Below are 56,409 nucleotides of genomic sequence, written 5' to 3' on the forward strand. Positions count from 1 at the left end.
AGTATCCACATCATCAGCCCTGACCCTTGACGACCACACCAATCGCCTAACTGAACGGCGTTGCGTCTAGATCACGGGAACGGGGGGAGGATCGAGCAGGGTGCGGTCCCCGTCGGAGCCGTGGTTCAGTGCTGCGGCGACGTCCTCGTGCGGGGTTCCTGGCCGAATGGCGCTGACCTCGTCGAGGTGTCGGTAGTGCTGGTCGCTGAGTTCGACTTGAAGAGACTTCAGGTATTCCTCCAGGTGGGTCTGGGTGCGTGGGCCGACGATCGGAATCATGGCCGTGGGGGCGAGTGCGGCCCGGCGACGCAGCCAGGCCAGGGAGACCTGGACAGCGCTGACGCCGAGTTCGTCGGCGATCATCAGTACGGCGTCGACGATGGCGGTGCGCTGCGCGGTGCTCTCGACCGTGTCGCCACGGGCGGTCAGCCGACCTTGTTCGCCTCGCCGATACTTGCCAGTGAGCAACCCGCCGGCCAGCGGAGAGTAGAGGACCACGCCCAGACCGTGGGCATGCGCCATCGGCAGTAGTTCCCGCTCGGCGGATCGTTCGGCCAGGCTGTACTCCGTCTGTATGCCGACCAGGGGGGCCAGGCCGCGCAGGTCGGCGTGGACTGCGGCGCCGGCGACCCGCCAGGCCGGGAAGTTGGACAGGGCGCCGTGCAGGATCTTGCCCGAGCGGATCAGGTCGTCGAACCCGGCCAGAATCTCCTCGATCGGCGTGGTGCCGTCGGGAAAGTGCGGCATGAAGACGTCGACGTAGTCGGTGTTCAGGCGACGCAGACTCGCTTCGAGGGATCGGATCATGACCTTGCGGCTGTTGCCGGTCGTGCCGGGGCGGGGCTGCGCTTGCCGGGTCCCGCTGTATTTGGTGATGATCACAAAGTCGTCCCGTTGCTGGCCGAGCAGGCCGCCGAGCACGGTTTCGGCCTGCCCGTCCTGGTACAGGTTGGAGGTGTCGAAGGTGGTGCCGCCAGCGGCGACGAAGGCATCGAAGATCTGTCGGGAGGCAACGGGGCCGGCGCCGGTGTCCGAGGTGCTGAAGTTGGCCGTCCCGAGCACGTATTGCGACACACGCAACCCGGTCAGCCGGCCGAAGGTCTGGTAGCGCATCTGGTGGCTCCTGAAGGTGGTGGGGCGAGGTAGGCTGGCCACGATAGCAAAAAAAGCGAGGGGTCACTCTTTATGCCCAGAGTCAGTCAAGCTCATCTCGACGCTCGCCGCCAGCAGATCGTCGATGCCGCCCAGGCCCGGTTCGCCAGTCACGGCTTCGCCCACACCTCGATGGCCGACATCGTCACCGAGTCCGGGCTCTCCAACGGAGCCATCTACCGGTACTTCGCGAGCAAGGACGAGATCGTCATCGCGGTCTGCGAGCAGGGGACGGACGCTCTGCCGAGGGCGCTCACCGCCGAGGCTGTGGGGGGTTTCCTCGAACATGTGCGTGCTCGGGCCCGTGACACCCATCATGCCCGACTGATCGCCCAGATCTACGCCGAAGCAGCGATATCACCGCCGCTGGCGGCCGTTGTGCAACGACAGCTCTCCGCCATGCGGGCCGCGATCGCCGAGCTGGTGCCCGACTCCCGGCGCTCGCAGGCCGGGCAGATCGCGGAAGCGTTCGTGGCCCTCAGCGCCAGTTACAGCCTGCAGTTGGCGATCCGCGGCGACCTGGACCCCGCGCCCTTCACCACGGCGCTGATGGCGATCATCGACGGCTAGGCCAGCGTGACGCCACCGCTTCCGCCACGTCGGTCCATGACGCTCGGTCGACGTCGGATGCTGCCGGCAGCATCGTGGGCGCGTGCAGCAAAAAAGAGTGGACCGTCATTTTGAGTGCTAACGTAGATCACCGATCCCGACGACTGGAGGACCCGTGCCGGTAGCTCACCTCGCCGCACTCAATCTGGAATGTTCTGACCCGGCCGAGCTGGCCCGCTTCTGGGCCGCCATGCTCGATGGTGAGGTCGCGGTGCAGACACCGGACTTCTGTGCGGTCAAGGCTGGTCCGCTGTTCCTCGGCGCCGTTCGCGTCGACGACTACCGACCACCGACCTGGCCCTCGGGCGAACGATCCCAACAGATGCATCTCGACCTGGCCGTCGACAACCCTGAGCGCCTCGACGACGCCGAGGCGCGTGCGATCGAGCTCGGCGCCGTCAAAGAAGATCAACAATCCGCGCCGGAACGCTTTCGCGTCCTGCGAGACCCGGCCGGCCATCCCTTCTGCCTACGCCGCTGAAGCCGTACGACTCGGCAGCGGCTCAAACGAGGAGCAGCTGTCCGAGTTCCTGGGTGCATCGGGTCAGCGCGACGTAGAGGCCGTTCCAGCCGCGCGGTTCAGCGGCGATGCCCTGAGGATCGACGAGTAGCGTCGCGTCCCACTCCAATCCCTTGGACTGGGTTGCGGTGAGCACTGGCACATCACTCAACACGGCCAGGAGTTCCGCGACGCGGTCCGCGGGGGCGATGACGCCGACTGTGCCGCCGTGCCACCGTTGCTGCAACCGCCGCACTGCTTCGACGGCGGCACCGGCCAGCTCAGCTGGTGCGATCGTGAGCTCCCAGGGCGCGATGCCGGAGGAGCGCACTGCCCGTGGCGGGGCGCTGTGGCTGCCAGCCTTCTTCAAGACCGGTCCGGTGAGGTCCATGACCTCGCGCGGGGTCCGGTAGCAGATGGTGAGTTCCGCGGCGGTCCAGCGGTCTCCGAAAACGGCCTGCACCGCTTGTGCCCAACTGGCGTGCCGGTGCGCCGCCTCGGCCTGGTCGATGTCACCAACGGCGGTGATGGAGCGGCTGGGGCAACGCCGCAGAATCATTTGCCACTGCATTTCGGACAGCTCCTGCGCCTCGTCGACGACGACGTGGCCGTACACCCAGCCGCGCTGTCGGCGGGCACGGTCGGCGACGAACTCGCCCTGTGGTTGCGGGGCGTCGACCTCGCCGAGCAACTCGGCGAGGGCGTCGAGCAGAGGGATGTCGCTTGATGCCCATGTGGCGGGCTCGGCCGAGACGGCGGTGATCTCCTCGGGGGACAACTGTGGGGCGAACTGGGCCAGCAGGGCGGGGTCGGTCAGGAAATCACCCAGCAGGGTTTCGGCATCGAGGGTGGGCCACCACGCCTCGATGAACCGGGCGATCGTGGCGTTCTCGGCGATGCGACCACGCAGGTGCTCGATCTCCTCATCGGAGAGCAATCCGTCGATCTCGCTGCCGGTGGACGTCCGGCTGGAGCGGTGCTCATGCGCCATGCTCTGATCGACGCGGGCGAGAATGTCCTCGAAGCCCTCCTCCATCTCGTCCATCAGCGCCTCGCGCTGCTCGGCGACGACATCGGCAAGGAGATGGTGCAACTGCTCGGCGAACGCCGCGCGAGCCCGGTGATACGGGCGTCCCTGTGTCGCCGAGACGAGTGCCTGCGCCACCGTTGCGGCTGGGATGACGTAGAACTCGCCATCCCAGCGCAGCTTCAGCTCGCGCGGCCGGGGGAGTAGCGACGCGACATAGCTTTCGAGCGTCTGCTGCCAGAGCGCCCGGCCCTTGATTTCGGCGAGAAGTCGGCTCTCGTCGCGGCCCACCTGGACGCCGGTCAGCAGGGTGTCGCAGGTCGCCGCGACGACGGCGGTCTCACCGAGCGCGGGCAGCACCTGGGCGATGTACCGGAGGAACCGCGGCGAGGGGCCCACGACCAGGACCGCCTGCTCGGCCATCTTTCGGTAGGTGAACAGCAGATACGCGACGCGGTGCAGAGCAACCACGGTCTTGCCCGTGCCGGGACCGCCCTGAACGATCAGCGGGCCGGTCGCCTCAGCGCGGATGATGTCGTCCTGTTCGCGTTGCAGCGTGGAGATCGCCGTCGACATACGACCCGTGCGCCGCTGGTCGAGGGCGGCCAGGAGAGCGCCCTCGCCGACGAGTTCCGCCGTCATGCTCCCGTCCAGTGGCTCGTCATCCACGCCGACGACTGTCGATCCCCTGGTGCGTATGTGCCGACGCCGTGCCTGACCCTGCGGGTCGGCAGCTGTCGCGGTGTAGAACGGCCGAGCTGCGGGAGCGCGCCAGTCCACCAGCAGTGGCTCACTGCCTTCGCCCTCGTCGCGGAGACCGACCCGGCCTACGTGCCGAACGGTGCCATCAAGGCTGTCGAGGCGGCCGAAGACCAGCCCTTCCCCTGCTCGTTGAAGCTCGTCGTACTGCTGGCGGAGCATGCGCTGCCGGGCCTGTTCCATTGCGTCCAGGGGTGCTGCCGAAAGTTCGACCTGCAGGTGCTCGGCAAGCCTGTCCCGCCGGGCCGTGGCCAAGTCCAGAAACGCCTGCTCCTCGGCGACCGCCGATCGGCGCGCGACGCCTTCCGCGGCAGCGGTCGGCCGTTGGCCGCCCGGTGTTACGTCCTTGACGCCAGCGGTGCTGTTGGTCAGGGCAGACTCGCGGCGCATCAGCAGATCCTTGTATCGGGGTAACCCTCGGCTCGGATGAGCCGGCGTGCATTCGGCGGCAAGCATAGAGTCGGTTTTCCTCACCGACCAGGAGATCCGCCGGCTGAGCTCGGCATCTGATGTTGGCCGAGGTCGTGGGCGCGGGGGCGATCACCGCGGCGTTGAGGATCGCCCCCGCGCAGGTCAGCTCAACGTGACGGTCGCGTCGTCGACGTCGAAGGCGGTGGCGCCGTTGCCGGCCGTCTCGCTGCTGACGAAGCTGACCGTCGCGGTGCGTTCGGTAGTCGCGGTCCCGCTCGACATGGTGTATTGCCGCCACTGCGCCCCGCCGTCGAACGCCAGCGAGAACCTTGTCTTCGGGGGTATGCCGGTGACCGCCAGTCCGACGTTCAGGTAGTCACCGCGGCTGGTCTCCGTGGTGGTGGTGCGCACCCAGAAACGGACCGTCAGGTCGCAGTTGGCCGGCACGGTGACGGTGGTGCGCAGCAGGTCGCCACGTGTCACGTCCAGCCCGGCGAAGGTGGCGTACGCGCGCCCGGTGTGTGCGGGCCGGGTCGCGTCGCCGAAGACGACGATGCGGGGCCCGGCGGTCCAGCCGGTGGCGCCGTGCTCGAATCCCGGGTTCGGGTGGATCTGCCCGACGCAGGGTGGGTCGGCCACTTGCTGGCCGGGGGATGCGCCGCCCGTGGTCAGGAGCAGCAGGACCGCGGCCAGGGTGGTGGTTACGGAGGTCTTCATCAGGTCTCCCCGCGTCTATATATTCGAGATGGTCGATGTTTATCGACCATGCGCGATGGACGTGGATGCGTCAAGCCCGTCCCGCGTTGGCTCTGCACCGGGCGGCGGCTGCCCGGAGCGTGCCGGCGCTACCGGCGGCGGCGGGCGTCAGCCTCGCTGTCGAGCAGGTCGTTGAGTGTCAGCGCGGAGTTGATCAGGGAGAGGTGGCTGAACGCCTGTGGGTAGTTGCCGATCTGCTCCCCGGTCGCGGCGATCTCCTCGGCATAGAGGCCGAGGTGGTTGCTGAAGGTGAACATCTTCTCGAAGGTGAGTCGGGCGTCGTCGACGCGGCCGGAACGGGCTAGCGCCTCGACATACCAGAAGGTGCACATGTTGAAGGTGCCCTCGTGGCCAGGGAGGCCGTCGGGGGAGTGGACCGGGTCGTACCGGTGGACCAGGCTGTCGGAGACCAGTTCGCGCTCGATCGCCTGCAAGGTGGACTGCCACAGTGGGTCGCTCGGGGTGATGAAACCGACTGCCGGCATGGCGAGCAGTGCCGCGTCCAGCACGGCTTCGTCGTACGCCTGCACGAAGGTGCCGCGGTCCCGGTTGTATCCGCGGGTCATGACCTGGTCGTAGATGCGGTTGCGCTGCTCGGTCCAGCAGGCCATGTCGCCTGGACGGCCGGTGCGGGTGGCCAGCCGGATGGCCCGGTCCAGCGCGACCCAGGACATCACCCGGCCGAAGGTGTAGTTGCGGGGGTGGTGGCGGCTCTCCCAGATGCCGGCGTCGGGCTGGTTCCAGTTGTGGCAGAGCCAGTCGACGAGCCGGACGGTGCTCTTCCAGACCTGGTGCGAGACGCGGATGCCCTGCTCGTCGGCGAGGTGCATGGCGTAGAGCGCCTCGCCGTGGATGTCGAGCTGGAGCTGGTCGGCGGCGCCGTTGCCGATCCGTACCGGCCGCGAGCCGCGGTAGCCCTCCAGATGCTCCAGCACCTCCTCGTGCAGGTCGGAGGAGCCGTCCACCCGGTACATGATCTTCAGGGGATCCTGATGGTCGCCGGCCTCGCGGATCCGCTCGTCCAGCCAGTTCATGTACCGGCTGACCTCCTCGGTGAAGCCGAGGCCGAGCAACGCGTGCACCGAGAACGACGTGTCGCGTACCCAGGTGTAGCGGTAGTCCCAGTTACGGGTGCCGCCGACCAGCTCGGGCAGCGCGGCGGTGGGCGCGGCGATCATCGCGCCGGTCGGCGCGTACGTCATGAGCTTCAGCGTGATGGCGGAGCGCTCGACCATCTCCCGCCAGCGGCCGGTGTAGCGGGAGCGTTCGAGCCAGCGCCGCCAGTAGTCCTGGGTCCAGTCGAACATGCCCTGGATCTCGTCCGGCGGGAAGATCCGTGGTTCGGTACCGCCGGTCTCCAGGACCACCCCGCCGGTGTCACCCTCGTTGAGCGTGCCGTACGCGACCAGGTCGCCGCCCTCAAGGTGGACGTCACCCTGCTCGGAGATCAACCGCCGCACGGGGTCGACCGGGTTGAACGTCAGCGTCGCCGACCGGCTGCGAAAGACGTAGCCGCTCTGGTGGCGCTCCAGCTGATGCTCGTCGCGGGCGTAGTTGAACCGCGGCCGGCACTCCACTCGGAAGCGCATGCTGCCTCTGACCATGGTGACGATGCGGACCAGGCGGTGTGCGTCGGTGACCCGCTCGCCGGTGACCGGCATGAAGTCCATCACCTCCGCCACACCATCGGCGCTGATGAACCGGGTGATCAGGATGGGCGTGCCGGGGAGGTAGAGCTGCTTGGTCACGTACCGCACGTCGTGCGGCGCGATCTGGAAGTAGCCGCCCTTCTCCTTGTCGAGCAGGGCGGCGAAGATACTCGGCGAGTCGAATCGCGGCGCGCAGAACCAGTCGACCGTCCCGTCACACGTCACCAGCGCGGCGGTCTGCAGATCGCCGATGAGTCCGTGATCTTCGATCGCCGGATAGCTGTCCACGTCTCTCCCCGGTTCGGCTGCGGCCTGCGCATCGAACCTAGGGGGAGAATTGTCGACTTAGGTGAGATTCACGTTCTGCCACCCGGTCGCGTGCCCCCGGGTGCCTCGACCGCCATCCTGGGGATCGCTCGCTGCGTAACCGCTCGCAGCGGAGGTGGGGGACCGGCTCCAGCCCCGGTGGGGAGGCAGTGCCCGCCGCGCGCAGCCTGCGCCCGGCCGCGGGGTCAGCGGAACGGGCGGCAGGAGGAGCGGATGACCAGTTCGGTGGGGAGCCGGATGTGGGTGTCGCGTTCGACGCCGGCGATGAGGTCGACGAGCAGGCGCAACGCCTCGGCGCCCATCCGTTGCAGGGGCTGCATGATGGTCGTCAGCGGCGGGTTGACCAGCGCGGACTCCGGTACGTTGTCGAAGCCGATCACCGACAGGTCGTCGGGCACGCACAGGCCCATGTCGCGGGCCACGGTCATCGTCGATATCGCCGAGAGGTCGTTACCCGCGAAGATCGCGCTCGGCCGGTCGGTGAGGGAGAGAAGCTCCGCGGCGGTGCCGGCGGCGCTCTCGATCCGGAAACCGCCGACGCGGACGAGTCGCTCGTCCACCGGCACGCCGGCTTCGGCCATCGCACTGCGAAAGCCAGCCTCGCGCAGCTGCGCCGACTTCAGGTCGGCGCGTCCGCTGATGTGCCCGATCCGGGTGTGGCCGAGGGAGAGCAGGTAGTTGGTCGCCAGCACGGCGCCGGCGAAGTTGTCCGAATCGACGGTCGGCAGGTCGGACGGCCCGGTGTGCGGGTCGACGGCCACGACGTGGAAGCTGTTCTCGGTCTCGACCACGGTCGGCGTGACGATCACGGCGCCGTCGATGAGGGTGCCGGAGAGGCGGGCGAGCGAGCGCCGCTCCCACCCCACAGCGGCGCCCTCGCCGTCTCCGCTGGAGTAGGCCAGTAGCTGGTATCCGCTGCCCGCGACCTCCTGGGACGCCCCCTTGAGCAGCTCTGTCGAGAACGGCTCGAACTCGGCTACCAGGATGCCGAGCACGTTGGTGCGGTGGCTGCGCAGGCTCTGCGCCCCCAGGCTCGCCTCGTAGCCGAGCTCGTGGATGACCTTCTGGACGCGCTCCGCCGTTGCCCGGGCCACGCCGTACCGACCATTGACAACCTTCGATACGGTCGCGACCGAGACGCCGGCAGTGCGTGCGACATCGGACATCTTGACGCGCTGCTGAAACACCACGTCGATGATGATAGGGCCGCCGCCCGGGGGTGCGTCGCACCGACTCGAAAACGTTATCGATACCGATTGACACCAAGTTACATCACTGTAAAACTTCGCCGCAGGCCGAGTACCGCGACTGAGTAGTCGAGGAGACATCGATGGCAACGAAGCGACGTAAAAGTGCCGCCCTGGCACTGTTGATGACAGGTGTTCTCGTTGTTGCCGGGTGCAACGGCGGCAACGAAGAAGCAGCCCCTCAGGGCGAGCTCTACAAGGACCCGGTGACCCTGACCTGGTGGCACAACGCCTCGCAGGACGGGCCCGGCAAGACCTACTGGGAGAAGGTCGCCAAGGACTTCTCCGCACTCCACCCCACGGTCAAGATCGAGATCGAGGCGATCGAGACCAATCAGCTCCAGCGCACCAGGATCCCCGCCGCGCTGCTGAGCAATGACCCGCCGGACATCTTCATGACCTGGGGCGGCGGTGAGATGACCGAGCAGGTGGAAGCCGACTACCTCAAGGACGTCACCGACCAGGCCAAGACCGAGGTCGCCAGCATCGGCAGCCCTGCGGACATCTGGCAGGTGAACGGCAAGCAGTACGGCCTGCCGTTCCGGATGGGCATCGAGGGCATCTGGTACAACAAGGACATGTTCGCCCAGGCGGGCATCGCCGCTCCGCCGACCACCTTCGAGGAGCTCAACGCCGCGGTCACCAAGCTCAAGGCGATCAACGTCATCCCGATCGCCGTCGGTGCCGGTGACAAGTGGCCGGCCGCGCACTGGTGGTACAACATGGCGCTGCGCGCCTGCTCTGTCGACACCCTCAAGAAGGCGGCCGCGGAGAAGACCTTCGACGATCCGTGCTTCCTGAAGGCCGGCCAGGACCTGAAGGCGTTCATCGACACCAAGCCGTTCCAGCCCAACTTCATCGCCACGCCGGGCCAGAACGACCCGACCAGCGCCAACGGCATGCTCGCCAACGGCAAGGCCGCGATGGAGCTCATGGGTGACTGGAACCGGGGCACGCTGGACACCGTCGCCACGGACAAGGCGAAGCTCGCGACGTTCCTGGGCTGGTTCCCGGTGCCGGCGATCACCGGTGCCCCGGGTGACCCGAAGGCGGCCCTCGGTGGTGGCGACGGGTTCTCCTGTTCCAAGAACGCCCCGGCCGAGTGTGTCGAGTTCCTCAAGTACATCGTCAGCCCCGAGGTGCAGAAGGGATATGCCGAGACCGGTACGGGCCTGCCCGTCGTCAAGGGCGCCGAGGCCGGCGTGAAGGACCCCGCGCTGAAGTCCATCTCGGACGCCACCGCCGCGGCGAGCTACGTCCAGCTCTGGCTGGACACGGCGTACGGCAGCACGGTCGGCACCGCGATGAACGACGCGGTCGTCGCCATCTTCGCCGGCAACGGGACGCCTGAGAAGGTCGTCTCAGGGATGAAGGCGGCCGCAAGCAAGTGACCTCCGCCAACCAGATCCGTATGCCCGCCGGCGGCGCTTCCGCGTCGCCGGCGGGCCCCGACGGGGCCGGGCGCGCGTCCGCCCGCCGCGCCGACAACCGCCGCAAGTGGTACGAGATCATCGGGCTCACCGCGCCAGCCGTCGCCATCTACGTGATGTTCGTGCTGGTGCCGATGGGCTTCGCGGTCTACTACAGCCTGTTCCGCTGGCGCGGCGTCGGGCCCCCAACCGAGTTCGTCGGCCTGAAGAACTACACCCTCGCCTTCCAGGATCCGATCTTCCTCGACGCGTTGCGCAACAACGCCATCATCGTGTTCGGGTCGCTGCTGATCCAGGGCCCGATAGCCCTCGGCGTCGCCCTGCTGCTCAATCGTCGCTTCCGTGGACGCGCCGTGTTCCGGCTGCTGGTGTTCGTGCCGTACGTGCTCGCCGAGGTCACCGTCGGCATCATGTGGAAACTGCTCCTGACCGGCGACGGCACGGTCGACGCGCTGCTGCGGTCCCTGGGAATGGGCGGCCTGGTGCAGGCCTGGCTGGCGGACCTGGACGTGGTCATCTGGACCCTGCTGGCCGTCCTCACCTGGAAGTACGTCGGCTTCGCCATCATCCTGCTGCTCGCCGGCCTGTCCAATGTGCCCGACGAGCTGACCGAGGCGGCGAGCATCGACGGCGCGAGCTGGTGGCAGATCCAACGGCACGTCACCATCCCGCTGCTCGGCCCGACCATCCGGATCTGGATGTTCCTGTCCATGATCGGCTCACTGCAGATCTTCGACATGATCTGGGTGACCTCGGTGCCCGCGGTGCGCTCCCTCGGCGCGTCGGCAACCATGGCGACCTACATGGTGGACAACGGGTTCTTCGCCCGGCTCTGGGGCTACGGCAACGCTGTGGCGGTAATCCTGTTCGTCATCTCCTTCGTGGCGGCGCTGCTGTTCCAGCGGTTCCTGCTCCGCCGCGACATCGAGGGCGCCATCACCGGAAGGGCGAAGTGACGATGGCCGTGAACACCGCTCTCCCTCCGTCCTCCGGGCGCCGTCAGGTTTCCTGGGGCACGCCGCTCACCTACGCGATCGCGCTCGCGATCGCGGCCGTGTCGATCGCCCCGGTCGTCTACGTGGTCGTCGGTGGTTTTCGCACCACCCCGCAGATCGTCGCGAACCCGGCCGGCCTGCCCGACCCGTTCGTCTGGGACAACTACGCCAGGGTGCTGACCCAGAGCAACTTCTGGCAGCAGGCGTTCAACAGTGCGGTCATCGCCCTCGGCACCACGCTCGCCGTCGTCGTGCTCGGGTTGGCCGCCGCGTTCGTGCTCGCCCGCTACAGATTCCGCGGGCGAGAGGGTCTCTACACCTTCTTCACACTCGGCCTGCTGTTTCCGGCCGGGGCGGCGATTCTGCCGCTCTACCTCATGCTGCGTGACCTGAATCTGATCAACTCCTACTACGCGGTGATCCTCCCGCAGGTCGCCTTCTCACTGCCACTGACGATCGTGATCCTGCGTCCCTTCCTCTCGGCGATCCCGAGAGAGTTGGAGGACGCCGCGGCCATCGACGGCGCGAGTCGGCTCGGTTTCCTCTGGCGCGTCGCGATGCCGCTGTCGCGGCCCGCACTCGTCACCGTTGGCGTCCTGGCGTTCGTGGCGAGCTGGAATTCGTTCCTGCTGCCGCTGCTCGTCCTCAGCGACGTCAACCTGCACACACTGCCGCTGGGCGTGCAGAACTTCTCCAGCCAATACACCACCGACACGGCAGGCGTACTCGCCTTCACCTCGCTGGCGATGCTGCCAGCGCTGCTCTTCTTCACGCTCGCGGAGAAGCAGATCGTCGGCGGCCTGCAAGGTGCGGTCAAGGGCTGAGCGGCAGCGGCACGAGCACAACCAAGGAAAGGCACAGCATGACTGAGGTCCACGAGCTGGTGGGCGGATCGGCGCCGGCTCAGGCAGGTCCGAACCACAGCCGACAGGGCGGGCACGACGGCGGGGAACGGATACACGACCTCCTCGGCCGGATGACGATCGAGGAGAAGATCGCACAGCTCGTCGGCTTCTGGCAGAAGGCGGACGGCGAGGCGGTCGCACCGCTGCAGGGGGAGTTCGGCGACGTCTACAAGCTCGAGGAGTTCTCCCGGCACGGGCTCGGTCACCTCACCCGCGCCTACGGCACCCGCCCCGTGGACCCGGCGGAACGCGCATCCTGGCTGTGGAAGTTCCAGCGAGACCTGGTCGCCGGGACCCGACTCGGCATCCCGGCGATCGTCCACGAGGAGTGCCTCACCGGGCTGTCCGCGTGGAAGGCAGCCACCTTCCCCACCCCGCTGGCCTGGGGTGCCGCGTTCGACCCCGAACTGGTCACCGAGATGGCCGCGGCGGTGGGCGCCTCGATGCGGTCCCTGGGCATCCACCAGGGGCTTTCCCCGGTGCTCGACGTGATCCGGGACCCCCGCTGGGGTCGGGTGGACGAGTGCATCGCCGAAGACCCCTACCTGGTCGGCACCATCGGCACCTCGTACGTGCGCGGGCTGCAGTCGCAGGGGGTGCACGCCACCCTCAAGCACTTCGCCGGCTACTCCGCATCGCGCGCCGGGCGCAACTTCGGCCCGGTGCACATGGGCCGCCGGGAACTGGCCGACGTGCTGCTCCTCCCGTTCGAGATGGCGATCCTCGACGGCGACGCACGCAGCGTCATGCACTCGTACTCCGAGATCGACGGAGTGCCCGTCGTCGCCGACCCGACGATGCTGACCGGCATCCTGCGGGACCAGTGGGGCTTCGACGGCACGGTGGTGGCCGACTACTACGGCGTCGCATTCCTCAACCTGCTGCACCAGGTGGCGAGCGATCACGCGGACGCGGCCAGGCAGACGTTGACGGCCGGTCTCGACGTCGAGTTGCCGACCGGCGACGCCTATCTGACCCTGTCGGAGTCGGTGCGGGCGGGCAAGCTCGACGAGGCGTTCATCGACCGCGCGGTACTGCGGGTGTTGCGGCAGAAGCAGGAGCTGGGCCTGCTCGACGCGACCTTCGACGACGGGCCGCCCCAGGCGATCGACCTCGACTCGCCGGAGCACCGGTCGATCGCCCGCCGGCTCGCCGAGAAATCGATCGTGCTGGTCGCCAACCAGGGCGCGCTGCCGCTGCCGGCGGGTCGGCGGGTGGCCCTCATCGGCCCGAACGCCGACCGGCAGGGCGCGCTCTTCGGGTGCTACTCGTTCCTCAACCACGTCCTCGTCCATCATCCTGATGTGGAGACCGGCATCGAGGTGCCGACCGTGCTCGACGCCCTGCGGGTCGAGTTCGGCGACGATCTCGTCACCTCGGCGCGCGGCTGTGACGTGGACACCGACGACCGATCCGGCTTCGATGAGGCTGTCGCCACGGCGTCCGCCGCGGATGTCGCCGTCCTGGTCGTCGGCGACAACGCCGGCCTCTTCGGACGCGGCACGGTCGGCGAAGGGTGCGACCGGGACGACCTGGAGCTGCCCGGCGTCCAGCGCGAACTGGTCGAGGCGGTGCTGGCAACCGGCACGCCGGTTGTCCTCGTGCTGCTCACCGGGCGGCCGTACACGGTCGGCTGGGCGCTCTCGCGCTGCGCGGCGGTGGTGCAAACGTTCTTCCCGGGCGAGGAGGGCGCCGGGGCGATCGCGGGAGTGCTCTCCGGACGGGTCAACCCGTCGGGCCGGCTGCCGATCACCCTGCCCGGTTCGGCGGGCGCACAGCCGTACTCCTACCTGCACCCCACCCTTGGCACGGGCAACGAGGTGACCAACCTGGCGGCGACGCCAGTGGCGCCGTTCGGCCACGGCCTGTCCTACACCACCTTCGCGTACACCGATCTCACCGTGTCCAGCACGGTGCCCACCGACGGGGCGATCGGGGCGAGCGTGCGGGTGACGAACACCGGCGAGGTCGCCGGCGACGACGTGGTCCAGCTCTACGGGCGCGACCTGGTGGCCTCGGTGACCAGGCCGCTGGCGCAACTGCTCGGCTATCGGCGGGTCCACCTCGGACCGGGCGAGTCCGTCACTGTCGAACTGACGGTGCCCACCACCCGCCTGGCCTTCTCCGACCGTACGTACACCCGCGTCGTGGAGCCCGGCGAGGTCGAGCTCTGGGTCGGCACCAGCGCGCAGCGGGACGCCCAGGCGGTGACCACGCTCGTCGGTGACACCGTCCCGGTCACCAACGCCTCCCCACGCTGGACCAGCACCGACATCCGCTGAGAGCCGGTCCGCCGACATTCCTCATGGACTTGTCGGCGGACCGGCCCCACCCGCGTGCGGACCTCGACCCAGGCCCTAGGCGTCGCGTCGGTGGAAGGTCAAGGCGGCGAGCGCCAGGGCACAGAGGGTCCAGCCGACCGTCGCGGCGGCGCCACGGGACGGGTCGAGGGCCGCGGTGTCCGGCAGGTAGGCAGCGCTGGTCGCGAACCAGGCGCGCAGCAGCGGTCCCGCGATGAAGTACAGCCCGAGCAACAGGATCACGGCGAGTACTGAGCGGCGGACAACAGTGGCGAATGCCGCCCCGAGCAGTGTGGTGAGCGTCAGGTACGCCGTTGCGGCCGGCGTCCACGTGGCCTCGCCGGCGGGCAACGCACTGGTGGCCGCCGTCGTGGCGGCTACCGGAAGCGTCACCACGGCCAGCGTGAGGGCCTTCACCGCCTGTAGCGGCAGCCGCCGGGGCGACGCGAGCAGTGTGGTGCGGATCTGGCCGCCCTCCTCGTACTCGGATGAGGCCGCCAGCACACCGAGCACCAGGAAGCCGGCCTGGGTGTAGACGATCGGCGCCAGGGCCGCGTTGTCGCCGAGTGGCTCGCCGCGAGACTCGGCCACTCGGTACGCACAGGTCAGCGCCAGGTGGGCGGTCCAGGTCAGCAGTACGGTCAGGCGCAGCGACGGCAGGGTCAGCAGTTTGCGTAGTTCCGCGCGGGCGGTGTTCACACGTCCCGCCGGTGGAACAGGACCCCGCCGACCGCCAGTAACGCCGCGACCCAGGCGGTCATCACCAGTCCGGCGGTCAGCGGGGAGATCTCGACGGGGAAGTCCGCGGTGCGGAGAAACATCCGTGCTCCGACGATGTCCGGCAGGTAGGCGGCAAGGTCGGTGACCTTCGTCAGCAGGTACGACACCGAGACGACCGCACTGTTGATGATCAGGAATGTCAGCGGCACTATCCCGTTGCGAGTGATCAGCGTGATCGCGTAGGCCAGTAGTGCGGTCAGCGTCCAGTAGAGGATTGCGCCGGCGACTCGGGCCGCGGCGGGCATTGATGTGTGGTCCCCGTGCAGCACCTCGGCGAGGCTGAGTGCGGCGGTCGCGGTGACCGCGGCCTGTGCCGCGACGACAAGCACCAGTGCGGTGGTCTTCGCGGTGAGCAGACGCCGTCGGTCGGGGACGGCGGTGAGGGTCGTGGTGAGCTGGCGGGCGCCGGGGCTGTCCGGTCCGGTGGACGTGTATTCGCTGCTCACCATGATCACACCGAGGATCATCGGACCGATAAGACCGAGACCCAGCTCGCGTAGGCCCAGGTCGGATGTGTCGGTGACGGTGCCGGCGGCGATCGCGCGGCGGGTGTACGGCGCGTTCAGCAGGACGATCAGGGGTGCCGCCAGGGTGCCCAGCACCAGGCCGACCCAGGCCGTGGGCAGGCCGAACAGCTTGCGCAGCTCGGCGCGAACGAGCCTCACCATGATCCACCTGAATCAGCGGCGGTCAGCGCCAGGAAGGCGTCTTCGAGCGTGCGATGACCGCCGGTGACTTCGGCGAGCCTGCCCTGGATGACGACCCGTCCCTTGTCGATCACGATGACGTCGTCGGCGATCTCGGCCAGTTCCCCCATCAGGTGACTGGAGAGCAGGACGGTGCGGCCCTGCGCCGCGCTGTCCTTGAGGAACTCGCGGATCCAACGGATCCCGGCCGGGTCGAGGCCGTTGACGGGTTCGTCCAGAACCAGCACCTCAGGGTCGCCGAGCAGGGCGGTGGCGAGCCCGAGCCGGCGGCTCATCCCGAGCGAGAATCGGCCGGCACGCTTGCGCGCGGCGCCCGTCAGGCCCACGATCTCAAGAACCTCGTCGACGCGGGAATCGGGCAGCCCGTTGCTGGCGGCCACCCACCGCAGGTGGGCGCGGGCCTTGCGGGCCCGGTGCGCACCGCTGCCGTCGAGCAGCGCGCCGACCGTTGTCAGCGGGCGGTCCAGTTTCCGGTACGGGCGCCCGCAGATCAGTGCGGTCCCGCTCTGTGGGCGGTCCAGGCCGAGCAGGATACGGAGCGTGGACGTCTTGCCGGCCCCGTTCGGCCCGAGGAATCCGGTGACCCGGCCGGGCCGGGCCTCGAAGCTGACGTCGTACAGGATCTGCGTCCTGCTCTTGGTTTTGCTGACGCGGTCGATCGTGATCATGCGTCGAGTCAACTGGCCTGTCGGCCCTCGTACATCCGACCACTCTCGGATTTCGACAGCCGGGTCGGCCCACGGACCGTCAGACCCTGGTCTGAGATCTACAGTCGGGGTGGTGAACGCCCATCCGCGCCCCTCCGGGCAGTCCAGGGCAGTGCCGGTCGTTGTCGTGGTGACCATCGTGCTGGTGATGGTCATGTGTACGGTCGGCGCGCAGGGCCCGCTCGCGGTCGTCCTGCCGCCGCTGATAGCCGGTGGCGCCGTCGCGGCCGCGGCGTGGGCGGTGCGGCGGTTACGCACCGACCGAACCGCCTACGAGTCCCGGTTGACCGCCTGGGCGGCGTCCGAGGCGGTGCTCGCCGAACGGCTGCGGATCGCCCGCGACCTGCACGACATCGTCTCGCACGGATTGGGTCTGATCACGGTCCGCGCGGCGGCCACCCGGCACCTACCCAAACCTGCCGAGGTGGAGGCGGCACTCACCGACATCGAGGACGCGAGCCGGCATGCGACGGCCGAGTTGCGCCGCATGCTCACAGTCCTCCGTGAGCCGTCGGCCGAGAGCCGCCGTGCTCCGGTGGACAACCTCGACGACTTACCCGGCATCGTCCACGGGGCGTCGCTCGCGGGGCTTCGGACACGGCTGACGGTCGAGCCGCTCGGCTCGGTGTCGCAGGGTGTACAGGTCGCCGTCTGCAGGACCGTGCGGGAGGCGCTCAGCAACGCGGCACGGTACGCAGGCCCGACAGACGTTCGGGTGCGGGTGTCTCGGGACGGATCGTACGTGGTGGCCACGGTTGCGGACGCCGGCCCGCAGGGTGACGGATGGCTGGCGACACCCGGCGCCGGGCACGGGTTGGCCGGGTTGCGGGAGCGGATCGGTAGTCTCGGCGGCACTCTGTCCGCGGAGCACGTCGACCAGGGCTTCCGCGTCATCGCACGAATTCGGGACGGGGCAGCGTGAGCGGCATCCGGGTGCTGCTGGTGGACGACCAGGCGCTGCTCCGACACAGCCTTGCCATGATTATCAACAACGAGCCGGACCTGACCGTCGTCGGTGAGGCCGGCGATGGAGCACGCGCCGTGGCGCACGCCCGGACCACCCGCCCCGACGTCATCCTGATGGACGTACGGATGCCGCACCTCGACGGCCTCAAGGCCACCCGCCGCATCTGTGCCGACCCCGCCCTGTCCGCCGCCCGCGTCCTGGTTCTGAGCATGTTCGAACTCGACGAGTACGTGTACGAGGCGCTGCACGCCGGCGCGTCCGGCTTCCTCCTGAAGGACTCCCGTCCGGAGGAGCTGATCGAGGCGATCCGCCGGACCCACCGAGGTGAATCGCTGTTCGCGCCGTCGATCCTTACCCGGCTCGTGGCGCACTACGTCGCGGCGCCGTACCCGGACCGACCCATGCCGGCGCTGCGGGGGCTGACCGGCCGCGAGGTCGAGGTGCTGACGCTGATCGGCGGCGGCTTGTCGAACGACGAGATCGCCACCGCCCTGGTGATCTCCGTGAAGACGGTGAAGACGCACATCACGCACCTGTTGGCGAAGCTGGCCGTACGGGACCGGGCACAGTTGGTGATCGCGGCTTTCAACGCGGGGCTGGTGCGGCCGCGACACTGAGACCGAGAAGCGCGGTCTGCGCCGGGCCGGGCCGACCTGACCGACAGCGTTGCTCAGTACGGATATCCGGGGATGTTGAGTCGCACGCTGTACAGCCCGGAGTCGCCCCACCGCCCCGACGTGACGAAGAGGGTCTGCCGGTCGGGGCCGCCGAACGCCACGTTGGTCGTGCCGGAGCTGCCGGACCGGATCGTGCCGAGCTGGGTGCCCGTGGGGGAGTAGACGTGGACCAGGGAGTCCCCGCCCGACGTCCAGTACACGTTGCCGGCGCAGTCGATCGTGCCGCCGTCCGGGCCGCCGATGTAGTTCACGAAGACGCTGCGGGCGCCGACGCTGCCGTCGGGCTGGACCGCGTACTTGTAGATCTTGTTTTCGGAGTAGGCGCCCACGTACAGCGTGGTCCCGTCCGGTGAGAGCGAGATGCCGTTGGGTTGGCGCAACCGGTCGTCCACCAGCGACACCTGCCCGTTGGAGACGCGGAAGACGCTGGTTCGCCCGCTCATCTGGTCGGGACGGTTGCCGCGCTGGAAGTTGGGGTCGGTGAAGTAGACGACGCCGTCGGAGCGGACCGCGACGTCGTTCGGCGAGTTGAACGCCCGGCCCTGGTAGTTCGCCGCGACGGTGCTGCGGGCCCGGTCGCTGAGCCGGTACGCGGACACGCTGCGCTGGTCGTGGGTGGCCGCGACGAGCTGCTGGCCGTCGGCGCTGAGCGCCAGGCCGTTGCTGCCGGCGTCGGCGATGAACGTGTCGAAGGTCGCCGGCGGGGTGAACCGACGGACCGTCGATGGCTGGACGTTGTACGGCCCGGTGCCCGCAGCCATGTCGGACATCAGCAGGTAGCCGCCGTCGGCGATCCAGACCGGCCCTTCGAGGAAGGAGAACCCGCCCTGGATTCGCGGGGCCCACACGGTGTCGGTCGGCAGTGGTGGGCCGTAACTGGCCCCCGTCGGGCAGACCCCGGGCGGTGCACCGGGCGGACCGGCGAGCGCGGCGTGCGCGTTGACCTGCACAGCGTCGGCGGCGGCACCGGCGGGCAAGGTGGTGGCGCTGACCGCGAGGCACAGGCCGGCCAGGGCGGCAATTGTGGGACGCCAGGTCATCGACTACTCCAATCGGCGTCGAGGGTTGCGATGGCCGGCGTGCAAGATCGGGGGCTGGCACGGCGTGAGGGCGGGCCGTCGACGTGAACATTCGGCAGCCTAGGTCATGAACCAGCGAGCCGCAGCAATCTTTCGCCGTTGATTCCGAAACTGATCCGACCGCAAACACAAAGACGCTGGTCAATGCCGAAAGGCGTCGGGAAATCCTTTCGGTACGACCACAGTGGATAGAACAGCGGTGACCCGGGTCCTCGGGCAGACGCGAGGAATAGGCTCAAGTCATGACTGGCCTGCTCAGTGGTGCCCCAACCGCCGTCAACCCCCTCCGCCAGCTCACGATCGACCAACTCCGGCAGCGGACAAGCCTCAAGTGGCGGGAGCACCCCGACGACGTGCTGCCCCTCTGGGTCGCGGAGATGGACGTGCCCCTCGCCGAGCCGATCGCGCGGGCGGTCACCGACGCCGTCGCACGCGGCGACACCGGCTACACCGCCGGCACCGCGTACCCGCAGGCGTTGGCCGAGTTTGCCGCGCGGCGGTGGGGTTGGGACGGGCTGGTCGTGGAGCGCACCGCGCTGGTGCCCGACGTGATGCACGGCGTCGTGGAGGCGCTGCGGCTCGTCACCGAGGCCGGGGACGCCGTGGTCGTCAACTGCCCGGTCTACCCGCCGTTCTACGAGTCCGTGGCGCACGCCGGCCGCCGAATCGTGGAGGCGCCGCTCGGCGAGGACCTGCGGATCGACCTCGGCGCGCTGGAGGACGCGTTCCGGCAGGCCCGCACCGGTGGACGGCCGGCGGCGTACCTGCTCTGCAGCCCGCACAACCCGACCGGCGTCGTGCACAGCGCGGCCGAGTTGACCGCCGTCGCCGACCTGGCCCAGCGGCACGGGGTGCGGGTGATAGCCGACGAGATCCACGCACCGGTCATGGCTGGGGGAGCGCGGTTCGTGCCGTACCTCTCGGTGCCCGGCGCGGAGAACGGCCTGTCGCTGATGTCCGCCTCCAAGGGATGGAACCTGGCCGGCCTGCGCGCCGGGCTCCTCGTCGCCGGCCCGGCCGCCGCCGGGGACCTCGCCCGCGTCCCGTACGGAGTCAGCGTCAGCACCAGCCACCTCGGCGTGATCGCCCACACCGCTGCCCTCCGCGACGGCGGCGAGTGGCTCGATGCCCTGTTGACCGGCCTGGACGACAACCGTCGGCTCCTTGCCGAGTTGCTCGCCGAGCACCTGCCGGCCATCCGTCACCAACCCGGTCAGGGCACCTATCTGGCCTGGCTCGACTGCCGGGCGCTGGGCCTCGGCGACGACCCGGCCACCGTGTTTCTCGACCGTGGTCGGGTGGCGCTCAACTCCGGTTTGACGTTCGGCACCGGCGGCGCCGGGCACGTCCGACTGAACCTGGCCACCGCACCGCAGCTCATCACCGAGGCGGTACGCCGGATGGCCGGCGCCGTCGGCTGAGAGCCGCACGGATGGCGGCCGGTCGCTCTACGGTGTGCCGGCTCGCCGGCCCGGTCGCGTCGGCCGGGTGGTCCGCCTTCCGACGTACTTCGACGGGGACGCAACCTGACGGTCGTCCGGTCCCGTCGAGCTTGCGGAGGAGGGAGCCTCAATGGTGGATGCCGAGGGTGAGTTCGTGGAGTACGTCTCCGCGCGACTGCCGAGCCTGCATCGGACCGCGTTCCTGATGTGCGGTGACGCCCATCTGGCCGACGACGTGGTGCAGCAGACGGTCACGGCGCTCTACGTGAACTGGCGACGGGTCAGCCGGGCCGACAACGTCGACGCGTACGTACATCGGATGCTGGTGCACAAGCTCGTCGATGAGAAGCGGTTGAGCTGGGCGAAGGTCCGGTTGCTGGGGTCGGTGCCGGAGCCGGCGCGCTCACCGGTGACGCCCCACGACGACCTGGCCGAGCGGGACAGCCTGCTCGCGGCGCTCGCCCGCCTCCCGCGCGGCCAGCGCACCGTGCTGGTCCTGCGGTTCCTGTGTGACCTGTCGCTGGCCGACACGGCCGCCGCGATGGGCTGCTCCGAAGGCAACGTGAAAGCGCAGACGGCTCGGGCGTTGGCGGCCGTTCGTCAGGTGCTCGACGTCACCGAGATGTCAGTGAGGAGTCCGAGATGACCACCGTGGACGATCAGCGGATCGCCGAGCTGCTGCGGTCGGTGCCGGTACCGGAGCCACGGGTCGACCTGAGCCGGGCGGTCCGCGACGGCCGGCGGCGCCGCCAGCGTCGACGCGTCGGAGGGATCGCCGCGCTGACGGTGCTGGCCGGGGTCGGTGTCGTGGGTGCCGTCCAGGTCGGCGGGACCGCCAGTCCGCCGGTTCCCACCACGCCGGCTCTCGCGGTGTCACCGGCGGCGACCGGGTCGGCTTCCCCGCGCCCGCCGATCACCTGCCAGGCGTCGTGGTTGTCGCAGCCGATCGGTGGTCCGGTCGCGGTGGCCAACAGAGTCGACCCCACCGGGCGGCACATCGTCGGCGACATCGGCACCGGGCAGGAGGACGGACGGGTCGTGCTGTGGACCGACGGCCGGCCGGTCGTCCTGCCGGCGGCCGCGCGGCACGCGGCCGCGGTCAACGCCAGTGGCCATGTGGTCGGCACCAACGGCGACGGCACCGGCTGGCTGTACCGGGATGGGAAGCTGCGTTTCCTGGCCACCCCGCCCGGCTACGATGCGGTGCTCGTGCACGCCGTCAACGGTCACGGCGACATCGTCGGCACCGCCCGCAGGTCCGACGACTCGCACCAGGCGGTGCGGTGGTCGACCGACAACCCACAGAAGTACCGGCTGGTCGGCCAGCGGGGGTCGTCCGCGACCGGGATAACCGAGGACGGCACGATCGTCGGCACCGTGAACGAGCGGCCCTACCGGTGGACGCCGCAGGGCGTCGGTGCGGCGCTGGCGGTGCCCGACGGCTACCCGCGCGCCTCGGTCGAATCGGCACAGGGCGAATGGGCGATCGGCATGGTTCCCGGCGGCGAGCAGGGCGGCGCCGTGCTGATGCTGCCGGTGCGGTGGAACCTCGCCACCGGGGCGGTGAGCCTGTTGCCCGTCCCGGGGGCGAGCGGCATCGCCGGCAATGGTGATGTGCTGGCCGGCGACGGTGCGCCGCTGATCGTGGCCCCGGACGGCACCTCCCGCCGGTTGCCGGGCCGACCCGAGGTCCGAGCGACCGAGGCGGGCACGTACACGGCCGAGGGGATCAGTGACGACGGTCTGACGGTGGTCGGGGCCGTCTACGAGAACCAGGCGTATCGACCGCTGGTGTGGCGGTGCACGCGCTGAGGGGTTGAGGGGCCCAGCCCAAACTGGCGCTGCTGCTGGACCTCGCGAACATCGTCGGTGGCTTCCTGCTCGCCGTGGCGGTGCTGCGGCTGCTGCCGCGGGTCGGCGACGACCTGGGCCGCCTCGCCGGTCGGGCCGCCCCGATCGCGTGGGTGGTCGGCCTCATCGCGATCGTCGTCGGCGTCCAGGGTCTGTTCACCCCGGACGGCTGACCGCGGGTCACCGGGTCACGTGGTGGACGGACGCGGGGCCCCGGTGCCCGCGGCGCTGCCGATCAGGAGTATCACCGCTGGCAGGAACGCGACACCGATGCCCAGCCCGAGCAGCAGACCCCATCCGGTGAGGACGAGCGCGGCCACCAGATCGGCGACCAGGGTCAGTCGACCGACCCGCTGCGCGAGAACGGGCAGCAGCGCCGCGACAACGGGAACGCCGAGCAGATAGCTGGCCGCGGTGCCCGAGTCGTCCACGGTGAAGGGAGCCAGCGCGGCGGCCACCAGCGCGGTGATCGCCAGGGCCGACCATCTGAGCACCGACCGGGTGTCGGCCGGCTTACGGACCAGGATCACGAGACCGACGAGCAGGACGCCGACGATTGCGCCGACGGTCGCCACACCGATCATCACGTCCTCCTCGACCGCCGCAGGTGGTGTTTCATCGAAGACGGCGTATCGTCGTCTCCGCGTCTCACCATACGGCTGATCGGGTCACCTGCACGAGCGTCGACCGACAGGCGGGTTCAACACGCTGTCGCCTGCACCGGCGTCAGCCGGCGTCCAGCACCTCCCGCAGCCGCGCGGCGAACTCCTCGGGCTTGCCCGCGTAGCCGAACTCGCCGCCGAGGAACCCGCCGTGGTGACTCGGGAACACCACAGCCTCCTGGCCGAGCAGCGCCGCGAGGCCCAGGGCGGTGCGAGCGGTGTACGTGCCGGCGGACTCCTCGCCGACCGCGACCGCGATCCGGGTGGGCGCGGCGGTGAGCAGGCTCGCGTCGGGACGGTAGTCGGTGACCGCCCACGAGCTCTGCGACAGCAGCGGATCGTCGCGGCTGCCGTCGTCGTCGGCGGCCATGCCGAACATCGCCGGGTCGGGGGTGGGCTGGGCGAAGTAGGCGTCGGTGAACTCACCCTGCCAGGACGTCATGGCGATGAACGCGGCCATCCCCGCACCCGAGCCCTTCGCCTGGTACGCCTCGTAGAAGCCGGCTCGGGCGCGCTCGGCGGCCGTGGCATCGGGGAGCACGGCGTTGATCGGCGGTTCGTGCGCCACCAGGGTGGCGACGTCGTCGGGGTGGGTGGCGACCAGTTCGAGTGCGGTCACCGCGCCGCCGCTGCTGGCGAACAGGTCGACCGGACCGACGTCGAGCGCCTGTACGAGCGCGTGCAGGTCGGCGGCCTGCTGCTGCGGCGTGTGGTCGGACCGAGCGTCCTTGCGGACGCTGCGGCCCAGGCCACGCGGGTCGTAGGTGAGGACCGTGCGGTCCGCGAAGTGCGGGGCGAGCGCGGTGAAGCCCTCCGCCGTCATCGGCTGGCCGATCATGAGCAGCGCACGATGGGCGCCAGTGGGAGGTAGCGGGCCGCGGACGTCGTAGACCAGGTCGACGCCGGGAATGACCAGGGTGTGCGTCTGGATGTCCTGCATCCGATGAGACTACGGTCGGCTGACCTGTGTCGGGTGCCTTGCGGCCGGCGAGCCACCCGGTTCTTCGGGGCGGCGCTCGTGCCCTTGGCGGGCGAGGGTCAGGTGCTACCGATCGGTGGCGTGGCGGATGGCCGCGGCCAGCTGCGACGAGTCGTGGCCGGGCTCGACTCCGTCGACGAGAATGACCTCGCCGGTGAGGTGCCTCGTCCGCAAGGGCTTGATCTCCTGATAGTCGCCCGACTGGTACCAGGAGCGGGCCTGGTACAGGTCGGGAAACTCAATGACGATCACATCGCCGGGCCAGTCGCCCTCCAGGACGTCGATGGCACCGCCGTGGATGATGAACCGGCCCGCGAAGGGCGCGAGGGTGGATTCGATTCGCTCCAAATACGTCAGCACCTCGGCGTGGACGGGTGCCTTGCGGAGGTGTGCGAGCGCGTACGCGGTCATGGTTGCCTGTCCTTTGCGTCTGGTTTTCTGGTCTGGGATCGCGGTGGCGGCGGGCGGCGCGGGCCGTCGTGTCGCGGCACCGGATCGGTCATGCCGGAAGAGATGTTGCCGCTGTCGCGGTGGGCTGTCGATTACCTCGCAGGTAATGGCCCGGGTGCCGGCGCGGAACTAGGGTCGGTGAGTGAAGATCTCCACCCGGCCGGGGCGACCAGTGGGGGAGCTGCTGCGCGACTGGCGCCGAACTCGTGGGATGAGTCAGCTCGACCTGTCGATCGAGGCGGGAGTGTCGGCCCGGCACCTGAGCTTCGTCGAGACCGGGCGATCCCGGCCGAGCCCTGATCTCATCCTACGGCTGGCCGAACACCTGGAGATGCCGCTGGCCGAGCGCAACACGATGCTGCTGGCCGGCGGCTACGCGCCCGCCTATCCCCGCCACGAGCTGACGGACCCCGAGCTGGCGCCGGTACGTGCCGCCGTACGGCAGATCCTCAACGGTCACAGCCCGTACCCCGCGCTGCTCGTGGACCAGCACTGGCACCTCGTCGACGCCAACCCCGCCGTCGCGCTGTTCACCATGGACGCGCAACCACACCTGCTCACCCCACCGATCAACGTGCTGCGCCTCAGCCTGCACCCCGACGGTCTGGCGCCGCGCATCGTCAACCTGCCCGAGTGGCGTGCCCATCTGCTGAAACGACTGCACCAGCAGGCGGCGACGACAAACGACCCGATCCTCTACGACCTGCACGAGGAGCTTTGCGGCTATCCCGGTGGCGACGTCGACACGACACCGCTGGGCGATGCCCTCTCCCGTGTTCTCGTCCCGCTGCGATACCGGCACGGTGACCAGGAGCTGTCCTTCGTCAGCACCACGACCCTCTTCGGTACGCCGCGGGATGTCACAGTCGCCGGGTTGGCCGTCGAGGCGTTCTTTCCCGCTGACCCGGCGACCACGCAAGCCCTCCGAGCCCGTGCCGTGTCGTGACTCGGCTGCTGCCCGTCACCCCGCAGGGGTGGGCGGCGGCTGACGGAGCGCGTCGTCGATGATGTCGGGCATCCGCCGGGCCACTCCGGCGAGGAGATCCGCGACCTGCACGCGCGGATCGTCGCGGGAGTCGACCATCACCAGCCCCGCCAGGGGTGACACCCCGTTCGGCAACGCCCCGGCTCGGTTGACGCCGGCCGACTGTGGGTGGCCATCGTCGGCCAGCGCCCGCTGGAGACGGGTCAGCCGGTCGGCCGTCAGGGCGCTCTGCTCGTCGTGGGTCACCAGCACCTGCCGCTGGCCGTCGCTCCAGGACAGGACCGTCTCGGCCAGCGCCGGGAGCAGCGGTTCCAGCGGGGGAGGGACCGCGCGGTCGTCGACATCGAGCCGGGCCACCACGGCTCGCACGTGGCTCGGGTCGAGCCCGTCGAGGACGGCGTCGGCCGCCGCGCCGAGCCCGTGGCGCCGCAGCGCATCCCGGGCCTGAAAGAACCGGTGCATCGTCTGGCCGACCGGAAGTCGCCGCTTCATCCGGACGAGGTCGACGAACGCTGACAGGAAGGAACCCCAGTCGCTTCCGGTCGTGCGTCCGGCCTCATGCAGGGCGAGAGCCGCCGGATGGTGCTCGCGAGCAAGGCGGGTGCCCGCCGCGTACGACGGCTCGGTCAGCAGGAAGTCCACGATACGGGTGACGAGGAAGAACTCCTTGTCGATGAGGTGGACGTGCGCGCGACCGGCAAGCGCCGCCAGGAACCACTCCAGTGCCTCCTGCGCACCGGAGCCGCGCAGGAACCGGCCGGACTTGAGCTCGTGCGGTGCGAACCGGAACCCGGACCGTAGTGCGGTGATCACAGTGACCGCCTCGTCGACGGCCAGGTCGACGCTCGCGTGCGTGATCACCGGGGCGGCCGAGTGCAGCAGATTCGTGCCCGAGAAGCCCGACTCGTCGCAGGCGATCTCCACGACAGCCCCGATCACCACCGCGCCGCCCGGCGGCAGCCCACCCTGGAGCGGTGATCTCACCGCCGAGCTCCCGCCATGCCGCCCATGGTCACCCGTGCGCCGGCGGAGGACAACCCGATTGCGTACGGGAGTCGCTGTGCTCAGTGGTCGCGACAGCCGACCTGGTCGCCGATTTCCGGCGGAATGCCGAACGGGGTGCATTCGAGGGCGCTGCCTTCGCCCAGCTTCTGCCATCTGCCGTCCGAGTGCTTGAACACCAGCACACCGTCGCCCTGCATTCCGGGGTCGATGGCGAGCACGCCGGCCGTGGCCCACTGCCTCGCGCACCTGATCCGATCCGGGTCGATCCGGTGGGTGCTGCTCAACCCCGACGCGGCCTGCAGGGTCGCTGCGCTCACCGGGCAGGCGGCCGGGGTGGTGCTGGACGACCCGCTGCCCGTCGGCGAAGCGGTGGGCGGCGATGCGGTGGGCGGCGTCGCGGGCGAGGCGGGTGCGGCGCTCGCCTGCGGCGTGGTGCTCGCCCCGGTGGGAGTGGGGGAGGCGGTGCCGCAGGCCGCCAGGCTGGTCAGCACGGCGACGGGCAGGAGGGCGCGGAGCGCGGTCAGGGTCATCGTTCCTCCGGGTGGGGCGTCGAGCGGGATTTCCCACTACACGTCCTTGGGCCCACCGGGGTTGCGCTGCCTCGTCGGGCGTACGTCGGAGCTGATGTACGACCGACTCGACTGCCCGCCTGCGTACATCTGATGTATGTCCATCCGGGTGGGTGATCGTCGGCGTGATTCCGGCGGATCGCCGTACGGTGTCGCGTCAGTGCGCCGCTGCTCGCCCGCCCGCGCATCTTGCTGACCGGCCAGAGGGGCGTGGTGTCCACCCATTGATCGACCGTTGCCTATTCTGTGGCCCCGGAGTAACCTTCCCGAAACACATCCGATGTCTGGCTCGCCAAGGCCCGGCGTCGGCCTGCGCAGGCAGGGTCCCGGTTGGCCCCACCAAGCGGATCCCCATGTCGAGTCCCACAGTTGTCCCGCTTCGGGGTGGCCGGACTGGTCACCGTTTGGAGGATCGATGTCAGACCTGACCCGACGGCAAGCCCTCAAGATCAGCGCAGCCGGCGCGGGTGGCGCTCTCCTGCCGGTGCCCTGGACCGCTGCGGCACGAGCGGACTCGGTGGCGCCGCCACAGGTGTTGGCCGCTGGGGACCTCGCACTCTGGTACGACGAGGGGGCCGGCACCGACTGGCTGCGGGCGCTGCCGATCGGCAACGGCCGGCTCGGCGCCATGGTCTTCGGCAACGTCGACACCGAGCGACTTCAGCTCAATGAGGACACCGTCTGGGCCGGTGGCCCGCACGACCCCAGCAACACCAGAGGCGCTGGAGCGCTCGCGGAGATCCGGCGGCTGGTCAACGCGAACCAGTGGACCCAGGCCCAGGATCTGATCAACCAGACCATGATGGGCAACCCGGGCGGCCAACTGGCCTACCAGACCGTCGGCAACCTCCGGCTCGCCTTCGGATCCGCCAGCGGAGCGTCACAGTACGACCGGACGCTGGACCTCACCACCGCCACCGTCACGACGACGTACGTGTTGAACGGTGTTCGTCACCAGCGGGAGGTGTTCGCCAGCGCGCCGGATCAGGTGATCGCGATGCGACTGACCGCCGACCGCAGCGGTTCGATCAGCTTCACCGCCACCTTCGACAGCCCGCAGCGCACCACGGTGTCCAGCCCGGACGGCACCACCATCGGCCTCGACGGTGTCTCCGGGAACATGGAGGGCGTCACCGGCGCGGTCCGCTTCCTCGCTCTGGCCAACGCCACCGTCAGCGGCGGCAGCGTGTCCAGCTCCGGCGGCACCCTGCGGGTGACCAACGCCAACAGCGTGACGCTGCTGATTTCCATCGGCTCCAGCTACGTCAACTACCGCAACGTCGGTGGTGATTACCAGGGCATCGCCCGGCAGCGCCTCACCGCGGCACGGGCCAGCAGCTACGACCAACTGCGCAGCCGACACGTGGCCGACTACCAGGCGCTGTTCGGCCGGGTCACTCTGGATCTGGGTCGCACGTCCGCGGCCGACCAGACGACCGATGTCCGGATCGCCCAGCACAACAGCGTCAACGACCCGCAGTTCTCCACGCTGCTGTTCCAGTACGGTCGGTACCTGCTGATCTCGTCGTCGCGGCCCGGCACCCAGCCGGCGAACCTCCAGGGCATCTGGAACGACTCGCTGGCGCCGGCGTGGGATTCCAAGTACACGATCAACGCCAACCTGCCGATGAACTACTGGCCGGCGAACACCACCAACCTGGCCGAGTGCCACGGCCCGGTCTTCGACATGGTCCGGGAGCTCGCGGTCACCGGCACCCGCACCGCGCAGGTGCAGTACGGCGCGGCGAGTGGGTGGGTCACCCACCACAACACCGACGCGTGGCGGGCCACCGCGGTGGTGGACGGTGCGTTCTGGGGCATGTGGCAGACCGGTGGCGCCTGGCTCTCGACGTTGATCTGGGACCACTACCTGTTCAACGGCGACATCGAGTTCCTACGGACGAACTACCCGGCCATGAAGGGCGCCGCCCAGTTCTTCCTCAACACGCTGGTGACCGAGCCGACCCTCGGCTACCTGGTGACAAACCCGTCGAACTCGCCGGAGCTCAGCCACCACTCGAACGCCAGCGTGTGCGCCGGCCCGACGATGGACAACCAGATCCTGCGGGACCTGTTCGACGCGTGCGCCCGGGCGAGCGAGATCCTCGACGTGGACAGCACCTTCCGGGCGCAGGTGCGCGCCACCCGGGACCGGCTCCCACCCATGAAGATCGGCTCTCGCGGCAACATCATGGAGTGGCTCTACGACTGGGTGGAGACCGAGCCCAACCACCGGCACATCTCGCACCTGTACGGGTTGGCGCCCAGCAACCAGATCACCAAGCGCGGCACGCCGCAGTTGTTCGAAGCGGCTCGCCGCACCCTGGCGTTGCGCGGCGACGACGGCACGGGCTGGTCGCTGGCCTGGAAAATCAACTTCTGGGCTCGGATGGAGGAGGGCAAGCGGGCCCACGACCTGATCCGTTACCTCGCCACCACCGCGCGGCTCGCGCCCAACATGTTCGACCTGCACCCGCCGTTCCAGATCGACGGCAACTTCGGCGCCACCGCAGGCATCGCCGAGATGCTGTTGCAGAGCCACGCGGGTGAGCTGCACGTTCTGCCCGCGTTGCCGCCGGCCTGGCCGAGCGGGCGGGTGACCGGCCTGCGCGGTCGGGGCGGGCACACGGTCGGCATCACGTGGGCGAGCGGCGTAGCCACCGAGATCCTCGTCCGGCCGGACCGGGCCGGCACCGTCCGCCTCCGCTCCCGGATCCTGACCGGCACCGTCACGGTCGTCGACACCGCCGACGGCACGGCGGCCCGGACCACCCGGATCGACTCCGACCTCATCGACGTCACCGTGCAGGCCGGACGCACCTACCGGGTCACCAGCTCCGGCGTCGCCACGCCCACCCTGGAGCAGAGCTTCAGCAACGTCGGCATCACCAGCGACAGCAACACCAACGTCGGTAACTTCGACGGCGGCGGGGCCTCGCTCTCCGCACAGGCCCTGGCTCAGGCCGGCGCCAGCCCGGGCGGCACGGTGAGCCGCAACGGGGTCAACTTCCGCTGGCCCAACGTCAGCTCCGGGTCCCCCGACAACGCCATCGCCTCGGGCCAGACCATCGGCGTGACCGGCACCGGCAGGACTCTCGGTTTCCTGCTGACCGGCACCTACGGCGCGGTCTCCGGGACCGGCACGGTGGTCTACGCCGACGGCACCCGCCAGACGTTCACGCTGAGCTCGCCCGACTGGTATGGCGGGCCGCACTCCGGTGGTACCGCGGCCATCGTGTCCGCGTACCAGAACCGGCCCAACAACGTCCGCCAGAACACCGCCGCCTGCATCTACTACGTGGGCGTCACGTTGCAGAGCAAGGCGGTGGCCTCGGTGGTGTTGCCCAACATCAGCGCCCGACCGGCGACGAACGTGCCGACCATGCACATCTTCGCCATCGCGATCGGGGGCTGACGGCAACGAATCCCGCTCGGGGGAGCACGACCGGGCCCGTCCCAGCTGGGACGGGCCCGGTCGCGGTTTCCGGTGTGGCGGTGGCGGCACCCGACTGGTGGGGTCGAGCGCCGAGTGCTCTAGCGGACGCGTTCCCCGCGGCTCTCGATCCGGAAGTAGTCGAAGGCGACATCGAGGTCGGTGGAGGTGCCGGCCCGGTTGAAGGCCAGCAACCCGGCCTTCGTCGGCTCGGCGTTCAGTGTGGTGGAGCCGATGTAGCGGTAGACGGTTCCGTCGCTGGAGTAGTAGGCGCGGTAGCTGTTGCCGATCTTGGTCAGCCGGAGCCAGATGGCGCCGTCGGTCCCGACGATGCGCTGGGCGTCGGCACCGGTGATCTCCAGTGTCGACGCCGCGCCGTTCTGTTCGCGCAGGAAGACGATGCGGGTCTTGTTGATGGCCGCGGTCGCGTTGCCCATCTCCCAGGCGAGCTTCACGTAGTTGTTGTCGTCCGCGTACCCGAGAACACCGCCCTGCTCGTTGTTGGCGGCGAGTGGCCGGGAGAAGACCACCCTGGACTCGGCCGTCCAGTCGCCGTCGACGTCCTGGAGGGCCAGGTTCCGGGCGGTGTTGACGTTGCCCTGCAGGTCGCCCTGCTGCGCGGTGATGACCAGGGACCCGTCGGCCAGACGCCGCCGGCTCTCGTCCGGCCGGACCCACTGCCACTGCGGGCCGAGCTGGGACGACTCGAACTCGTCGCTGCCGGTGATGGTCGTGTTCAGGTCCACGGTGTAGACCGACGACGCTCCGCCGTTCGTGACGGTGACCCGAGCCTGCCCGGTGGGGTTGGTTGCCTGCTCGACCTCGACCGAGGCTGCCGGGTCGGCGGCGCTGGCGGTGACCGTCGGGACGGTCGTGGTGCCGGCCGGGGCGAGGGCGTTGTAGCGCAGCACCGTCGGTGAGAAGGACGCCAGGCGCTCGCCGTCGACGCGCAGGGTCGCCAGCGTGGTGTCGGGCACCAGGTTGAAGACGTAGTTCTTCACCAGGGTGCCGAAGAAGCTCTCCGTGGTGACCTTGACGACCGCCTGACCGGGCACGCCGGCCGCCTGGGAGATGATCTCGTAGCGGGCCTTCCGGTCGGTCGTCCGCACCTTGGTGATTGTCGGCGACGCCCCGGCCGGCACCGGGATGGTGTACGAGGTGTCCGACAGGTTGAAGCCGCCGTAGGTCTTCCCGTCCACGACGATCGTGGCCGACAGTGGCGCGTCGTCGACCGGGATGTCCCGCCCGCTGAACTCCTTCCAGTAGTTCACCGAGGTGTCCCGCCAGTCGGCGGCGTCCGCCTCGTGGACCGCCAGCTTGGCGCGGACCTCGGCGAACCGGCGCGCGTCGATGTGCGGCTGGAGCGCGTCCCAGGTCTCCCGCATCCAGGTCACGTACTGCACGCCCATCTGGTAGCGGTAAACCAGTTCCGCCCAGAACGTCCGCCCGCTGTCCATCCGATGGCCCCACGGCACGTGGTGGAACCACATCAGCAGGTTCTCCGGGACGGAGTCGATGTTGCCGTAGCGCTGCTGCAAGCGGGGGAAGTACTGGGCGGCCAGGTTGCTGCCGGTGGGGGAGCGGTCGAAGCCCAGACCGACGCTGTCGGCCTTGTTGTAGTAGATCGGGCTCCAGTCGTCGCGGCCCGCCCAGTCGGCGGGGTCGGGGCGGTAGTGGGCGCCCTCGGCGAACTGGTGACCGATGCCCAGCGGCGTCTGGTAGCTGACCAGCGACTCCCACGAGCCCATCATCATCTTTCGGATGGTGTCGACGACGCGCCGGTCGTTGCTCCAGGTCATCCGCGTCCAGTCGGTCGCGATGTCCGCCGAGTCGAGCGTCCAGTCCCACGCCTGCCGCCCGAAGGCGAAGAGGTTCGCCTGGGCGAAGTGGTGCCCGGTCAGGTTGTCGGCGTTACCGAGGTTGGCGACACCCACGATGGCGGTGTCCGAGTGGTGCTGGGCGCTCCCGTCGACGATGTCGCCGACCAGCCGCTCCTTGAGCAGCTTTCCGTTCGCGTCGGTCGCGTACGTGTCGGTCTTGAGAATCTCCTCGTACATCGGGCCGAGGTAGGCCAGCATCCAGTTCTGGCCGGTGTATTCCTGCGTGACCTGGAGTTCCAACGCCTGGTTGGTGTTCTCCATCCGGCCGAACATCGGGTGGATGGGCTCCCGGGCCTGGAAGTCCAGTGGCCCGTTCTTGGTCTGGAGGAACACGTTGTCGGCGAAGCGTCCCCGGCTGCCGTCCGGCTGGACCTCGTCGTCGATCGGCCCGAACTCCAGGTAGGCCCGCTTGAGCCGGTCGTTGTCGACCTCGGCGTTGTAGACGAACGTGCGCCAGTGCACGGTCATCCCGAGCGGCGCCACCGCGGCGGCGATGGCGTTGGCGCCGTCACCGTGGTCGTACCCGAAATCCTGTGGCCCCGGCTGGCCCTCGGAGTTGGCCTTGACGGTGAGGCCCATGAAGTCCGGGATCGCGGCCTGGATCTGCTGGGCCCGGCGGTGCCACCAGCCCCGGAACTCCACACCGTACGGGTCGAGTTGGCTGTTGGTCAGCGTGTCCGGCGCGAACCGGTTGTCGGTGGGTGCGGTGTAGCGGATCGACAGGCCAAGCCGGATGCCGTACGGACGCAGCGCGTCGGCGAGGGCCGCCTCCTGCGCGATGCGGGCGCTCGTCAGGTACGCGTTGTCGGCGTTGACGTTGTTGATGGTGATGCCGTTGATGCCCAGGGACGCCAGCGCGCGGGCCATGACGAGGTAACGGTCGAGGATGACGGGCAGGTTCCGGCCGGCGCTGGCGCCGGTCGCGGCGAAGTTGAAGATCGCGCCGCTCTCCCCGTTCAGCCCGCCCAGCCCGGAGGCGTTGTTGCCCGCGTAGAGACGCTCGGTCTCCCAGTTGTTCAGCAACCGGTGCTTGATCTTCGGTGACTCCGCGATGCGGAGGTGGTCGATGGGCTTCTGGGTCTGCAGGAGCCGGAGGAAGGCGAAGGTGCCGTACAGCGCGCCGAGGTCGGTGTTGCCGGCGATGACGGTGAACCGGGCCCTGCCCTTGGACACCGAGCGGACGAGGTAGCCCTCGTCGCCCACAGTGGCCAGGTCGCGGGCCGCGATGCTGCGGCCCACCAGCGGCGAACTCGCCGGTGTGCCCACCACGACCGAGCCGTCCGGGACCGAGCCGCCGTCACCCGTCGCCACCGGAATCGGCTGGCCGAGCAGCCCGCCCAGGCCGCGTACCAGTTCGTCGCGAGCGGCGCCCAGCGTGGTCTCGACGAGCTTCTCGCCGGAACCGGGAGCCATGGCGAGGTCGGTGGTGTGCCGGTGCACTTTCGTGGCGTCGGCGTTCTCGACCACGATCGCCGTGGCCGCTCTGCGGTAGTCGCGCAGCAGCTTCGCGTCGTCGACCGGCACGTACCGCAGCCACAGGTCGGAGCCGCTGTAGTCGTCCGGCGACGGTGCCGCGGCGACCGGTGTCGTGGCGACCGTGAGGGTGGCCGCGACCGTGGCGAGTGCCGTGCCCAGCACGATGAGGGTCCGTCGTAGTCTGGGCGTCGAGCCTCGGATCATCGCGTCTCCTCGTTCGTCCACTCGTCGTCGTGCGCCCGGCGCGGGAGCACGACGACGTCGACAGATGGGTGCGCGTCGATGTTCCTCGGTGGCGCCGTGCCCCGGCAACGAGTTGTCGTTTCTTGTCGCGGCCCGTGCGGCGCCAATCCCCGACACGTTCCGCGAGAACCGCCCTCGACGTGGTGGAACATGGCTGCGGGAATCTCGGTGCTGTCCGGGAATTGTCGTAGCCGGTGCTTAGGCTGCCGCGGTGAGCATGAACGGCAACTGGCTGCGCGTTTCGCCCGACGAACTGGAGCGGGCGAGGACAGACCTCGGCTGGGCCTACGACCTCGCGATGACGCAACGGAACGACAACTCTGAACGCTGGGCGGCCACCGACAAGGCCTGGGACGGGTTCGAGTTCCTCCTCGATCGGCTGGGCTTCGAGATTCCGCTGGTGTCGGGCGCGGAGCGGTTCGTGGAGCTGCCCGACGTCGAGCCCGACAGCGACGAGATGTTCGACTTTCTGGACAACCTCGAAGACGACTGGGGCTACGGGCCGCCCTCCTATCTGACACCGGTCCACGTCGCGACGGCAGCGGCGCGCCTGGCCGAGCTCACCCAGGACGGCCTCATCCGGGGCGTCGACCCGCAGGAGTTGGTCCGGGCCGACATCTACCCCGGAATCTGGGATCGACCCGGCCAACTTGCGTGGGTGGCCCATTACCTGCCCGACGTCCAACGCTTCTTCGGTGCGGCCGCCAGGGATGGCGCCGCGGTGATCTGCTGGCTCGACTGAGCGGCGGGTCAGCCATTGGAGCGCCGGGCGAGGTGTCCCGACAGAAACCATCAATCTTTTGACCAGGAAGGGCGTGGGCCGGGTGGACGACGGTGAGAAGAACGCACTGTTGATGTTCCTGGAGGCGCAACGTGCCAGCGTCCTCGCGATTGTCGACGGCCTTGACCTCGAAGCCTTGACCACCGCCGTCCTGCCCTCGGGATGGACGCCGTTGGGCCTCGTGGAACACCTCGGCTACGCCGAGCGGCACTGGTTCCAGGAGATCGCCACCGGCTCCACTTCGCCGCTGGCCTGGCCGGACGACGACCACACCCCCCTGACCACCCCACCACCACCATCGGTGGTCTTCGCGTTCTACCGCGCGCAGTGCGAGCGATCCAACGCTGTCCTCGCCTCCACGCCACTGTCTGCGCCGGTGCGCGTGCGTCATCCAGGGTGGCTCGGAGACGAGGTCACCGACCTGCGGCGCATCGTTCTTCACATGATCGAGGAGACCGCGCGCCATGCGGGTCATCTCGACGTCGTGCGCGAGCTGATTGACGGAAAGACAGGGCTCGGCCCTCGATAGAGCCGCCCGCCCAGTCCATCCGACCTGCATGTACAAGCAAGCATTTCCCGGCGACCGTAACGCACCGTAACCGTAGTGTGCTGAGCTGGCCCAGGGGCGGTGTTCACTGCTCCGAGGGAGGCGGCAGGCTCGCGGCGAGCGCCGGCCGCTGGCGTACCCACGGTCGGGGGCGACCCGCTTTCCGGTCGCGGGCGGCCGTCGAGTGGCGGACAACGAGGCGTACCGGCAGGACCATCGGCCGGCCGGTGTGCCCGGGGGCGCCCTCGATCATCGTGAGCAGGTGCCGGGTCGCCGCCGAACCCTCCGCGTAGAACGGTGCCGCGACCGTGGTGAGCCCGGGTGTGACGATGTCGGCGGCGAGAGTGTTGTCGAAACCCACGATGCTGACGTCGCCCGGCACGTCGACGCCCATCCGGGTGAGACCCCGGATGAGCCCGATCGCCATCTGGTCGTTGAAGGCGAGGACGGCGGTCGCGGGACGGGCGCGCAGCTCCTCGGCGGCCCGTTCGCCACCCTCGATGGTCGGGCTGAACGGGCCGATCTGGCGCACCTTGATTTCGAGTTCCATGCCGGCTTCGAGCAACGACCGCCAGCGGATGCCGTTCGGCCAGGACGCCTGCGGCCCCGCGACGTAGGTGATGTGGTCGTGCCCCAGCTCCCCAAGGTGCTCGGCGGCCCGCCGGACCCCACGGGGGTTGTCCGTCACGACGCAGGGCACGTCGGCGACGGCGCGGTTGAGGACCACCACCGGCCGCTGCTTGGCGAACATCCGGATTGCCGAGTCCGACATCCGGCTGCTGGCGAGCACGATGCCGTCGACAGTCGACATCGTGCGTTCGATCGCCGCCCGCTCCACCCGGTCGGACTCCTGGGCGTCGATGAGCACCGTGGTGTACTCGTCGTGCATCGCCGTCTCCTGCGCCCCGCGCACGATCCCGGCGTACACCGGGTTGGTGATGTCGGCGATGACGAGCGCGATCATGCGCGTGCGGGACGTGGTGAGGGCGCGGGGAAGCGGGCTGGTGCGGTAGCCCAGCCGCTCGGCGACCTGCCGGATCCGTTCGGCGGTCTCGGAGTTGACGCGACTCGGCCGGGAGAAGGCGCGGGACACCGTGGACGGTGAGACGTCGGCCTCGACCGCGACGTCGTAGATCGTGACTCTCTTCTCCGGCGGCCTGGTGTGGTCGGGCATTGTCATGCTCCTCCCAGCTGGGGCGCAGTGATCATGCTATGGCGGCCGTGAATACTCGGCAATGCCCCCGCAACAATCCAGCCGTCCGATCGCATTCGCGCGAGGCAATACATGGCAACCCGTTGCCGCCGTGGCGCACCGACTGCCTCAATCAGCAGGGATGACACCTGGCGGAGGGAACGGCTCATGGGTATGACGCGGCGCGGAGCTCTCCTGGTCACGGCATCGTCGCTCCTGGTGGGCGCGGTCGGGTGTGGGGCACCCGAGGCTCCCGGTGACACCAAGGGCGACACCACGGGCGAGGTGCCACAGCGGCCCGGTAAGGCCGTCACCCTCAACGTCCTCGACGTGGCGGGCAACCTCCAGCTGACCCAGGGGATGATCGACGAGTTTGTCTCGAAGAACCCCGACGTGATCTCCCGGGTGACCTATTCGAAGGCGCCGGCGCCCGAGCTGGCCGGGAAGATCAAGGCTCAGCAGGGGGCGGACCGGGTGGACATCGGTCTCGTGCTGACCGGCGTCGACGGTCTGGCCGCCGGGATCGAGCAGGGGCTCTGGATCGACGTGTTGCCGGCCTTCCAGGACCGCCTCGGCGGCATGCGCGACTACCTGTCGCCGGCCGCCGCGATGCAGCAGCTCGCCGGCAACGCGGGCGTCACGGTCACCTACTACCCGTCCGGCCCGCTGCTCGAATACCTGCCGTCCCGCCTCGCGACGCCACCCACCAGCGCGGACGCGTTGCTCGCCTGGGCCAAGGCCAACCCCAGGAAATTCCAGTACGCCCGCCCGGCCAACTCCGGCCCGGGCCGGACGTTCCTGATGGGTCTGCCCTACATCCTGGGTGACACGAACCCCAAGGACCCCACCGCGGGATGGGACAAGACGTGGGCCTTCCTCAAGGAGTTGGGCCAGTACGTCGACTACTACCCGTCCGGCACCACCGAGACGATGAAGAACCTCGCCAACGGCACCGCGCACCTGATCGTCAGCACGACCGGTTGGGACATCAACCCGCGGGTGCTCGGCACGGTGCCCAAGGAGGCCCGGATCACCCCGATCGACGGCTTCCACTGGGTCACCGACGCGCACTACGCCGTCATGCCCAAGGGCGTGTCGACCGACACCCAGGCCGCGGTGCTGGCCCTGTTGGCGTTCATGCTCACCCCCGAACAGCAGGCGAAGGCGTACGACGAGGGCTACTTCTACCCAGGCCCGGCCATCAAGGAGGTCCAGCTCTCGTCGGCGCCGCAGAAGAGCCAGGACGCGATCCGGGAGTTCGGTCGCCCCGAGTACGACGCGCTGATCGCCGGAAACCCGACCGAGGTCCCGCTCGACGCGAAGAGCCTGGTGGCGGCGTTCAGCCGCTGGGACCGCGAGATCGGCGGCGGGAAGGTCAAGCAGGGATGAGCGGCTTCACCCAGCTGCGGCTGGACGGGGTGTCCCGCCGGTTCGGCGGTCAGGCCGCGCTCACCGAGCTGGACCTGACGATCGGGGCGGGGGAGTTCATCGCCCTGCTCGGCCCGTCCGGCTGCGGCAAGTCGACGGCGTTGAACTGCCTGGCCGGGCTGCTGCCGTTGACGGCGGGGAGCATCTGGCAGGACGAACGCCGCATCGACACGCTGCCACCGGAGCGGCGCGGCTTCGGCATGGTGTTCCAGAGCTACGCCCTCTTCCCGCACCTGACGGTGCGGGCGAACATCGCCTTCGGGCTGCGCATGCGGCGGCTGCCGAAGGAGGAGATCCGCCGGCGCACGGAGGAGGCGGTGCGGCTGGTGCGACTGGAGGACCACGTCGACAAGCTGCCCGGTCAGCTGTCGGGTGGGCAGCAGCAGCGCGTCGCCATCGCCCGCGCCGTCGTGTTCGAGCCGTCGCTGGTGTTGATGGATGAGCCGTTGAGCAACCTCGACGCCAAGCTACGCCTGGAGATGCGGACCGAGATCCGCCGGCTGCACCAGTCGCTGGGGCTCACCACCGTCTACGTGACCCACGACCAGGAGGAGGCGCTCTCCCTGGCCGACCGGCTGGTGGTGCTGCGGGAGGGGCGGGTGCAGCAGATCGGCTCGCCGCGCGAGCTGCACACCCGGCCGGCGAACTGGCACGTCGCCGACTTCATGGGCTACCGCAACCTGTGGCGGGGGCGGGTGGAGCAACTCGACGGCGACCGGGCCACCGTCGAGTCGTCCGGCCATCGCCTGCTCGGCGAGGTGGTGGGGGGCCTCCAGACCCGGGCGGAGGCCGTGGTCGCGGTACGCCCCGAGGACATCCGCGTCGACGGGCCCGCCGAGACCCACAACACCATGTCGGCGACCGTCGAGGTGGTGGAGTACCAGGGCCGCGAGTTGGCGGCCGAGGCCCGCACCGACACCGGGCTGCTGCTGCACCTGCGGACCGAGCAACGGATCGCCCCGGGCGACCAGGTCAAGCTCGCCGTCGACCCGCAGCGGCTGCTCGTCTACCCCGTCGACGCGTCGGCGGGGACCAACCACCGCCAGGACGCCTCGGCGGCGACGCGGTGAGCGGCGCCGGGCCCGGAAGGCCGCTGACGCACTGGCGGCACCGTCTCGCCGAGCGGGGCGTCGATCGTCAGCTCTGGTTGCTGGTTCCGGCCCTGGTCTTCGTCATCGCGCTGTTCCTCTACCCGTTCTTCTACGGGCTGACGCTCTCGTTCCAGCCGACCAGGGGCGGGCCGTTCAGCGACTACGCCCGATTCTTCTCCGACTCCTACGAGCGGGGCACGATCTGGATCACGCTGCGGATCGCGTTGCCCGCCGCGCTGTTGAACGTCCTCGCCGCGGTGCCGATCGCCTACCGGATGCGCGGCCGGTTCCGGGGCAAGCGGCTGGTCACCACGCTGCTGGTCGTGCCGATCACGCTCGGCACCGTCCTCACCGCACAGGGGTTGTTGAACTTCCTCGGCCCGACCGGCTGGTTCAACCGGATCCTGCTGGCCACCAACCTCGTCGACGAGCCGGTGCGGTTGACCCACAACTACTGGGGCGTGTTCTTCTCGCTGGTGATCACCGGCTTTCCGTTCGCGTTCCTGCTGGTGCTCTCGTACCTGTCCGGCATCGACCCGACCCTGGAACGGGCGGCGGCGACGCTGGGCGCGGACTGGCGTCGCCGGTTCACCCGGATCACCCTGCCGCTGCTGATGCCCGGTCTCGCCACGACCTTCTGCCTGACCTTCGTCCTGGCGTTCAGCGTGTTTCCGTCGGCGGTCCTGGTCGGCAACCCGGCCGGGGAGACCCGGGTCATCTCCCTCGCCGCCTACCAGGCGGCGTACGAGCAGTACGACTACCCGTACGCGTCGGCTATCGCCATGATCATGGGCTTCGTCGAGCTGGTCATCATCGCGGTGGTGCTGGCCGCTCGCAGCCGCTTCTACACCGGCTCCACCGGAGGCAAGGGCTGATGGCAACGACCACCCAGGCGCCACCGGCACGGCCCCCCGCCCCCAGCACCGACCGGCGGCGGCGCATCACCGCGCGGCCGGCCGCCTGGATCGTGTGGGGCGTCGTCATCTTCTTCTTCCTCAACCTGCTGGGCGTGGTGGCGTCCGTGCTGGTCAGCTCGTTCGGCCAGCGGTGGTTCGACACCTGGCTCCCGGACGGCTACACCACCAGCTGGTACACCCGGGCCTGGGAGGAGTTCGCGCTCCTGCAGGTCATCGTCGTGACGCTGGAGGTCTCCGTACTCGTCGTGGGCCTCTCGCTGGTGATCGGCGTGCCGGCCGCCTACGCCCTCGCGCGACGCTCGTTCCCGGGCAAACGGCTGATCTTCCTGGTGTTCCTGCTGCCCATCCTCATGCCCCCGATCACGTACGGCATCCCGCTGGCGACCGTCCTCTACAAGTTCGGCCTGGCCGGGCACATGTCCGGGGTGGTGCTCGCCAACCTCGTACCGTCGGTGCCCTTCGTCATCCTGACCATGACCCCGTTCATCGAGCAGATCGACCCGCGGATCGAGAGCGCCGCGCGGATGTGCGGCGCGGGCCTGCGCACGGTGTTCCTCCGGGTCCTCACGCCGCTGCTCGTGCCGGGCATCCTCGCCTCCGCGATCCTCGTGCTGGTCCGGACCGTGGGCATGTTCGAGCTGACCTTCCTGACCGCGGGGCCCGACTCGCAGACCCTTGTGGTGGCGCTCTACTACTCGATGTCCGCGTCCGGGATCAGGGCCCAGCAGTCGGTCGACGCCATGGCGGTCATCTACACCTCGATGATGCTGGTCCTGCTCGTCGTCGCACTGCGCTACGTCAACCCGACCCAGCTTGTGGCCCAGGTCAAGGACGAACCGGAGCACTGAGGCCGGCACCGGCCACCTCGTCGAGGATCTCGCCTAGCTGACCGGCGACCGTGAGGAGCGTGGGCAGCCTCGCCCGCAGACCGCGGTAGGCCGCGGTGAGCGCCGGGTCGACCTCGACGGGCTCGCCGCCGACGACCCCGGAGTCGAGCTGGGTCAGCGCCTCCTGGAGATCCGCGGTGTGGCCGATCGCGAAGAGCCCGAGCGCCGCCGCGCCCAGGGCGGCGTCGCCGGCCGCGCTCGTCACCTGGACCGGACAGTCCAGGACCGCCGCCATCACCTCGCGCCACAGCGGAGACCGGAAGGCGTCGCCGGTCAGACGTACGCTGCCGATCGGCGTCAGGTCAGCCAGCCGGTCACGGAGACCGCCGAGTTGCAGGCAGACGCCCTCCACGGCGGCCCGGACCAGGTGCCCGCGCGAGTGCTCGCTGCGCAGCCCCAGGAACGCGCCGGGCGGGGCACAGCTCTCCGGCGGGGCTTCGTCGGCCCGCAGGTAGGGCAGCATTACGAGACCGTCGCTGCCCGGTGCGATCCGTGCGGCGACATCCAGCAGCGCGGGTGTGGCGTGCTCGTCACCGAGGACCCGTCCCGCCCACCGCACGACGTTGCCGCCGTTGCCGACCGCCCCGCGGACAACCCACGCGTCCTCGGTCAGCGCCCCACAGGAGAAGGTCTCGTCCGGGTCGATCCGGGGGTCCCTGACGACCGTCCGCAGAGCCCCGGTGGCCCCGAGCGTCAGGCCACCGACGGTGTGGTCGATCGCCGCCGCGCCCAGACTCCGCAACGGACCGTCACCCGCACCGACGACGACCGGTGTGCCGGGAGGCAGGCCGACCGCGCGCCCGGCCATCGGCGACAACCGCAATACCGCCGTCGTGGGCAGGACCGGGGGCAGTTGGCTCTCGGACACCCCGGCGAGATCGAGGACGGCCGAACTCCACGCCCGACGGTGCACGTCGAACATCCCGGTGCCGGACGCCGAGGACAACTCGGTCACCACCATCCCGGTGAGCCGATGGATCACGTAGTCCTTCAGGCCGATCCACCACCGTGCCGTAGCGCAGAGGTACGGCTCGTGGCGGGCGAACCACAGGAGCTTGCAGAGCGGGTTCATCGGGTGCACGGGCGTACCCGTCAACCGGTGCAGCTCCCGGCTCTGGCCGGACGACCGCAACTCGCGGGCCGCCTCCGACGACCGCCTGTCGCGCTGGGTCAGCAGCGGCGTCACCGGCGTCATGGCCGCGTCCAGCCCGATCAGGCCGTACCTGGCGGAGCTGAGCGCGACGGCGACCACCTCCGCCCCGGAGATGCCGGACACACACGCGGTCATCGCCGCCAGGGTGGCCGCCATCAGCACGTCCGGCTCCTGTACCTGCCAGCCGGGCATCGGCTCACGCAGTGGGTACTCCCGGGTCGCGACGTGTCGTGCGGTGCCGTCCAGTGCGAACGCGACAGCCCGCACGGCCCTGGTGCCGACGTCGACTCCGACGATCACCCGACGCTCCGGCCCCATCCGCCCATGGTCGAGCGGTGTTCGGCGGGCCGGCAAGCGGTTGCGCGCAGTTGTCGTGACGTGTGGCACGAAAACCGACACCCGGAGTCGTCCGATGAAACTTGTCGAACACCAAGCCTGCGGTCACCGGCCCTCAGATCCGGACGCCTGCGGCCAACCTACCTGACCTCGAACGGAGTGTCGGCTCCCCGGATCCCCGGCTCGTAACTGGGCTGCGGTGGAAAGTCCCGCAGTCGTTCCTCGTCAGATCGCGGACGCCGGCCCGACGTACGGCGATCGGAACAGCCAACTCCCGCCGCTACGGCCATGGCTGACGGCCGGGCCTACCAGAATGGAGAGCAGGAACAACCCCCGACGTAAACGGAGTCCCGTGCTAACGCCCGAGGAATCATCAGCCTGGCGGACAGCCCTGCAACGGCGATGGGGGGTGCAGAACGGCTGGTGGCACCCGTTGCTGAGCAGTTCGGTCCCGCACGACGTCCTGGTCCTGACTGGGGAGTCGATGTGGGAGAGCGACGGCGTTGATCAGGTTCGCCGAGTGCTGCGAGAGCTGGGCCGGCGGCGTGTAGCCGAGTTACGCGAGTATGGGGCCGACTACCTGTTAGATGTGGAGATCGTCGCCCCGAGGTACACCGGGCCGGAGGGTCTCTGGATCGACGAGCATCACGACTGGATCGCCTACGCATCCCACCAAGGAACCGTGGCATTCGGCGGCGTACTCTCCGCCGGGCTCGTGGCAACCTGGCCTGACGTCGACGGTTGGCGATGGACCGGATGGCAGGAACTCGGCCATCGGTGAACCATGTCATCCCTCCTAAAGCCGCGAGACGCACTCATTTCGGCTTCTTGTTCCATTGACCTGCGACCGTAGCCCGGCCAATCCGATGGAACGCTGCTTAGCCCATGGGGTGCCGCAGATCATGCGTGTTGCCAGCGCTGTCGAGGTGGAGCGGCCCGACTGGGGCAGTGTCAGCGTGGCGCGGCGGTGTACCCGGCTATGAGGTACGAGCGGTAGGTGATCACTGTGGGGATAGTCACGTTCAGCTTGCCCGCGGTGGTGGTCAGCACCTCCTCGTATCCCAACAGCACACCGGAGCGTGGATCGACGATCATGGTGTATTGGGCGGGCAGGCCGTGAGCGTCAGTGGTGATGGAGAAGGCTTCGCCGGTGCGTCCGGCGCGGTCGGTGACGGTGCCGGTGACCGTGATACCCGGGAGGTCGGCCAGAAGTGTGAGCACCGCTGCGCGCTGAGCCGGGCTCAGCAGCCGCACCCCAGCGAGTTGAGCGGCGTCCTCCAAGTACTGGACCGGTGCCTGAGGGGCGGACCCGCCTGCCCTCAGCCAGCCGCGCAGTGCGGCGGCGTCCGTCGGGACCGCACCGCGGAAGCCGCTGTAGAACTCCCCGGCGGCGTAGTCGTGCATTTCCTCCGACGACCCGACGCGACCGCCCCACTTCTTCCACTGCCTACGGTCAGCGTCTGAACGGAAGATCGGCGGTAGATCCTTCTTGACCATGCGGCCCGCGTCGTCGTCGGTCCGCCAGGACCGCCACTGCTGTGGCACCACACCGGATACAGTCCTGCCGCCGGAAATGGAGGAGTTCAGGAACCAGTTTGTCGACTCCAAGTGTTCCACCGTCCCGGCGGGCCGCGGCGGCACCGGCTGCTGCGCCGCCACAGCGGCCAGCCGCCGAAGCCGGGTACTAGCCGCTTCCGTGGTCGCCGGAGGCCCGTAGGTGAGCATCACCGGGGTCGCTGCATAGGCCGGCTCCGGCTGGCGGTACAGCTCAACCGCTACCCCACCACCGGCCACCGCCACGACTACTGCACTGACCGCGGCCAGCACGAGCCGACGTCGCGGCATCATTCGCCTGGCGGTGCCTGCTCTGCGGTCGTCGGAGAGGATAAGCGCCAGAACCTGCCCGCGACGGCTGTCATCGCATGGCGGGGCGGCACGAGCCGGGTCCAAGCCACCCAACACCTGACGCACCTCGTCCACGGCATTCATGTCATCCACCCCAATTCGACATCGATGGCGCTGTGCTCGACGTCCGCCCCGCCCGAACCCCGGTCACGCCGAGCTGCCTTCGTAACCGATGACGGGCTCGCATCAGCCGCATCGCGAACGTTGCCCGTGACTGACCCAGTACGGCCGCCGCCTCGGTCGGCGCCAACCGCTCCCAGGCCACCAGTCGCAGGATCTCTTGGTCACCGGTGGACAACCGGTCGAAGGCCACCGCGACGTCACGCTGGCTGACAACACCGTCCGCGTGATCCACCTGCACCGTCCGATCAGGCTCCGCTGCCACCCGCAGCGTCAGCTCCTGCCACCGCCGACGGCCTCTGGCCTCGTTGGCCAACACCAGACGCGCCACTCCGTACAACCACGGCAACGGCGATCCGACCGGCACATCGTCCAGACGCCGCCAGGCGACGAGGAAGACATCGGCGACAACGTCACCGACGTCAGACGCACCCACCCGGCGAGCGACGTACCGCCACACGTCACCGTGATGGCACTCGTACAACTCGGTGAACTGTTCCTTCGCAGCGTCCATCACACCCCCTACGTGCTTATGTCCGGCACCAGCCAAGACGTCACGCCTCGAAGCGGAGGAACCAACCAATCTCGCACTGGCCGCCTCGACCAGGCGCCCAGGAGTCAGGCATGCCCAAGAGGGCTGCGAGCCGAGGAACCTGGTCAGCGCAGGAGAGCGCCGGTCCCCGCAGGTCCTTGGAGTCCCGCACCACGGCGAACTGAAAGCCCTTCGCATTGGTGCCGCACTGCCAGCTTCGGTTATGGTGCCGAAGAGTGACCCACAAGGCGGTGGGTCGAGGGGAGATGATCTTCAACCCAGGAGCTATGTCCTGGTCGACCACCCCGTTGCCGATTGGCGAAGGTGGTCAGTGTTGAAAGCATTACCGCAAGAACCCGAACTTTCTGAGATCCCGCTCAATCGGCGCAGGACCTCGGCTTCACCAGTCATTGCGTGCTGGTCGAGCTGAGCCCTGCGTGCCTCACTCGACCAGAGTGAGGAGAGGTAAGCAGTGGGACTGTCCAGCATCGAGCACATCGCCGCAGCTAGCCCGCTGGTCGCTGCGGTTCTCGTAGGGCTTCCGGTAGCCGGCAAAGTCATCGTGGCCGGTATCGCCCTGAGGGGTGCTGAATCCAAAGACCGCGCCGCGATCGTGAAGGCTGTATCCGAGCTGTTCCGCTGGTGGCGTCGGTAAGCCGTGATGAGTGGCCGGGCAGGCCGTCAGCCTGCCCGGTCAGTCCGGTGTGTCGTCCTCGGTTGGGCGTGGCTGGCGGTACTTCTTGATCCATGCTTCGACGTCCTCGGCCAACCAGACCTTCGTGCCTCTTAGCTCCTGGTACGGCTTCGGGAAGGTGGGGTATCTGGCGAGCTGCTGGAACCGCTGCCGCGAGACGCCCAGGCGCTCCGCGATCTCGTACGGCCCCATGAGCTGACCTGGCCCTCGGTCCATAGCCCGAACGTAAAGCGACTCGCCCTATCCTTTCGGCTATTGCCAGTTGACTAATCCAACCGAGGCGACGACCGTGGACGCATGACCCGACGCGTCCCGTATGCGGAGTATCTGACGGCAGTAGCCATGATCATGGCTCGCAGGCATAAGCCGGTGTGGTCGTGGATCAAGTGGCGGAACGTATGCAAGTGCGGGAACGAGCTGCCATGTCGGGCCAGACACAAGATCCCGATCAACCGAGGCCCCTGGCCAGGTGGGCGCTGATGACCGCTCACGGCCCGGTCTTGCCGCTCTGGCTGTGCGAGACATGCGAGCGCCCATGGCCCTGTGCCACACGCCGAGTTGACCTGCTGGGGGAGTACGCCGCTTCCCCGGTAGCCCTCCGGATCTACATGGGCTCACACCTGGTGGCAGCTACGCAAGACATGTCTTGGGCCCCAAAGGTTGCCTTGCACCGCCGGTTCCTCGGGTGGCTGGCGTGAAGGCCGGCGACCTGCTGATCATTGACCGAGCGGCCAGCGTGCAGTTCATGCGCCCCATCAAGTTCCGGGTCATCCGCCAGCTCGACTGGATCACCTACGACGGGTGGGTGTGGCTCGACGGATACGAGATCAACAACCAGGGCGACGCCGTCGCTCGACGGTCGATCTTCGTCATGAAGGCCGGGCTGCGATCCGCCCCGGCACCCGTGGCGGTCGGGCAACCGGGGCGGAAAAGGGCTCACAGCCGTCGCGTGACGGCCTAAGCCGTACCGGCGGGTGTCGGTGGGTGGGTCCGGGCGTTGGGGTCGCCTCCGGACCGGCTGAGAACGCCTCGGATCGTTGAGCTGTGCCACCGGTTGCCACCGTGCGTGGTCGGCCCCTGATCGGCGTTGAGCTGGTCGGCGATCGGCTGAGCGTGTGGTCCTTGGAGCGCAGTCGGCGGATGCGCCAGGATGACGGGCTTGGGGACGAGGATGGGTCGCCCCGGCTTGACGCCGGATTCATTGGCCTCCGCGAGGGCTTCCACTGTGCGCTGGCTGATGATTTCGCGCTCCCACCTGGCAACGCTCATGACGATGTTGGCCACCAAACGACCGTTGACGGTAGGCGTGTCGATGCCAAGATCCAGCGCGACGACCGACCACCGCTGTTTCTTCTCCAGCCGTAGCACCTGGGCGAAGTCGGCCACCGACCGTGACGGCCCGTTGAGCTTGGCGATCACCAAATCGTCAACCTGCCCGGCTGCGAGTTGGGCCAGCGCCCACGTCAGACCCTCCCGGTGGGTATGGGCACCCGTAGCGCCATCGTCGGCAGGCGCCCACACCAGGTGCCAGTCGTTCGCAGTGGCAGCGTTGCGGGTGGCCGTGCGTTGCGCCTCGATGCCGTACGCCGGATCGTCCGGGCGCTTGCGGTTCTTTTTGGACCGCCGGACGTACGCGACCATCGTCCGCATCAGTCGCCCAGGGTGCCGGTACGGATCAGGTCGTGATCATCGGTCCCGTCGTGCTTGTCCTCCCACGAGAATCTGGTGGGCGGAACGTGACCAGCCATCGTGAAGGGGACACCTCACACCAGCCAGGTCACGACCACCCGGCGGGCGAACACCTTCGCGCGGTGGAGGTCGACCCGCTGACGCCAGGCTTCCTCGTCATCACCCCGTCGTCGTGAGGGAGCGCTGGTGAACAACCGTCCGGTCTCGGGGATGATCGAGTGTGGTCCGATCTCGACGCGCTCGATGATCGAGGCCAGGATGGTCCGCTTCCAGGTGTCGTCACGATCGCCCCAGATCGCACGCAGCTCGGTACCGGAGGGCAGGTTGGTCCGCTGGTGTGTCCGAAGCGCGGCATCCCGAGCCTAGGCGTTGGCTTCCAGTCGGTCCGTTAGCCGTGCTCGACGGTTGCGGTGCTTCTGATCAGAGATCAGCCCGTCGTCTTTCTCGTAGGCAAGATCCTTCAACTTGCGCTCGCCATCGAGGATCTTATTTCGCAGCTCAGCCGTGGGATCGTCGCCGCTCTCCTGCGCCGCAATCGCCTTACGCAGCGCCGGAGAGTCGAGTCGAACGAATACCTGCTCAGCGATGTAATCCTCCAGTGGCTGCATGACGATGCGCGTTCCACCACAGCCGCGAATCTTGTTCTTCACAACCGTGCACTCGGGTAGCGCCGGGGGCGCTCAGACCAGGAACTCCTCCCGCATCCGTGCGCCCAGGTTGATCCCTCCGACCGCCCGTGGGCCGGCCGGGTCGTGCACGGTGACGGTGTTGTTGCGACGCATCAGCTCCCGGACGGCGGGCGGTAGTCGCGGCGGGTCGTCCATGGCTGCGAGGACCTGCCCGGTACTGACGATCAGTCGATCGGCCAGCGTGGCGGCGTCGGTGTCCACCCGCACGCGGCCGTACTCCCAGCCCGACGTGGTGAGGTCGAGCACCTCGAACATGCGGGTCACCAGCGGGTTCGGGTCGGTCACCCGGTCGAGCCGGGGTGCCCGGCCGCCGACCACCGCGACAGCGGCGGCCACCTGCGCGTACGGGTGGAAGCCGCACGGCAACGCGAACAGCGGCCAGCGTAGGTTGGGCCCGGCCTCCTTCCACAGTGGCCGGTAGTTGCGGCGGTGCACCAGCAGTCGCCGGCCCGTTCGTCGGTGGATCTCCTGGGCCTGGGCCTGGAGGTCCACGTGGGCCTCGTCGGCGACCTGACTCACGATCCGGGTCGCCACCACCAGGCCGTCGTCGCTGTCGAGCGAGCCGGTGAGCGCCTCGACCTGGTCAGTGAACCGGATCCGTGCGTGGGGGCCGTACCGGGACTGGACGTCGTGCATCAGCGCCTGCTGGCGTCCCGGGTCGAGCTGGACCCGCCTACCGCCCAGCAACCGACGGAGCCAACGCATGTCGCCTCGATTCAGCAGAGCCGTCGCGGACGGCGGCAATGCTAGTGCGTCGCCCTCCCTTGTGTTCCCAAGGGGGTTGATCGACTCCGCTGTCGGCGCCGACGATCACCGACGACGCGGCGTGATCAGCCCCGACTCGTAGGCCCACACGACCAACTGCGCCCGGTCGCGGCAGTGCAGCTTCGTCATCGCCCGGTTGACGTGTGTCTTGGCGGTCAGCGGACTGATCACCATCCGCGCGGCGATCTCGTCGTTGGTCAGCCCTCGGGCGACCAGCTCGACGATCTCCTGCTCCCGGGCGGTCAGCACGTCGCGTCCGGCCGTCGGTACGGCCGGCGGTGGGCCGGCCACGAACTCACTGATCAGCGTGCGGGTGACGGTCGGCGCGAGCAGCGCATCACCGCGCGCGACGACGGTGACGGCGTGCAGAAGGTCGGCCGGGTCGGCGTCCTTCAGGAGGAAGCCGCTGGCACCCGCGCGGAGGGCGGCGAACACATAGGAGTCGAGCCCGTAGTTGGTGAGGATGAGAACGCGGATCTCGGCAAGGTCGGGGTCGGCGGCGATGCGCCGGGTGGCCTCGATGCCGTCGAGCCCCGGCATCTGCACGTCCATCAGGACGACGTCCGGGCGCAGACACCGCGACAGGTGGACGGCCGAGGTGCCGTCGGTCGCCTCACCGACGACCTCCAGGTCGTCCTCGGCGTCGAGCAGTGCCCGGAAGCCGACCCGCATCAGCGCCTGGTCGTCGGCGATCAGCACCCGGATCATCCCGGCTCCTGTGGCCGGCGGGTGCGGCGCCGTTCGGCCTGGCTCGGTCGACCTGTCATCGCGGGCCGTCCAGTGGGAAGGTGGCCCGTACCGTGAAGCCGTGGTCGTCGTGCGCGGCGGCCCGCAGCGTGCCGCCCAGCGCGTTGACCCGCTCCCGCATGCCGCGCAGGCCCACGCCCGGGGTCAGCGGCTCGGCCGGCGACGCCCGACCGTCGTCGGTGACCGCGACGGTCAGCCCCGCCGGGGCGTACTCCACCTGGATGTGCGCGGTCGCGGGGCCGGCGTGGCGGGCCACGTTGGTCAGGGCCTCCTGGATGACCCGGTACCCGGCCTGGTCGACCTCGTCGGGCAGGTCCCCGCGCTGACCGGTGACGGTCACCTGCACCGGTACGCCGACCGCCCGGGTCCGCTCGGCCAGCTCGTCCACCCGGGCCAGCCCCACGCGATCGGCGTCGGTCGGGGCGCGCAGGACGTCGAGGGTGGTGCGTAGTTCCCGCATCGCCGCGCCGCTCGCCTCCTGGATCGCCAGCAACGTGGCCGACGGTGCCTCGCCGTGCTTGCGGGCCAGGTGCACGGCGATGCCGGCCTGCACCTTGATCACCGAAATGCTGTGGGTCAGCGAGTCGTGCAGGTCGCGGGCGATGCGCAGGCGCTCCTCCCCGGCACGCCGCAACGCCATCTCCTCGCGGGTGCGTTCGGCCTCGATCGCCCGCTGTTCGACCTGCTCCAGGTACGCCCGGCGCTGCCGCCCGACGAGCCCCGCGACGTTGGCTGCCACGAACCAGCCGAGCAGCAGGGTCGTCCGCTCAAGGATCAACTGACCCGGCTGACCGGGCGGCGCCATCGAGATGTCGCGGGCCAGGAAGCCACCGAGGAAGGCGATGCTGCCCACGACGGCGGCCGATCGATGCCCCTGCCAGGCGGTGAGGTAGACCGCGCCGAGAACGGGGAACGCGGCGGACACCCCGGGGTGTACCCGGAGGTGAACGGCCAGCATCGCGACGGTGACCACGCCCAGGGCCACCACCGGGTAACGCCGGCACGCCGCCAGGGCCACCGCCATGGCCAGGACCAGGGCGACGTCGAGCACCTCGACTGCTGCTGCGTCCGGGGTGAGCGCGGCGTTGCCGAGCAGGAGGACGCCGAGGGCGAGACCGCCGAGGGCGTACGGGAGGTCACGGCGCATGGTCGCACTGTAGAACGACCGTCGCCGGTGGAGCATCCCGCACGCGTGGTACCTGCGGCGTACCACGGGTGCGGTATCGGCGGCGCGGCAAGTGTCTGCGCCGGCACGACGCTTTCCCGGCCCGCCGGAACAAGCATCGAGCCCATGACATACCGCTTCTTCACCCCGACGCCGACGAGGGCGGCCACCGGCCCCACCGCGGCGGTCTACCAACAGTTGCGCGACGACTTTCTCGGGCCGTTGCCGACCTTCCAGGCGCTCTCGGCCGTGCCGGAGGTGCTGGCCGCGACCTGGGCGCTGATGCGGGAGGCGCTGCTCGCCGGGGACGCGCCCCGGGTCGACCGTGAACTCGTCGCGGCCGCGGTGTCCCAGGCCAACCGTTGTCAGTTCTGTATCGACGCCCACGTGCTGCTGCTGCACGCGCTGGGCGCACCGAAGCTGGCCGAGGCGGTCGCCCGGGGTGAGACGCCACCCGAGCCGAGGCACGCCGAGCTCGTCGGGTGGGCGCAGGCCAGCCGCAGCCCCAGAGCCGCCGACTGGACCAGCCCGTACCGCGTGGAGATCACCGGCACCCTGCTCGCCTTCCACTTCATCAACCGGGTCGTGTCGGCGTTGCTCGACCCCGACCTGCTCCCCGGTGGCCTGCAACGCTCCCCACTTCTACGTTCGGTCGGCGGCCGGTTCTACGCCAGGGCGGCCAGGGAGCCGAAGGAGCCCGGCCGCAGCCTCCCGCTCCTCGACGACGAGGCGACGGCAGCGCCGGCCTGGGCGGGGGACAGCCCGGTGGGCGTCGCGTACGTGTCGTTGCGCAACGCCGCCACCCGAGGTGGGGACCTGCTGGGCGAGGTGGCGCGCGCGACTGTCACGGCCACCGTGCGCTGGGAGGACGGGCGGTTCCCGGCCCGGCCCGCGGACTGGGCCGTCGACCTGGTGCGGGACGTGCCGGGCACGGACCGCATCGGGACTCGGATCGCGTTGCTGGCGGCGTTCGCGCCCAGCGCGATCAGCCCGGGCGACGTCGCGCTCTGGCGGCTCTCCCACCCGGCCGACGCCGACCTCGTGCGGTTGGTCGCGTACGGGGCGATCACTGCCACCGATCACGTCGCCCAGGCCCTGGCCTCGGCGCATCGCTAGGAGGTAACCCATGCGTAAGGCATTCTTCGTCAGCACCCTGGTGTTGCTCGTCGCGTTCGCCCTGCAGTTCGTCTTCGCCGCCGTGGGCGGGTTCACGAGACCTACCGGCGACGACGCGTACGCCCTGCACAGCGTCAACGGCATGGCGGTCATCCCGGTGCTCACAGTGCTCACCGCCCTGCTCGCCGCGCTGGCGAAGGCACCCGGGCGGGTCATCGGGCTGGCGGTCCTGCCGATCGGCCTGGTCGTTCTCCAGCCGCTCATCGCCATGCTCGCCGAGGCGCTCACGGACGCGTCGGGTGTCAGCACACCATTCGGCCTGATCATCGGTGGTTTGCACGCGCTCAACGGGATCATCGCGGTGCACGTCGTGGTCGGTGTGCACCGGGCAGCGCGACAGCTGAGCCTCTCGGTACCGGCCGGAGAAGCCCAACTGGTTCCCCAGGAACGAGAGCCGGCGTGAGCACCGGATCGCTGCTCGCGGCCGACCTCGTGATCGCGGTCCTCGCGGCCGCAGCCTGGTTGGGTGGTGGCGCCGCGTCCGCAGCCCGCCGCCGCCCGCTCGCACTGGGACTGGCGGCCGTCGCACTGGTCGCCACGCTCGCCCGCGCGATCACGGTCACCGCCCTCGCCCGCGCCGGCTGGTGGTTCGCCGCGGAGAAGGTCCTCATCGCGGCCCCCCTGTCGCTCGCGGCGGTGGGCGTCGCCGGTCCACGGTTGCTGCGGGCCGCGGGAGACATCCGGGCCGTCGCGGTTCCGCTGCTCTTCGCCGGGTACGCCACGAGCAGCGCGCTGCTCGTGACGATCCTGCACGGCTATCCGGCGTCGGCGGGGGTGGGGCTGCTCGCGGTCGCCGGAGTCGTCGCGGCGACGGTGATCTCGGGGCGTGCCCTCGGCGCGCGACCGTCCGCGCCGGTGTCCAGGGTGGCCGTCGTGGTGGCTGCCGTGGCGTTGGTGACCGGCACCGGGCTGACCGTCGCCCCGGGGGCGGCACCCGACGTGCCGCACGATCATGGCTTTCCGGCGGCGGCCCGGATCTCCGCCGAACCCACCAGACGGTTCACGCTGACGGCCGGGACCGCCACTGTGAACGCGGGCGGCCGGGACGTCGCGGCGTGGGCGTTCAACGCGCAGGTACCCGGACCGGAGCTGACCGCCACGGTCGGCGACGTAGTGGAGGTGACGCTGCGCAACCGGAACATCGGGCGCGGCGTCACGCTGCACTGGCACGGGTACGACGTGCCGAACGACCAGGACGGGGTGCCCGGGGTGACGCAGGCGGCGGTGCGGCCCGGGCAGGAGTTCGTCTACCGGTTCCGCGCCGACCAGGCAGGGACGTACTGGTACCACACGCACTCGGCCTCCGACGTCGGCGTACGGATGGGTCTCTACGGTGTGCTGGTGGTGCGACCGGGGCCGGTGACCGGCCTCGACGTCACAGTGCCGGTGCACACCCTCGCGGGCCGTCCGTTGCCCGCGCCGACGGTGGAGCGGGTCGAGGCCGGCGTGCCGGTGCGGTTACGGCTGATCAACACCGACAGCACGACGCACCGGTACGCCCTGGCTGGAACCCCGTTCCGGGTGGCCGCGATCGACGGCGCCGACCTGCGGGGCCCGACGCCACTGGTGGACACCGCCGTGCTGATTCCGGCCGGGGGTCGCTACGACCTCGTCTTCGACGCACCGGCGACAGCTGTGTCGTTGTTCGTCGACGGACGGGCGGTCTACTCGACCGGCCCGGTGTCGACGGCGACCGGTGCCTGGCCGGTGCTCGATCCGCTCGGCTACGGCGCGTCCGCTGCGGTGCCGTGGTCCCGGTTCGACAGGAGGTTCACCCTCGTTCTCGATCGCGGCCTCGACCTGCGCAGATTGCTGCCCCGGTACGCCCACACCGTCAACGGCGCGGCCGACCCGGACATCCCACCGCAGGTCGTCCGCCTGGGCGACGTGGTGCTGTTCACGATCGTCAACCGGTCGCAGGTCGTGCACCCGTGGCACCTGCACGGCCACCACGTCCTGGTGCTGGCCCGCGACGGAGAGCCGGCGACCGGAAGCCCGCTGTGGCTGGACTCGTTCGACGTCCGTCCGGGCGAGGTGTGGAAGGTGGCGTTCCGGGCCGACAACCCGGGGATGTGGGCCAATCATTGCCACAACCTGGCGCACGCCGATGCCGGGATGACGCTGCATCTCACGTACTCCTGATCACGGATGCCGGTAGGTTTCAGTCATGACTGAGGACACCTTCCGTTCGGTGGCGATCGAGCGCACCAGCCTGGGCAACTACGTCGTGCGGAACGTCCGGGGCGGGTCGGTGTCGCTGGGCACGGGTGAGGACGGCAGTTTCACGCCGGTGGAGCTGCTGCTGGCCGCCATCGGCGGCTGCACCGCAGTGGACGTGGACCACATCACCAGCCGCCGCGCGGAGCCGACCGCGTTCGCCGTCGCCGTCACCGGTGACAAGATCCGGGATGAGGCCGGCGGCAACCGGATGCAGAACCTGCGGGTCGAGTTCACCGTGACGTTCCCGGAGGGCGCGGACGGCGACCAGGCCCGTGCGGCGCTGCCCCGGTCACTGAAGCAGTCGCACGATCGGTTGTGCACCGTCTCCCGTACCGTCGAGCTCGGCACGCCCGTGTCGACCGTCGAGGCGACCGGGCCCACCGAAGACTGATCGTCACTGAGCACGGCTACTCAGGTCAGGTGGGGTCCGTTCGGGTGAGGGTGACGGCATGCGTCGACTATGTGTGCCACTGCTGATCGTCCTCGCCGTGGCGGGGGCCTGCGCCGAGCCGAACACCCAGCCCGGTCGCCCGGACCCGACGGTCGCGGAGCCGGTGCCCACCGAGCTGCTCGCCGACGGCAGCGTGCCCTGGGCAGACCTGAAGATCACCGACGAGGACCTCAACGGCCGCCCCGCCGAGCCGAGGCGGCCGGCCGCCGGCAGCGAGCCGTGCCGTGCGGAGCAGTTGACCGGCCGGCTCACCAGCTGGACCCGGCCGGGCACCGGTGGCGAGAAGCCGCGCGGCTTCGACGCCGCCATCGGCAAGCTCATCGGCGAAGTGGACGTGCGGAACTCGTCGAAGGTGGAGTGCACCCTGCAGGGCGAGGTGCCGACCACCATGCTGGTCGGTGGCCGTGAGATCCCGATGCTCTACACCCACGGCATCAACGAGGAGGGTCGCAGCCGGGTCGTCGCCGTGCCGGCCGGTGGTCACGCCAGCCTGCGTCTGGACTGGTCCGGGCCGTTCTGCCTGCCGACCGTCGGGCAGGTGGAGGTGGCGGTCGAGCTGCCGCACGACGGTGGCACCCTGCGTGCGCCGGTCACCGCCGACGAGCGCCCGGGCTGCCCGCAGGGGGAGGGGGCCAATCCCCGCGCCCGGGCGACGTTGTCAGCGAGTGGCTTCACCGACCCGGTGGCGGTGTCGAAGCCCCCGTCCTCGCCGCTCGACCGGCTCACCGTCGCTGTCCAGGGGCCGTCGACCGCCGTCGCCGGGTCGCGGCTCACCTTCCGGGTGACGCTCGCCAACCCGACCGACAGGCCTCTCGCGTTGGACCCCTGCCCGGCGTACCTGATGGAACTGTTCTCGCTCGGCGACGCGAGCAACGACGCGGTGAACTCGTCCCAGCTGTACCGGCTGAACTGCCGGGCGCTTCCGCAGATCGCCGCCGGCGGCAGCGCGGTGTTCGAGATGGTCGCCGAGGTGCCGGCCTCGATGCGGGCCGGGCGCCAGCTGACGGTGACGTGGAAGTTCTATCTGCCGCATTTCGTGCAGCGAAGCGACCAGTTTGGTGTCCTCACCCTCACGGTCGCCTGAGAGGCGGCGTTCCCGGACCGGCCGCTCCGGAAAGTCGACCGTCGCCGAGAAGCATGCATAGATGGTGTTGAGTGCATGGGAGCGCTCCCGTAACATACCTGACGCGGCCTGTTAACGCTCACATTCAATCAGTGACCATCCACCACCACCGTGTAGGCCGCCATCCCGCGAGGAGGGTGCTATATGACCAGATCCAGAGCCACCAGCGCAGGTCTGGTTGTGGCCGGCGTCGGCTTACTGGTGTCGTCGACAGTCGTCGCAGCGCTGCCGGCCGGCGCCGCGGCCGAGGGCTGTTCGGTGAGCTACGCGGTGTCGTCGCAGTGGCAGGGCGGCTTCGGCGCCAACGTGGGGATCACGAACCTGGGTGATCCGTTGAGCAGTTGGACGTTGACCTGGTCCTACGGCGCCGGGCAGACGGTCACGCAGGCCTGGAACACGTCGCTGACGCAGAGCGGGTCCGCGGTGACGGCGAGGAACGTGAGCTACAACGGCTCGGTCCCGACCAACGGCACGGTGTCGTTCGGGTTCAACGGGTCGTGGACGGGCAGCAACCCGGACCCGACGAGCTTCGCCCTCAACGGCGTCACCTGCACCGGCGGCACGACGACCCCGCCGCCGACCACACCGCCGCCGACCGACCCGCCGCCGACGACTCCACCGCCGACCAACACCTGCGACCTGCCGTCGACGTACCGGTGGTCGTCGACGGGCGCGTTGGCGCAGCCGAGGTCGGGTTGGGTGTCGTTGAAGGACTTCACGGTGGCTCCGTACAACGGTCAGCAGTTGGTGTACGCCACCACCCACGACACCGGGACCAGGTGGGGTTCGATGAATTTCGGGTTGTTCTCGAATTATTCGCAGATGGGTTCGGCGAGTCAGAAC

The 56,409-nt window shown here is 69.5% G+C and carries 53 protein-coding genes; 28 read left to right on the top strand and 25 right to left on the bottom strand.

Annotated features, from left to right (window positions below; genetic code table 11):
* Window positions 1-66 precede the first annotated feature (66 nt).
* The gene (locus V6U86_RS30625; RefSeq protein ID WP_334509453.1) at window positions 67-1,113 is read right to left on the bottom strand and encodes an aldo/keto reductase; all 1,047 of its coding nucleotides are present in this window, start codon (window positions 1,111-1,113) and stop codon (window positions 67-69) included.
* Between the two features lie 72 nt (window positions 1,114-1,185).
* On the opposite strand from V6U86_RS30625, the gene V6U86_RS30630 reads away from it, so the two are divergent.
* Both V6U86_RS30630 and V6U86_RS30635 read left to right on the top strand, forming a co-directional pair.
* Window positions 1,186-1,722, top strand: a complete 537-nt coding sequence (locus V6U86_RS30630; protein ID WP_334509455.1) for a TetR/AcrR family transcriptional regulator — start codon at window positions 1,186-1,188, stop codon at window positions 1,720-1,722.
* A gap of 154 nt (window positions 1,723-1,876) precedes the next feature.
* Window positions 1,877-2,242: a VOC family protein gene (locus V6U86_RS30635; protein ID WP_334509457.1), complete on the top strand. Its 366-nt coding sequence runs from the start codon at window positions 1,877-1,879 to the stop codon at window positions 2,240-2,242.
* Window positions 2,243-2,264: 22 nt separating this feature from the next.
* Here the strand turns inward: V6U86_RS30635 and V6U86_RS30640 are convergent, their stop codons facing one another.
* The 4 genes from V6U86_RS30640 to V6U86_RS30655 form a co-directional block, all read right to left on the bottom strand.
* Complete coding sequence (locus V6U86_RS30640) at window positions 2,265-4,436, bottom strand: HelD family protein (RefSeq protein WP_334509459.1); 2,172 nt, start codon at window positions 4,434-4,436, stop codon at window positions 2,265-2,267.
* 183 nt (window positions 4,437-4,619) lie between these two features.
* Complete coding sequence (locus V6U86_RS30645) at window positions 4,620-5,174, bottom strand: hypothetical protein (protein ID WP_334509461.1); 555 nt, start codon at window positions 5,172-5,174, stop codon at window positions 4,620-4,622.
* 128 nt (window positions 5,175-5,302) lie between these two features.
* A complete protein-coding gene (locus V6U86_RS30650; protein ID WP_334509463.1) occupies window positions 5,303-7,150 on the bottom strand; it encodes a glycoside hydrolase family 15 protein in 1,848 nt (615 codons plus the stop codon).
* A 224-nt stretch (window positions 7,151-7,374) separates the two neighbouring features.
* A complete protein-coding gene (locus V6U86_RS30655) occupies window positions 7,375-8,379 on the bottom strand; it encodes a LacI family DNA-binding transcriptional regulator (RefSeq protein ID WP_334509465.1) in 1,005 nt (334 codons plus the stop codon).
* A 140-nt stretch (window positions 8,380-8,519) separates the two neighbouring features.
* Here V6U86_RS30655 and V6U86_RS30660 point away from each other — a divergent pair, with 140 nt between their 5' ends.
* Genes V6U86_RS30660 through V6U86_RS30675 form a run of 4 tightly spaced genes read left to right on the top strand, consistent with a single transcriptional unit; the run spans window position 8,520 to window position 14,048 of the window.
* On the top strand, window positions 8,520-9,827 hold the full coding sequence (locus tag V6U86_RS30660) for an extracellular solute-binding protein (protein WP_334509467.1): 1,308 nt from the start codon (window positions 8,520-8,522) through the stop codon (window positions 9,825-9,827).
* Window positions 9,824-10,822, top strand: coding sequence for a carbohydrate ABC transporter permease (locus V6U86_RS30665; protein ID WP_334509469.1), 999 nt, complete (start codon window positions 9,824-9,826; stop codon window positions 10,820-10,822). Before V6U86_RS30660 ends, V6U86_RS30665 begins: the two co-directional genes overlap by 4 nt.
* Window positions 10,819-11,685 (top strand): carbohydrate ABC transporter permease, encoded by an 867-nt coding sequence (locus tag V6U86_RS30670; RefSeq protein ID WP_334509471.1) that lies wholly within the window; start codon window positions 10,819-10,821, stop codon window positions 11,683-11,685. The genes V6U86_RS30665 and V6U86_RS30670 overlap by 4 nt, the downstream gene beginning before the upstream one ends.
* Before the next feature lie 38 nt (window positions 11,686-11,723).
* The gene (locus V6U86_RS30675) at window positions 11,724-14,048 is read left to right on the top strand and encodes a glycoside hydrolase family 3 N-terminal domain-containing protein (protein WP_334509473.1); all 2,325 of its coding nucleotides are present in this window, start codon (window positions 11,724-11,726) and stop codon (window positions 14,046-14,048) included.
* Between the two features lie 75 nt (window positions 14,049-14,123).
* Here the strand turns inward: V6U86_RS30675 and V6U86_RS30680 are convergent, their stop codons facing one another.
* The 3 genes from V6U86_RS30680 to V6U86_RS30690 are packed head-to-tail and all read right to left on the bottom strand — an operon-like array spanning window position 14,124 to window position 16,221.
* Complete coding sequence (locus V6U86_RS30680) at window positions 14,124-14,765, bottom strand: hypothetical protein (RefSeq protein WP_334509475.1); 642 nt, start codon at window positions 14,763-14,765, stop codon at window positions 14,124-14,126.
* The gene (locus tag V6U86_RS30685) at window positions 14,762-15,514 is read right to left on the bottom strand and encodes a hypothetical protein (protein WP_334509477.1); all 753 of its coding nucleotides are present in this window, start codon (window positions 15,512-15,514) and stop codon (window positions 14,762-14,764) included. The genes V6U86_RS30680 and V6U86_RS30685 overlap by 4 nt, the downstream gene beginning before the upstream one ends.
* Window positions 15,508-16,221, bottom strand: coding sequence for an ABC transporter ATP-binding protein (locus V6U86_RS30690; protein ID WP_334509479.1), 714 nt, complete (start codon window positions 16,219-16,221; stop codon window positions 15,508-15,510). The genes V6U86_RS30685 and V6U86_RS30690 overlap by 7 nt, the downstream gene beginning before the upstream one ends.
* 112 nt (window positions 16,222-16,333) lie before the next feature.
* On the opposite strand from V6U86_RS30690, the gene V6U86_RS30695 reads away from it, so the two are divergent.
* Window positions 16,334-17,182, top strand: a complete 849-nt coding sequence (locus V6U86_RS30695; protein WP_334509482.1) for a sensor histidine kinase — start codon at window positions 16,334-16,336, stop codon at window positions 17,180-17,182.
* Window positions 17,179-17,844 carry a response regulator transcription factor gene (locus V6U86_RS30700; protein ID WP_334509484.1) on the top strand — a complete coding sequence of 222 codons (666 nt, stop codon included), beginning with the start codon at window positions 17,179-17,181 and terminating at the stop codon, window positions 17,842-17,844. Before V6U86_RS30695 ends, V6U86_RS30700 begins: the two co-directional genes overlap by 4 nt.
* Window positions 17,845-17,897: 53 nt before the next feature.
* Here the strand turns inward: V6U86_RS30700 and V6U86_RS30705 are convergent, their stop codons facing one another.
* Window positions 17,898-18,944: an SMP-30/gluconolactonase/LRE family protein gene (locus V6U86_RS30705; protein WP_334509486.1), complete on the bottom strand. Its 1,047-nt coding sequence runs from the start codon at window positions 18,942-18,944 to the stop codon at window positions 17,898-17,900.
* 281 nt (window positions 18,945-19,225) lie between these two features.
* On the opposite strand from V6U86_RS30705, the gene V6U86_RS30710 reads away from it, so the two are divergent.
* The 4 genes from V6U86_RS30710 (at window position 19,226) to V6U86_RS30725 (ending at window position 22,449) form a co-directional block, all read left to right on the top strand.
* Window positions 19,226-20,404 (top strand): MalY/PatB family protein, encoded by a 1,179-nt coding sequence (locus tag V6U86_RS30710; protein ID WP_334509488.1) that lies wholly within the window; start codon window positions 19,226-19,228, stop codon window positions 20,402-20,404.
* A gap of 151 nt (window positions 20,405-20,555) precedes the next feature.
* The gene (locus V6U86_RS30715) at window positions 20,556-21,071 is read left to right on the top strand and encodes a SigE family RNA polymerase sigma factor (protein WP_334509490.1); all 516 of its coding nucleotides are present in this window, start codon (window positions 20,556-20,558) and stop codon (window positions 21,069-21,071) included.
* The gene (locus tag V6U86_RS30720) at window positions 21,068-22,237 is read left to right on the top strand and encodes a hypothetical protein (protein WP_334509492.1); all 1,170 of its coding nucleotides are present in this window, start codon (window positions 21,068-21,070) and stop codon (window positions 22,235-22,237) included. The genes V6U86_RS30715 and V6U86_RS30720 overlap by 4 nt, the downstream gene beginning before the upstream one ends.
* 74 nt (window positions 22,238-22,311) lie before the next feature.
* The gene (locus tag V6U86_RS30725; RefSeq protein ID WP_334509494.1) at window positions 22,312-22,449 is read left to right on the top strand and encodes a hypothetical protein; all 138 of its coding nucleotides are present in this window, start codon (window positions 22,312-22,314) and stop codon (window positions 22,447-22,449) included.
* Window positions 22,450-22,464: 15 nt separating this feature from the next.
* Here V6U86_RS30725 and V6U86_RS30730 read toward each other — a convergent pair whose 3' ends face one another.
* The 3 genes from V6U86_RS30730 to V6U86_RS30740 all read right to left on the bottom strand — a co-directional run bounded on the left by V6U86_RS30730 (window position 22,465) and on the right by V6U86_RS30740 (window position 24,328).
* Window positions 22,465-22,860, bottom strand: a complete 396-nt coding sequence (locus V6U86_RS30730) for a hypothetical protein (protein ID WP_334509496.1) — start codon at window positions 22,858-22,860, stop codon at window positions 22,465-22,467.
* A 142-nt stretch (window positions 22,861-23,002) separates the two neighbouring features.
* Window positions 23,003-23,878 (bottom strand): alpha/beta fold hydrolase, encoded by an 876-nt coding sequence (locus V6U86_RS30735; protein ID WP_334509498.1) that lies wholly within the window; start codon window positions 23,876-23,878, stop codon window positions 23,003-23,005.
* 105 nt (window positions 23,879-23,983) lie between these two features.
* Window positions 23,984-24,328, bottom strand: coding sequence for a DUF1330 domain-containing protein (locus tag V6U86_RS30740; protein WP_334509500.1), 345 nt, complete (start codon window positions 24,326-24,328; stop codon window positions 23,984-23,986).
* Window positions 24,329-24,509: 181 nt separating this feature from the next.
* Between V6U86_RS30740 and V6U86_RS30745 the strand changes: the two genes are divergently transcribed.
* On the top strand, window positions 24,510-25,313 hold the full coding sequence (locus V6U86_RS30745) for a helix-turn-helix domain-containing protein (protein ID WP_334509502.1): 804 nt from the start codon (window positions 24,510-24,512) through the stop codon (window positions 25,311-25,313).
* A 15-nt stretch (window positions 25,314-25,328) separates the two neighbouring features.
* Here V6U86_RS30745 and V6U86_RS30750 read toward each other — a convergent pair whose 3' ends face one another.
* Together V6U86_RS30750 and V6U86_RS30755 are read right to left on the bottom strand one after the other, a co-directional pair.
* The gene (locus tag V6U86_RS30750) at window positions 25,329-26,336 is read right to left on the bottom strand and encodes a hypothetical protein (protein ID WP_334509504.1); all 1,008 of its coding nucleotides are present in this window, start codon (window positions 26,334-26,336) and stop codon (window positions 25,329-25,331) included.
* Between the two features lie 80 nt (window positions 26,337-26,416).
* Window positions 26,417-26,887: a hypothetical protein gene (locus V6U86_RS30755; RefSeq protein WP_334509506.1), complete on the bottom strand. Its 471-nt coding sequence runs from the start codon at window positions 26,885-26,887 to the stop codon at window positions 26,417-26,419.
* Between the two features lie 454 nt (window positions 26,888-27,341).
* On the opposite strand from V6U86_RS30755, the gene V6U86_RS30760 reads away from it, so the two are divergent.
* Window positions 27,342-30,341 (top strand): glycoside hydrolase family 95 protein, encoded by a 3,000-nt coding sequence (locus V6U86_RS30760; RefSeq protein ID WP_334509508.1) that lies wholly within the window; start codon window positions 27,342-27,344, stop codon window positions 30,339-30,341.
* A gap of 119 nt (window positions 30,342-30,460) precedes the next feature.
* Here V6U86_RS30760 and V6U86_RS30765 read toward each other — a convergent pair whose 3' ends face one another.
* Window positions 30,461-33,919: an alpha-glucuronidase family glycosyl hydrolase gene (locus V6U86_RS30765; protein ID WP_334509509.1), complete on the bottom strand. Its 3,459-nt coding sequence runs from the start codon at window positions 33,917-33,919 to the stop codon at window positions 30,461-30,463.
* 256 nt (window positions 33,920-34,175) lie between these two features.
* Between V6U86_RS30765 and V6U86_RS30770 the strand changes: the two genes are divergently transcribed.
* Together V6U86_RS30770 and V6U86_RS30775 are read left to right on the top strand one after the other, a co-directional pair.
* Window positions 34,176-34,700, top strand: coding sequence for a YfbM family protein (locus tag V6U86_RS30770; RefSeq protein WP_334509558.1), 525 nt, complete (start codon window positions 34,176-34,178; stop codon window positions 34,698-34,700).
* Between the two features lie 73 nt (window positions 34,701-34,773).
* Window positions 34,774-35,268 (top strand): DinB family protein, encoded by a 495-nt coding sequence (locus tag V6U86_RS30775; RefSeq protein WP_334509511.1) that lies wholly within the window; start codon window positions 34,774-34,776, stop codon window positions 35,266-35,268.
* A 103-nt stretch (window positions 35,269-35,371) separates the two neighbouring features.
* Here the strand turns inward: V6U86_RS30775 and V6U86_RS30780 are convergent, their stop codons facing one another.
* Window positions 35,372-36,460: a LacI family DNA-binding transcriptional regulator gene (locus tag V6U86_RS30780; RefSeq protein WP_334509513.1), complete on the bottom strand. Its 1,089-nt coding sequence runs from the start codon at window positions 36,458-36,460 to the stop codon at window positions 35,372-35,374.
* 186 nt (window positions 36,461-36,646) lie between these two features.
* On the opposite strand from V6U86_RS30780, the gene V6U86_RS30785 reads away from it, so the two are divergent.
* The 4 genes from V6U86_RS30785 to V6U86_RS30800 are packed head-to-tail and all read left to right on the top strand — an operon-like array spanning window position 36,647 to window position 40,762.
* On the top strand, window positions 36,647-37,867 hold the full coding sequence (locus V6U86_RS30785) for an ABC transporter substrate-binding protein (RefSeq protein ID WP_334509515.1): 1,221 nt from the start codon (window positions 36,647-36,649) through the stop codon (window positions 37,865-37,867).
* The gene (locus V6U86_RS30790) at window positions 37,864-38,976 is read left to right on the top strand and encodes an ABC transporter ATP-binding protein (protein ID WP_334509518.1); all 1,113 of its coding nucleotides are present in this window, start codon (window positions 37,864-37,866) and stop codon (window positions 38,974-38,976) included. The genes V6U86_RS30785 and V6U86_RS30790 overlap by 4 nt, the downstream gene beginning before the upstream one ends.
* The gene (locus V6U86_RS30795; protein WP_334509520.1) at window positions 38,973-39,872 is read left to right on the top strand and encodes an ABC transporter permease; all 900 of its coding nucleotides are present in this window, start codon (window positions 38,973-38,975) and stop codon (window positions 39,870-39,872) included. Before V6U86_RS30790 ends, V6U86_RS30795 begins: the two co-directional genes overlap by 4 nt.
* Complete coding sequence (locus V6U86_RS30800) at window positions 39,872-40,762, top strand: ABC transporter permease (RefSeq protein ID WP_334509522.1); 891 nt, start codon at window positions 39,872-39,874, stop codon at window positions 40,760-40,762. The genes V6U86_RS30795 and V6U86_RS30800 overlap by 1 nt, the downstream gene beginning before the upstream one ends.
* Here V6U86_RS30800 and V6U86_RS30805 read toward each other — a convergent pair.
* Window positions 40,740-42,272 (bottom strand): gluconokinase, encoded by a 1,533-nt coding sequence (locus V6U86_RS30805; RefSeq protein ID WP_334509524.1) that lies wholly within the window; start codon window positions 42,270-42,272, stop codon window positions 40,740-40,742. The genes V6U86_RS30800 and V6U86_RS30805 overlap by 23 nt on opposite strands.
* A gap of 427 nt (window positions 42,273-42,699) precedes the next feature.
* Between V6U86_RS30805 and V6U86_RS30810 the strand changes: the two genes are divergently transcribed.
* On the top strand, window positions 42,700-43,071 hold the full coding sequence (locus tag V6U86_RS30810) for a hypothetical protein (protein ID WP_334509526.1): 372 nt from the start codon (window positions 42,700-42,702) through the stop codon (window positions 43,069-43,071).
* Between the two features lie 170 nt (window positions 43,072-43,241).
* On the opposite strand, the gene V6U86_RS30815 is transcribed toward V6U86_RS30810, so the two are convergent.
* The 3 genes from V6U86_RS30815 to V6U86_RS30825 all read right to left on the bottom strand — a co-directional run bounded on the left by V6U86_RS30815 (window position 43,242) and on the right by V6U86_RS30825 (window position 45,757).
* Window positions 43,242-44,279, bottom strand: coding sequence for a CU044_5270 family protein (locus tag V6U86_RS30815; protein WP_334509528.1), 1,038 nt, complete (start codon window positions 44,277-44,279; stop codon window positions 43,242-43,244).
* A 1-nt stretch (window position 44,280) separates the two neighbouring features.
* Window positions 44,281-44,829, bottom strand: a complete 549-nt coding sequence (locus tag V6U86_RS30820) for an RNA polymerase sigma factor (RefSeq protein ID WP_334509530.1) — start codon at window positions 44,827-44,829, stop codon at window positions 44,281-44,283.
* 712 nt (window positions 44,830-45,541) lie between these two features.
* Complete coding sequence (locus tag V6U86_RS30825) at window positions 45,542-45,757, bottom strand: helix-turn-helix transcriptional regulator (RefSeq protein WP_334509531.1); 216 nt, start codon at window positions 45,755-45,757, stop codon at window positions 45,542-45,544.
* Between the two features lie 529 nt (window positions 45,758-46,286).
* Here V6U86_RS30825 and V6U86_RS30830 point away from each other — a divergent pair.
* Complete coding sequence (locus V6U86_RS30830; protein WP_334509561.1) at window positions 46,287-46,502, top strand: hypothetical protein; 216 nt, start codon at window positions 46,287-46,289, stop codon at window positions 46,500-46,502.
* Here V6U86_RS30830 and V6U86_RS30835 read toward each other — a convergent pair.
* The 5 genes from V6U86_RS30835 to V6U86_RS30855 form a co-directional block, all read right to left on the bottom strand.
* Window positions 46,499-47,182: a recombinase family protein gene (locus V6U86_RS30835; RefSeq protein ID WP_334509533.1), complete on the bottom strand. Its 684-nt coding sequence runs from the start codon at window positions 47,180-47,182 to the stop codon at window positions 46,499-46,501. The two genes, V6U86_RS30830 and V6U86_RS30835, sit on opposite strands and share 4 nt — an antisense overlap.
* Window positions 47,183-47,592: 410 nt before the next feature.
* Complete coding sequence (locus tag V6U86_RS30840; RefSeq protein WP_334509535.1) at window positions 47,593-47,880, bottom strand: hypothetical protein; 288 nt, start codon at window positions 47,878-47,880, stop codon at window positions 47,593-47,595.
* Between the two features lie 30 nt (window positions 47,881-47,910).
* A complete protein-coding gene (locus V6U86_RS30845; protein WP_334509537.1) occupies window positions 47,911-48,624 on the bottom strand; it encodes a hypothetical protein in 714 nt (237 codons plus the stop codon).
* A 105-nt stretch (window positions 48,625-48,729) separates the two neighbouring features.
* Entirely contained in the window at window positions 48,730-49,392 is a 663-nt protein-coding gene (locus tag V6U86_RS30850; protein WP_334509540.1) for a response regulator transcription factor, read from the bottom strand.
* 55 nt (window positions 49,393-49,447) lie between these two features.
* Window positions 49,448-50,578, bottom strand: coding sequence for a sensor histidine kinase (locus tag V6U86_RS30855; protein WP_334509542.1), 1,131 nt, complete (start codon window positions 50,576-50,578; stop codon window positions 49,448-49,450).
* 144 nt (window positions 50,579-50,722) lie between these two features.
* Here V6U86_RS30855 and V6U86_RS30860 point away from each other — a divergent pair, with 144 nt between their 5' ends.
* The 6 genes from V6U86_RS30860 to V6U86_RS30885 all read left to right on the top strand — a co-directional run.
* Window positions 50,723-51,712: a carboxymuconolactone decarboxylase family protein gene (locus tag V6U86_RS30860; protein ID WP_334509544.1), complete on the top strand. Its 990-nt coding sequence runs from the start codon at window positions 50,723-50,725 to the stop codon at window positions 51,710-51,712.
* A 10-nt stretch (window positions 51,713-51,722) separates the two neighbouring features.
* On the top strand, window positions 51,723-52,175 hold the full coding sequence (locus tag V6U86_RS30865) for a DUF6220 domain-containing protein (protein ID WP_334509546.1): 453 nt from the start codon (window positions 51,723-51,725) through the stop codon (window positions 52,173-52,175).
* Window positions 52,172-53,914 (top strand): multicopper oxidase family protein, encoded by a 1,743-nt coding sequence (locus V6U86_RS30870; protein WP_334509548.1) that lies wholly within the window; start codon window positions 52,172-52,174, stop codon window positions 53,912-53,914. Before V6U86_RS30865 ends, V6U86_RS30870 begins: the two co-directional genes overlap by 4 nt.
* A gap of 25 nt (window positions 53,915-53,939) precedes the next feature.
* Window positions 53,940-54,383, top strand: coding sequence for an OsmC family protein (locus V6U86_RS30875; RefSeq protein ID WP_334509551.1), 444 nt, complete (start codon window positions 53,940-53,942; stop codon window positions 54,381-54,383).
* A gap of 58 nt (window positions 54,384-54,441) precedes the next feature.
* Window positions 54,442-55,527 (top strand): hypothetical protein, encoded by a 1,086-nt coding sequence (locus tag V6U86_RS30880; protein ID WP_334509554.1) that lies wholly within the window; start codon window positions 54,442-54,444, stop codon window positions 55,525-55,527.
* Window positions 55,528-55,710: 183 nt separating this feature from the next.
* The coding region (locus tag V6U86_RS30885; protein WP_334509556.1) for a non-reducing end alpha-L-arabinofuranosidase family hydrolase at window positions 55,711-56,409 on the top strand (699 nt) is incomplete at its 3' end.

Origin of the sequence: Micromonospora sp. CPCC 205558 (assembly GCF_036902955.1) — a bacterium.
Lineage (GTDB): Bacteria > Actinomycetota > Actinomycetes > Mycobacteriales > Micromonosporaceae > Micromonospora.

What these genes read in the sequence shown, in the direction of transcription:
- V6U86_RS30625 (WP_334509453.1), bottom strand. Translation starts at nt 1,113, where the DNA reads ATGCGCTACCAGACCTTCGGCCGGCTGACCGGGTTGCGTGTGTCGCAA.
- V6U86_RS30630 (WP_334509455.1), top strand. Translation starts at nt 1,186, where the DNA reads ATGCCCAGAGTCAGTCAAGCTCATCTCGACGCTCGCCGCCAGCAGATC.
- V6U86_RS30640 (WP_334509459.1), bottom strand. Translation starts at nt 4,436, where the DNA reads ATGCGCCGCGAGTCTGCCCTGACCAACAGCACCGCTGGCGTCAAGGAC.
- V6U86_RS30645 (WP_334509461.1), bottom strand. Translation starts at nt 5,174, where the DNA reads ATGAAGACCTCCGTAACCACCACCCTGGCCGCGGTCCTGCTGCTCCTG.
- V6U86_RS30660 (WP_334509467.1), top strand. Translation starts at nt 8,520, where the DNA reads ATGGCAACGAAGCGACGTAAAAGTGCCGCCCTGGCACTGTTGATGACA.
- V6U86_RS30675 (WP_334509473.1), top strand. Translation starts at nt 11,724, where the DNA reads ATGACTGAGGTCCACGAGCTGGTGGGCGGATCGGCGCCGGCTCAGGCA.
- V6U86_RS30685 (WP_334509477.1), bottom strand. Translation starts at nt 15,514, where the DNA reads ATGGTGAGGCTCGTTCGCGCCGAGCTGCGCAAGCTGTTCGGCCTGCCC.
- V6U86_RS30690 (WP_334509479.1), bottom strand. Translation starts at nt 16,221, where the DNA reads ATGATCACGATCGACCGCGTCAGCAAAACCAAGAGCAGGACGCAGATC.
- V6U86_RS30705 (WP_334509486.1), bottom strand. Translation starts at nt 18,944, where the DNA reads ATGACCTGGCGTCCCACAATTGCCGCCCTGGCCGGCCTGTGCCTCGCG.
- V6U86_RS30710 (WP_334509488.1), top strand. Translation starts at nt 19,226, where the DNA reads ATGACTGGCCTGCTCAGTGGTGCCCCAACCGCCGTCAACCCCCTCCGC.
- V6U86_RS30715 (WP_334509490.1), top strand. Translation starts at nt 20,556, where the DNA reads ATGGTGGATGCCGAGGGTGAGTTCGTGGAGTACGTCTCCGCGCGACTG.
- V6U86_RS30720 (WP_334509492.1), top strand. Translation starts at nt 21,068, where the DNA reads ATGACCACCGTGGACGATCAGCGGATCGCCGAGCTGCTGCGGTCGGTG.
- V6U86_RS30730 (WP_334509496.1), bottom strand. Translation starts at nt 22,860, where the DNA reads ATGATCGGTGTGGCGACCGTCGGCGCAATCGTCGGCGTCCTGCTCGTC.
- V6U86_RS30735 (WP_334509498.1), bottom strand. Translation starts at nt 23,878, where the DNA reads ATGCAGGACATCCAGACGCACACCCTGGTCATTCCCGGCGTCGACCTG.
- V6U86_RS30740 (WP_334509500.1), bottom strand. Translation starts at nt 24,328, where the DNA reads ATGACCGCGTACGCGCTCGCACACCTCCGCAAGGCACCCGTCCACGCC.
- V6U86_RS30755 (WP_334509506.1), bottom strand. Translation starts at nt 26,887, where the DNA reads ATGACCCTGACCGCGCTCCGCGCCCTCCTGCCCGTCGCCGTGCTGACC.
- V6U86_RS30760 (WP_334509508.1), top strand. Translation starts at nt 27,342, where the DNA reads ATGTCAGACCTGACCCGACGGCAAGCCCTCAAGATCAGCGCAGCCGGC.
- V6U86_RS30765 (WP_334509509.1), bottom strand. Translation starts at nt 33,919, where the DNA reads ATGATCCGAGGCTCGACGCCCAGACTACGACGGACCCTCATCGTGCTG.
- V6U86_RS30770 (WP_334509558.1), top strand. Translation starts at nt 34,176, where the DNA reads ATGAACGGCAACTGGCTGCGCGTTTCGCCCGACGAACTGGAGCGGGCG.
- V6U86_RS30780 (WP_334509513.1), bottom strand. Translation starts at nt 36,460, where the DNA reads ATGCCCGACCACACCAGGCCGCCGGAGAAGAGAGTCACGATCTACGAC.
- V6U86_RS30785 (WP_334509515.1), top strand. Translation starts at nt 36,647, where the DNA reads ATGGGTATGACGCGGCGCGGAGCTCTCCTGGTCACGGCATCGTCGCTC.
- V6U86_RS30790 (WP_334509518.1), top strand. Translation starts at nt 37,864, where the DNA reads ATGAGCGGCTTCACCCAGCTGCGGCTGGACGGGGTGTCCCGCCGGTTC.
- V6U86_RS30800 (WP_334509522.1), top strand. Translation starts at nt 39,872, where the DNA reads ATGGCAACGACCACCCAGGCGCCACCGGCACGGCCCCCCGCCCCCAGC.
- V6U86_RS30805 (WP_334509524.1), bottom strand. Translation starts at nt 42,272, where the DNA reads ATGGGGCCGGAGCGTCGGGTGATCGTCGGAGTCGACGTCGGCACCAGG.
- V6U86_RS30815 (WP_334509528.1), bottom strand. Translation starts at nt 44,279, where the DNA reads ATGAATGCCGTGGACGAGGTGCGTCAGGTGTTGGGTGGCTTGGACCCG.
- V6U86_RS30820 (WP_334509530.1), bottom strand. Translation starts at nt 44,829, where the DNA reads ATGGACGCTGCGAAGGAACAGTTCACCGAGTTGTACGAGTGCCATCAC.
- V6U86_RS30825 (WP_334509531.1), bottom strand. Translation starts at nt 45,757, where the DNA reads ATGGACCGAGGGCCAGGTCAGCTCATGGGGCCGTACGAGATCGCGGAG.
- V6U86_RS30830 (WP_334509561.1), top strand. Translation starts at nt 46,287, where the DNA reads ATGCGCCCCATCAAGTTCCGGGTCATCCGCCAGCTCGACTGGATCACC.
- V6U86_RS30835 (WP_334509533.1), bottom strand. Translation starts at nt 47,182, where the DNA reads ATGGTCGCGTACGTCCGGCGGTCCAAAAAGAACCGCAAGCGCCCGGAC.
- V6U86_RS30845 (WP_334509537.1), bottom strand. Translation starts at nt 48,624, where the DNA reads ATGCGTTGGCTCCGTCGGTTGCTGGGCGGTAGGCGGGTCCAGCTCGAC.
- V6U86_RS30850 (WP_334509540.1), bottom strand. Translation starts at nt 49,392, where the DNA reads ATGATCCGGGTGCTGATCGCCGACGACCAGGCGCTGATGCGGGTCGGC.
- V6U86_RS30855 (WP_334509542.1), bottom strand. Translation starts at nt 50,578, where the DNA reads ATGCGCCGTGACCTCCCGTACGCCCTCGGCGGTCTCGCCCTCGGCGTC.
- V6U86_RS30860 (WP_334509544.1), top strand. Translation starts at nt 50,723, where the DNA reads ATGACATACCGCTTCTTCACCCCGACGCCGACGAGGGCGGCCACCGGC.
- V6U86_RS30865 (WP_334509546.1), top strand. Translation starts at nt 51,723, where the DNA reads ATGCGTAAGGCATTCTTCGTCAGCACCCTGGTGTTGCTCGTCGCGTTC.
- V6U86_RS30875 (WP_334509551.1), top strand. Translation starts at nt 53,940, where the DNA reads ATGACTGAGGACACCTTCCGTTCGGTGGCGATCGAGCGCACCAGCCTG.
- V6U86_RS30880 (WP_334509554.1), top strand. Translation starts at nt 54,442, where the DNA reads ATGCGTCGACTATGTGTGCCACTGCTGATCGTCCTCGCCGTGGCGGGG.